This window comes from Pseudomonas sp. H11T01 (assembly GCF_048515765.1).
Taxonomy (GTDB): Bacteria; Pseudomonadota; Gammaproteobacteria; order Pseudomonadales; family Pseudomonadaceae; genus Aquipseudomonas.
This window is the reverse complement of the sequence record NZ_JBLYED010000016.1, coordinates 1-56,400: the sequence shown is the minus strand read 5'-3', so window position 1 is coordinate 56,400 and position 56,400 is coordinate 1. Positions and strand designations below refer to the sequence as shown.

Genomic DNA, 56,400 nt, shown 5'->3' with positions numbered 1-56,400 from the left:
TACTTTTGCAGTGTTTCGCTCTCGCAGTGTGCCAAAACTGTGCCCGCACAAGTGTTGTGTCAGAGCCCAGGGAGACCCAGAACAAATCCCCAAATATTCTGAAATATGCCCTTATCACCTGACCCGAGCCCGGCATGAGCCAGATGAGTTTTTCCGACCTCGAATACGCCGGCGAACTTAAGCGAAGTCGCCGCGAACGGTTCCTTGCCGAGATGGATCACATTGTGCCCTGGATCGGTTTACTGAAGCTGATCGAACCGTATTACCCAAGGCTGACGGTGGTCGCAAGCCCTATCCTCTCGAAACCGTGCTGCGCATCCCTCTAGCGCAAAACTGGTTCTCTCTGAGCGACCCGGCGATGGAAAGGCGCTGTATGACATCAGGTGGGTAATCGCACAGACTTACCCCACATTTGCATTTGACCTGACCAGTCATTTGCAACGGATTGGACCAGTACGCTCCGTGGCCATAACCGGCAGAGAACGACCCAGGCTGTGTGAAAACACACTTGATACGTTCAGCGCTGAGATTTTCTTTTGGATTGCCTGCGAAGTTGGTAGTAGGAAGTAAAGATTAGTCTGTGCGGCCAATATTGGCGCTCATATGGCTGTTGGGGCCGCGTCAGCGGTCCCAACAGCCACTTACCGACGATCCAGCGGCATGATCACGCTCTGATCGCTTCAAGCAATCCCAAGATGCCAAAGATGCTCATCATTCGCTTGAGGTTGTAGGCGAGCACATGAAGGCTCATTTCGGTGCTTACCCGCGGCAGGGTTTTGGTCAGGAAGTGGGTACTTCCCATCCAGTACTTGAGCGCTCCAAAAGGATGCTCAACAGTCTGGCGGCGAACCTTCATCTTCCCCGGGTGATGCTCCAGCCGAGCCTGCATTGCGTCGACTACCGCCTCATGCTCCCAGCGCTTCACACGGCGCTCCTTACCCGTCGTACATTGCTTTTGCATTGAGCAGGACTGGCAGCCCGAGAAGTAGTAACAATGCAATAACATGCCGTATTCCACCGAAGAATGCCGCCGGGTCAGTAACTGTCCCGCAGGGCATCGATACTCGTCCGATGCAGCAAGGTAGATGAAGTCCTGCTTACCAAATCGGCCTTCGGCTTTGCTGCCAGATGTGAGGGTTTCGGTACGAAGGTAGTGATGCCGGCTTGCTCGCAAGCAAGGATTTTCAGACCTTTGTAATAGCCTCGGTCGGCCACCACCGTTAGCGATTCAGCCTCGATTTCTTCACGCGCTTGGTTCGCCATATTGCTCAGTTGACCACGATCATTACCAACGTTGGTCACCTCGTGGGCAATGATCAGGTGGCGTTTGTCGTCGACAGCTGTTTGGACGTTGTAGCCAACCGTTCCGGTGCCTCGACCGCTCGTGGCCATTGAGCGTGCATCTGGGGCTGTGAGGGAGATCTGCTGGTCTGGACTTTCGTGGAGCTGCGCCTCGATTTCCTTGAGTTTCTGCATCTGCTTTTTCAGTGTTTCGATTTTTTCTTTAAGCCGCTCTGCTTTGGCCTCGGCGACTTCGGGCGTTGCCCGATCCGCCGAATCCATCGCCGCCAGATATCGATCAATACTCTGCTCGATCTGCTGCATGCGTGCCTTCACTTTGCCCTGAGTGAAGTTGCGGTCGTGATTATTGACGGCTTTGAATTTGCTGCCGTCGATGGCGATGATCGACTGGGAGAAGAGATTGAGGTTGCGGCAAAGAACTACGAACTGGCGGCATACGCTGCGAATGGCTTTGCCGTTGTCCTTGCGAAAGTCGGCAATGGTTTTGAAGTCCGGGGCCAAACGCCCCATTAACCACATCAACTCGACGTTGCGCTCGGCCTCACGCTCAAGCCGACGGCTGGACTGAATCCGATTGAGGTAGCCGTAGATATAGATCTTCAGCAACACCGCTGGGTGGCAGGCTGGACGACCCGTTGCGGCAGGATCGACGCCCTCAAAACCAAGCGCCCAAGTCGAGTTCGTCGACGAAAACATCGACCACGCGCACTGGATTTTCTTCGGCTACGTAATCATCCAGACACTCCGGCAGCAACGTCACTTGCGTCCGTGCCTCACCTTCGATGAATCGCTTCATGGTCGTCCCCGATACGATCTCGACGATCAGAAGATTAGACAATTGCAGGTGTTTTCACACAGCCTGGACCCATAGCGGTCACCCTCGGCAGCCATAAAATAGCGTTTGAATCCTACCAACCAGCCAAAGGGATATCATAGAGAACCGCGATCTCCGAGGTTGTAGGGGGTGGGCGCAGAGCGCTACGTTGACGCCTCCCAACGCGCCCAAAATCAGGATCACAATGGACCGAACTAAGCTGCTCGCTTGCGCTGAAATGAACTGCATTAGCTTCGTGAATAACTTGGCACTTTCTGGCGCTACGCGGGAACAGTTCGGCCGAGGCAGGGTTCTTAGTAATTTTTGGAGCCAAATCTCCCGTAATGCGTTGGACCTAGCAGTTTTGGACTGGTGCCACGCTTTCGGCCAGCAAAATGATGCCTTGCATTGGAAGAAGGTGTTTCCGGATGACGAAGAAACATTTCGAGAGAGCATGCTCACCTCGATGGAAGTTTTCTTCGATGAGTTCAAGCAATTCCGAGAGCAGATGAAGGTTTACCGCGACAAGGACCTCGCGCACTTGGAGCTTCGCAACATTTCAATGATTCCCGCCATGAACAAAGCTTATCCATTCCATGGCGTTCTACTACCATCAGATCCAGTGTGCGAAACGGGAATTAGGCATGCATTGCCGCGATCAAACTTTGTATGAATGGTTCGAGAGCGCCAGCGCCAGGTATAATCGTGATGCTGAACTGGCCTTCGGCGCTACGGGAACACCGCGTGGTCTGAACATTCCGAAGCGTCGCCAGCGGTGCGCGGGCCCACGTACTGACGAATCACTAGCGTCCGCTGATCTCACAACCTCGGAAGATCCGTCGTACTGATACCAGTTGCACTACGGTAATCGAATGTCTGCTTCTGGCCATTCTCTACCGGTCATGCTTACGAAGCGTGCTGATCAAGTTCGATGCAAATGGCTGGTCAAGTCAGTGCAATTCCCCACTCTATAAGCCGAATGTCGGCTATGGGTCGATTCTGTTGAAAAAGTCGGTCATGGGTCCTGCGGCTGAAAAGTACGCGCATAACATTGAAATCTTTACTTTCGGCTGAGGTTCCAGACGCAGATTTCACGTGGCAGCGTGTAAAAAAAGCGACGTGCGCCTGTAAAGCGCAAAAACCAGGAAGAGTCCTGGTTTTTGCTGAGGTCAGCCCTGAAAGTTGGCCTCACCGGGGGCTTCCCCGTATTGCGCTCATCGCAAGTGCTTACCTTTGGTCTCCGGAGCCCAGAGCAGGGTTACAACCAAACCCAGGAGTGGGAAACCCGCCATCATTATCAATGTCGCGGATAATCCGAAAGTCTGCAGTAGGTAGGGGAGAAGGTACGTCACTCCAGCTGCAGATATCCGCGAGAATGCCGCCGAGAATCCAATCCCGGTCGCGCGAATATGGGTATCGAATATCTCCGTCGGATAAACGAACTGGATGTTATTGATCGCTGGGCCAATGAACATATAGGTCGCAAACATGCCTACAATGAACCAGGTCGGCGCATGTGGAAACAGCCCCAGAACCAAGAATATTGCAAGGACTGCTACAAAGGTCCAGATTTGGAACCCGCGACGGCTCATCCAGTGCACCAAGAAAACACCGAAAATGACGCCCGCGATCTGAATAGCGTTCAGCGACAGGTCAACCCGATGGTCTCCTTGCAGCCCCAGCTTCTCAAGCACGGGCACCATGAAGGTGAAAATGGCAAAGAACGGGCCGACTTGGCAGAACCAGAACAGGCCAGAGTAGAGGCTTTGCCTCCAGGTATCCCGTTTGAAGAGCTCACGCAATGAAGCGCTTTTTGAACTAACATCGACATCTGGGATAACGTACTCGGCCCCGAAATGTTTATCGACGATGGCACGTGCCTCAGCTTCCCGTCCTTTTGATTTCAACCACATCGGAGTTTCTGGCAGGAGTAGCCGAAGGAGGTAGATGATGATCGCCGGAATTACGCTTGAGCCAAGCAACAACCGCCAATTGTCCCCCTCGTAGAAAGCACCAATGATGAAGGCGACGGTGAATCCGATTTGCCAGGCAATAGTGAAGCATCCCAACAAGGCCGCCCGGCTTTTTCGCCGCGAGAACTCAGCCAGGACTGTCGAACCTACAGCGTACTCGACACCAATAGCCACCCCTAATAGCACCCGGATCACGACAAGCTGCCAGATATCCTGCACGAAGAACTGAAGCACTGACAGGACAACGAAAGCTGCCAGGTTCCAAGAGAAGACCGGCCGGCGTCCGTAACGGTCGGCAAAATTCCCGAATACCAATCCACCAATAAAAACACCTATCAGCGCGCTACAGGCAATCAGGCCTTGGCTCATTGCTGTGAGCAGCAGTTCGTGTTTTGCGATGGATAAAGCAGGCCCAATTATACCAAGGATGTAGCCATCCAGCGCCGCGCCACCTAGGCAAGCGATCGCTGCAATGATATGGATGGGCATTAAGCGTGCCTCATCCACTAAACGTTGACCAGGCGAAACCGTTGTTTCAATCGGGTTTGAAGCTATCGGAATACCCATAAAAGCCTCCACAATATATAATTGTAATTATTAGTGCGCACAGCAACTTACCTTGACGTAGTCAGGTTGACTGCATCATTTATAATTAGCTAATCAAGAGCAGGGTGGCGCGATACTACAGAAAGACAAATAAGTTTCTGGATTTATATATAATCCAGTTTCCATGCATAAATTTCGATAAATAGTTAGAAACGGTGTATACCCCATCTCTAACGCCTCGGCGGTAAGGCTTCGTCCATCGGCTCCATGCATCAGGACTATGGAATAGCGATAACAGCCTCGATCTCCACCTTGGCGCCTTTTGGAAGTGCCTTGACCTCGTAGCAGGCACGCGCCGGATACGGCGCGGAAAAGAACTCGCCATAAGCGCCATTCACCTGGGCGAACTCACTGAGGTCTGTGACTAGAACGGTCGTTTTAACGGTGTTTGTTAATGTTGTACCGGCTTGGCGAGCGATTACAGCGATGTTCTCAAGACATTGCCGTGTTTGCTTGACTGCATCATCGGAGCAGAACTGGCCAGTCGCAGGCATTATGGGGAGTTGTCCCGAAACAAAGAGAAGGTTTCCTATCCGGATTGCCTGCGAGTAGGGGCCAACAGCCTGTGGAGCGTCCAGGCTGGAAATTTGAGTAATCATGTCAAAGTCCGTTGTGAAGGTGTTTGATGTTATGGGTCGTGTGGGAGAGGATATATGGCTACATGGCTTTGTTAATCCAAAGATAGCTGATCAGTTTTGCCGTCTAGGAACTCTTCAATGCGTGCGCACCACGGGGCGATGTCGAGATTGTTTCGTTCCAACCATTCGGCGTTGAAGTAGGTGTCTGCATAGCGATCACCACTATCGCAGATCAATGTAACCAGCGAGCCTTCTTCGCCGTGTTGCATCATCTCACTAGCAATGCAGAGCAATCCGAAGAAGTTCGTGCCTGTCGACCCTCCTACACGTCTAAACAATCGTTCCGAAAGCACATGGGCAGCCGCAATTGAGGCGGCATCAGGCACCTTGAACATTCGATCGATCACGCCAGGAATAAAGGATGGCTCCACCCGAGGGCGACCGATTCCCTCGATTCGTGAAGGACGAGAGCAGGTCGTAGACGTGTCACCGGTTTCCCAGGCCTCACAGAACGCAGAGTTCTCGACATCTACAACGCAGAGACGGGTGTCAAAGCCACGATAGCGGATGTAGCGGCCAATGGTGGCTGACGTTCCTCCCGTACCCGCGCTCATCACGACCCAAGCTGGCCGGGACTGCTCCTCGCACTCCATTTGGTTGAAAATACTTTGTGCAATATTGTTGTTACCGCGCCAGTCAGTCGCGCGTTCGGCATAGGTGAATTGGTCTAGGTAGTAGCCGCTGTTCTCTTCAGCGATTTGCGCGGCGACACGATAGATTTCACCAGGGTGCTCGACAAACTCGCAGACTCCGCCGAAACGCCGAATGGCACCGATCTTCGCTTCACTGGTACTTTTCGGCATCACGGCAATGAACGGCAAGCCCAGAAGTTTGGCGAAATAGGCTTCCGAAACAGCGGTTGAACCGGACGATGCCTCTACCAGTGTCGTGCCCTTGTTGATGCGGCCATTACAAATGCCATATAAAAACAGCGACCTTGCCAATCTGTGTTTCAGGCTGCCTGTCGGATGGGTACTTTCATCCTTGAGATAGACCGAGATATTTGCCAAACCCAGAAAAGTTGGTTTGATCAGGTGCGTATCGGCCGAGCGGTGCCCATCGCCCTCCAGCAATCGAACTGCATTCCGGGCCCAATCGATATCTACCGACATTGGGTGCAAAAATTTAGGCGGTGTATGAGTGCCCATATCAAAGATTCCACATTACGCTGATATTATTGAATGCGCTCACGGTACAACCATGAGGCATGGCGATTACAAAATCGTCAGTGTGTCGTCACTCTGCGCGGATATTGCTTCAGTCGTTTCGGGCGTCTGCCAGAAGGCGATCGTCCAGATCCAGGACCGCCCCAAGCAGTACCGAGGCTCCTTTCGCGCATTGTTCTGGTGAGGAGTATTCGCGGACGTTGTGCGAGAGTCCCATATACGAGGGAATGAATATCATCGCGCTGGGTGCGACCCCGGCAACATGGGCGGCATCGTGGCCGGCTCCCGACACCATGCGTCGCGCCGAATAGCCGAGTTCCTCGGCCCGTGTGGCGATGACATTCACGATGCGCGAATCGAAGCAGACCGGAGGTTTGCGCCAGACCTGGCGAATTTCCGCAGCAGGGGAAATACGTCGGATTTCAGCGATCAACTCGGTCTCGAGAGCGTTAAGCTCAGCATCGTCGGGATGACGTAGATCTACTTGCAGCGCAACCGTACCCGGTATTACATTTCGTGAGTTCGGCTCGACACTGACGTATCCGACGGTTCCCACTCCTGGGAAATGATTGGCAGCCACGGCTTCAACCGCCAGCACAATTTTTGAGGCTGCAATCAGGGCGTCGTCTCGCATTGTCATGGGGCGACCACCTGCATGGGCTCCGACGCCAGGCACTTTGATATCTAACCAGCAGACACCCTGTACCGCCTCTACGACACCGATTTCGACGTTTTCAGCCTCCAGAACCGGTCCCTGCTCGATATGCAGCTCCAAATATGCAGAGAAATGCATGAACCCAGGCTCGCGGTCACCCGCGTAACCAATTGCATCCAGGGCTTCGGCTACCGAAATACCTGACTTGTCGCAGGTCACTGCAACGGTTTCCCATTCATGTGCGCCGCAGAACACTCCCGAGCCCATCATGGCGGGCGCGAAGCGCGAACCTTCCTCATTCGTCCAGCTGATGACGGTGATCGGGTGCGCGGGACGCACCGAGGCGTCATACAGCGCGCGCAGGACCTCGATGCCGGCCAGAACTCCCAGAATACCGTCGAACCGTCCGCCGGCGGGTTGAGTGTCCAGATGACTGCCCATGGCGATGGGGGCGAGATTCGCATCACGGCCAGGGTAGGTAGCAAAGATATTCCCGATCCGGTCAATCTCAATCGTGCAACCTAATGCACGGCACTCAGCTACAAACCAATCCCGGATCTGGCGATCCTCATTGCTGAGCGCGAGGCGACGCATCCCTGTTTCACCGAGGGCGCCAAACTTCGCTGTAGACATTAGGTCTGCCCACAAGCGTTCGGGCTGGATGAGCGCGTTCTGGGTCACGTTTGCAACTGTGCTCATTTCTGGCCGTCCTGTTTTTTCGTGTAGCGATATTTGAAATCACAGCAGGACGCACCTTCCATCAAGGTCTGGGTGCGCTCAAGCTCGATATTCGAGTCGTAACCTTGTGGAAACATGTAGTCGCGGTTGCATGACAGCAGGTGCCCGATTTGACCGAGGCCCATCTCCCGGTACATCTCGGCGTAGCGACAGCGATGGACGGTGTAGTGAAATTCCTCATCGGTGGCCGTGTCGACAGCGATGATCAATGCATCATCCTGCGTCCACAGTTTCTGCAATTCCTGGAAGGTACGAAGGTTTGTGCCGCCAGGCGTCTTGGCGGCGAAAGCCTGTCCTGCCTCGACAGCTGCCTTGCGGATGGCGGCGTCGATGATCGACTGCGCGACTTCCTCGCCTAACCGGGTACACATTTCTTCGTAAATCGGCGCGATGACCCCGGCCTCGATACGTCGTCTGGCAAGAATTCCGATCTCGCCTTCGATAGCGGATGCCGAACTGTTGACTGGCTTATCACTCATGCTGCTCCTCCTTCTAGTGGAGTCTTTTATGGGTATGTGTCGGCAATATACCCAGCAGCACCTATTGATAGGTAACGGACTTATCTGATAGTTTTATCGAGAATCGCGATATATGAAGGCTTCAGCCATCCGCTCGCTATCCAAAGCTCTATGCTCTGACCCCTTGAGGAAATGCCCTGATGGATACCGTCCTGCTGCGCAGTTTCTACAAAGTTGCCTCGGTTGGAAGTTTCAGTGAGGCGGCGCGACTGCTTAACGCCAGTCAATCCACTGTCAGCGGGCATATAGCCAAGCTTGAAGCCCATCTTCAGACCCAGCTCTTTCGACGGACCACCCGGAGTTGTCAGTTAACGAAAGCGGGAGATGTCCTGCTGACGCATGTCGCGACGCTGTTGCAGGTGATCGATCGGATTGAGGAGGAGTTCTGCCCCGAGCGCATGGGGGGCACGATCAAACTGGGTCTACCAGATGAATACCATTTGTTCTCACGCCTTGCGCCTGTGCTTCAAACGTTCATGGCAATGCGTCCAAAAGTTACAATCAAGGTAACGTCCGGGCTTTCCTTCGAACATAGCCGCGCTTTGGCTGATGGTTTTTTGGACGTTGCGTTTCTACGAGGGCCTTTGAAAGCCGGGCAAACCCCAGATCTTTGTCCTTCTCAGCTGGTCTGGATCGGTCTTCCAGGCTTTGATCTGGATAGGATCGAGGTACTGCCGCTAGCCCATATTTCGGGCCATTGCCTGTATTTCCGAGAAGCATTCACTTCCTTGGACGAAGCCGGTGTGCCATGGCGTTCGGTCTATGACTGCAACACACTCGAAGGCATTCGTACGGCCGTTCGTAGCGGCTTGGCCATTGCGGCTATCCCCGAGGAAGACTGTCCTAGCGATAGCTTGAAACTCTACCATCCCCGGCTGCCCAAACTACCCATCGTGCACGGGCGATTCGAAACCGCCCACAGGGAGCCGCCCATTATCGTACGTCAGCTTCTCACGACACTACGCAATGCGTTGCAACCCGAAGTGACGTAACCCGTGGCCATGCTTTTGCGCTCGTTTCGCCAAGCCCAGCGGCGTTCGATTGGGCATAACCCGCAGCCGTAGCGAATCGACTCCATCGCATTGACCTTCTGCCAGCCGCCGCGTCTAGATGCCGATCATATTAAGTTCGGATATGAAAGTACTAATCGCAAACTGCGATGAGTGCCCCGAAACTCGCCGTTAGTCCTCCTTCCATGATCCGCTATGATGCGTACCGCGAGGTGAACAGCAATTAATGTCGGGAGATGAGTAATGAAGCATCACGAGACGGGCATTGACATCAACAGTTCGTTCCACCGCCAGCCCCGTATCGGGTTGATTGCGCTAGCGTCGGATGTGTTGGTCGAACGTGACTTCTGGCGCATGGGGCTGGCAGCTGGCGTTGACATCGTTACCACAAGAATTGCTCAGTCCATGCCGCTAACACCGACAACGCTCGCGAAGCTCGAGGATGGTATCCCGGACGCAGTGCGATTGCTTTTACCTGAAGCCAAACTGGATGCGATTGTCTTTGCCTGTACCTCCGGCTCCGCAATCATTGGTCCGATGAAGATTGCACAGCAAATCGCAGAAATTCGTCCTGGAGTTCCGATAACCAATCCGGCAAGCGCGGCTGTCGAAGCGTTGAGACACTTAAACTGCCATAAAATAGCGTTTATTGCGCCCTACACCCATGATGTTGCTGAAATCACCAGCCGCGTTTTCATCGATGCGGGTATCGGCTTTTCTGATCGCGTGTGTTTTGGCCTGAAAAGCGATGTGGAGATCGCTACTCCAGGATTAGAGCACTATCGTCGCGCCATTGCTGAGGCCAATATCGCGAAAGCGGATGCGATCTTTTTATCATGTACTACCGCGGCAACACTAGATTTGATCGCACCGCTTGAAATGGAAACAGGTCTCCCTGTTATCACCTCAAACCAGGCCGCTTTCTGGCATGCTCTTCAGTTGATGGGGCGGACCGCTCCACTGCCAGGCTTGGGAAAGCTGATGGCCTAACGTTCGGCACCGCTTAACAGCAGTGCCTTGGTGAAAGATGCCTTGGCAGGTTAATACTCTGCCAATCTGCCAGGATTGCAGTCACTGAAAGTCGAGCGGCGTGAGCGCTAACCACTAGGCCAAACCTTGTTCTTTCAATCGTCTGTACAAAGTACGCTCGCTGATGCCCATGTGCTTGGCCAGCTCACTGCGGGTACCTTTGAAAGTAGCCAATGCCTGTACCAGCGAGCTGCCATCGAACGGAGTTGAAGTAGAGGCCTGGGCAGATGCCACCACGAATGCCTGTGGCAAATGCATGGAGCGGATCACACCATCGTCAGCGAACAGACTGGCTCTTTCCAGAACGTTGCGTAATTCACGGATATTGCCGGGCCAGGAAAACCCCTGCAATTGAATCAGAGCATCCGTATCTATCGTCAGCCGGCGCTCGCCTGAACCGGCACGTTGTAGAAATGAATTCACAAGCAACCCAATGTCTTCAACTCGGTTGCGCAAGGGTGGTAACTGAATTGGGAAGGCGCTGATGCGGTAGTACAGGTCCTGCCTGAACTCACCTTTCTCCATCATTTTTTCCAATGGTTTGTGGGTCGCAGCAATTAACCTGAAGTTAGCGTGAAGGGTCTCGACACTCCCTACACGGCGATAGGTGCCCGATTCGATCAGACGCAACAGTTTCACCTGCATGGCCAACGGAACATCGCCAATTTCATCGAGAAACAACGTGCCGCCTTGGGCCGTTTCAACCAAGCCAGGCTTACGCGTGGTGGCACCGGTGAATGCGCCTTTTTCATGGCCGAACAGTTCGCTCTCAAATAACGTTTCGGTCAAACCAGAGCAATCAACGACGACAAAGGGGCCAGTGGCCCGCTCGCTGGTTTCATGTACGGCGCGGGCGAACAGCTCTTTGCCTGTACCGGACTCGCCTAGCAGCAGCACCGGCAGCATTGATGGTGCCACCCGCTGCAGCTCCGACAGGGCACGATTAAAGGCTGGTGAACGGCCGACCAACCCTTCATTGCTGGGTCGCGCCGATGCACTGCGGACCAGGGTGAGGCGTTCTACATAGACAGTAATGACACCGTGCTCGTCCAGAATCGGGCGCAATTCGACGTCGACATGCTCAGGACCGCGAGGCGTGTGGTGAATGTGCAAAACACGATCCGGTCCGCGCATCTCCTGCGCCTTTTTCATCGGGCAGTTCTCACCCGCCTGATCACAAGGCACGTCGTAATGGTGTGAGATTTGATAACACTTATGGCCGATAAAGGGTTTGTCAGCGCTGCCAAACTGCCGTTGATAGGCCGTGTTGGCCGCCAGGATGTTGTAGTCCGGATCGAGCACGATCATCGGCTGGGGTTCGTGCTCAAGAAACGAAACAAGTGACTGCACTTGATCCGAGTGCGGGAGCGAGTGGGGTGGGGTGGGCAGGATAGTCTTCATCGGGGCTCCTGAGAATCCGTCCATCCTGTAATGGCACTGCCACCTCTGTCAATACGGGACTGCCAATGGCAGTAAATCCAGGTGGATGTAGAAAAAAACAAACTATTTAAAAAATAAAAAGATAAAAAAATCATATAGATATGATCATTTTTCTGTGTGGCCCTAGCCTGGCAGGCTTATTGCTATGTCAGTCAAGTGTGAGCGGCTTGGTAAAGGCCCCCTAAGGAGACAGGTCATGAGCGTCAAACTTCACGTCGAAGGATTCTTCGATTCTGCTACCAAAACCGTCAGCTATCTTGTGCTGGATGAGGTCACCCACCACTGCGCTTTAATCGACAGCGTACTTGATTACGACCCTAAGTCCGGCCACACCGGCACAACCGCTGCCGACAAGTTGATTGCGAGGGTGAACGAACTCAATGCGAGTGTCGACTGGATTCTCGAGACCCACGTCCACGCGGACCATCTCACGGCTGCGCCCTACCTGAAGGAAAAGCTCGGTGGAAAAATAGGAATCGGCAGCCAGATTTCCACGGTGCAGGAGGTGTTTGGCACGCTGTTCAATACGGCTGGCGATATGCCCCGCGACGGGAGTCAGTTCGATCACCTGTTCGTCAATGACGAGCCGTTCGCCATTGGCACGCTGCAATGCCACGCGCTCCATACACCGGGCCATACACCCGCCTGCATGACTTATGTGATCAGCGATGGGACCGAAACGGCTGCGTTCGTCGGCGATACCTTGTTTATGCCCGACTACGGTACTGCACGCTGTGACTTTCCCGGCGGAAATGCCCGCACGCTGTTCCAGTCAATCAACAAGGTGCTGAGCCTGCCGGCCAATACGTTGCTCTACATGTGCCACGACTATCAGCCGGGTGGCCGCGAGGTGCAGTTCGTCAGTACCGTTGCAGACCAGCGCGCCCACAACGTTCACGTGCGTAACGGCATCAGTGAGGAGGAGTTCGTGGCGATGCGCACAAAGCGCGATGCATCGATGGAAATGCCGACGCTGATCCTGCCATCGGTTCAGGTCAACATGCGCGCCGGGCACTTGCCTGAGCCTGAAGCGAACGGAACGCGCTACCTGAAAATCCCGCTCAACGTAGCCTGACGTTGCCTTCCCCAAACTACACATAAGAAAAACCCCATAACGGAGTCACTTATGGACATTCGCCACCTTGCGCCCGGACTGTCGGTATCCGAACAGATTTTTCCCAACCAATTGGCTGAACTGAAAGAGGCCGGTTTTCGCGCCATCGTCTGTAACCGTCCCGATGGCGAAGGCAGTGATCAACCCTTGTTTGCCGAAATCAAACGAGCCGCCGAAGCAGTCGGCATCGAAGCGCACTACCTTCCCGCGGAATCAGGCAAAGTCACTGACGAGCAAGGTATCGCCTTCGGCAAGCTCCTTGAAGCACTGCCAAAACCGGTGTTGGCCTATTGCCGTTCCGGCATGCGCTCGACAACGATGTGGGCACTCTCACAAGCGGGTAAACAATCCCTGCCACATATCGTCGAGACGGCCAAAAAAGCCGGGTTCGATATGAAAGGCGTCATTCGCCGGATTGCCAATCAGGGGCGTACGCCGGTCGAAGTGGCTGAGGCGCAGCATGCCGTGGTCATCATCGGAGGCGGTGCGGCAGGTATCGCGACTGCATCCAGTTTGCTGGCGCGAGAGCCTGGACTCGACGTCGCCATCATCGATCCGGCCGATGTGCACTACTACCAGCCTGGATGGACACTCGTCGGCTGTGGAGTCTTCGATGCACCCCAAACTGCCCGCACGATGGGTACGACCATCCCCCGCGGTGTGCATTGGATCAAGTCGGCGGTCGCCGCTTTCGAACCCGAGAGAAATGCCGTCATTCTTGATGGATGCAGAGTCGTCAAATACGAGCAATTGATCGTGTGCCCTGGCCTGAAGCTCAATTGGCATGCCATCGAGGGTTTGTCGGACACCCTGGGCCGCAACGGCGTGACTTCAAACTACCTGTATCACCTTGCGCCTTATACATGGGAACTGGTGCAGCAACTGCGTGGTGGCCGTGCGGTTTTCACGCAACCGCCCATGCCAATCAAATGTGCCGGGGCGCCGCAAAAAGCAATGTACCTGTCTGCCGATCATTGGAAACGTACCGGTGTGTTGGACAACGTCGAGATTGAGTTTTGCAGCGCCGGCGCAGTGCTGTTCGGAGTTCCCGACTATGTGCCCGCACTGATGGAATACATCAAGGCCTATGGTGTCGACCTGAATTTCGGCAACACACTCACCAGCGTGAATGGACCCGCACGGACTGCAACGTTCAACTGCGTGAATCCGGATGGCAGCTCCCAACGTGTTACGCGCGACTTTGATCTCCTTCATGTGGTGCCACCGCAGATTGCGCCGGATTTCGTTCGGGTCAGCCCTCTCGCTGACGCGGCTGGCTGGATCGATGTCGACCCTGCCACGTTGCGCCATAAAACCTGGATCAATATTCACGCACTGGGAGATGCCACCAACTCTAGCAACGCCAAAACCGCGGCAGCAGCACGCAAGCAGGCGCCCGTCGTTGCCCATAACGTGTTAGCGGCAATGGGTAAAGCAAAAGGCAGCGCCCATTACGACGGTTACGGCTCCTGCCCGCTGACGGTTGAACGCGGCAAGATCGTACTGGCTGAGTTCACCTATGGCGGCAAGGTCGCCCCCAGCTTTCCATCCTGGCTGATTGACGGTACCCGGCCATCGAGGCTGGCATGGCTGCTCAAAGAGCGGATTCTTCCACCGCTGTATTGGAAGGGAATGCTCAAGGGCCATGAGTGGATGGCGAAACCTGAGATGGCTGACGTATGAAATCAGCCCTGAAAGCAAGGAGACTGAGATGATCGTTGTCTTACTGCTCGGGCTTACTGTCGGGGTCATCCTGGCTCTGACCGGTGCCGGAGGAGGAATACTGGCTGTTCCATTACTGGTGTTTGGAGTGGGGTTGAGCATGGCCGAGGCAGGGCCAATTGGTTTACTGGCTGTCGGTCTGGCCGCGACCCTGGGTGCCGTAATGGGGCTCAAAAATGGCACCGTCCGCTATAAAGCTGCGCTTCTAATTGCAGGAGCGGGAATCGTGTGTTCTCCCCTTGGCCTTTGGCTGGCGCAGCGCACGCCTAACCGTCCGCTGACGATCATGTTTGCCTTCGTGCTGATGTACGTTGCATTCCGCGTATATCAACGATCGCTCCCTCGCTCCACGGAATCGAAGCCCCCCGTCACATCCAAACCGCCGCCTTGCCTATTGGACGTCAACCGGGGAAAGCTTAACTGGACGGGGCCGTGTGCATGGGCACTGACCGTCTCTGGCGTTGTCGCGGGCGGGCTTTCCGGCTTGCTCGGCGTGGGCGGTGGCTTTGTGATGGTGCCGGCGCTCCAGCGATACACCAATTTGACAGCGCAGTCGGTGCTCGCAACGTCTCTTGCCGTTATTGCGCTGGTTTCAATTTCCGGCGTTGCGGCAAGCTCCGCAGCCGGGCACTTACAGTGGGCGGTCGCCATTCCGTTTTCCATTGGAGCATTGGCTGGAATGGTGTGCGGGCGCCTGATCGCGGCCCGGCTAGCGGGTCCACACCTACAAAAAGGGTTCGCCGCTGTTTCCATGGTGGTGGCGGTGGCCTTGCTGGTGAAAGCTATTTAGTTGTGTACATGGTCGACGAATTCATCATGTGTTTCACCCACACCTGCGAGATCGATTGGATGCTGCCTGGGGTCGCGCCTACCGGCAAATATGTGGAAATCCCATGTTGGCGGTCGTTAACTTCCGCGGCGACAAGCTGTACCAGGAGCACATCTATTGGGATCAGGCCTCGGTGCTGGTTCAGATCGGCCTGCTGGACCCTACAGGGTTGCCGGTGGCCGGTATCGAAACCGCAAAAAAGCTGCTCGATGAGTCCTTTCCGTCCAACAAGCTGATGGCTCGGTGGGCCTCGAGTGAACACCTATGACCGGCGTAGCTTCGTATTCCCAGGGAGAGAACATGCAGGCGGTGGACAAGAGTGTGCTGATAACAGGCGCCATTAGCGGTTTGGGGCTGGCTTTGATCGAGGCTTTTCTGAAAGCGGGGGGCAGGGCAAATATATGCCGCGTGTCGCGATCCAGGCCGGCTTGCGCTAAATCCCCCCGGGTGAAGGCACTCCCTATGGATGTGACAGATCCAGAACAAATCAGGTAGGCAGCAGTCATTGCCGAAATCGATATTCTGGTGAACAACGCAGGTCTCCACCGTCAGCAGCGGTTGCCTGGGGCTTGGGTCCCGTGTCACCACAAAAAATGGAAGTCTGGTATCACGCGCTCACCATCGGTTTCAATCGAATGCCCTGGCGGCACTGGTAGCAACAGCCGCTTGCCAGGGTATGGCGATACTAGAACGTCCGCTTTTGGCTGTGGATTCAACCGGTCACGAAACGTGCTGATCAAATCCGACGCAGTGGGTGCTGAGTACGAATGCATATGACTGGTCAAGGGGAGTGCAATTTCGCAATCACTCGCGCTTTTTTTAGCACTCTGTAGCAATGCCCTGCGGTGTGTATCTGTGTGATGCGGTAATCAAGGTAAAAGTCTTTCGAAGTATTCACCTACGAGCGAAGTAGGTAACCCGAGAACCTGTGCGCATTCGAACCAACCAATGCGTGTCGAGGCCTGTATGGCCTGGCGAGGAGTCTTGAGGATGAAAGCGCTACTTACCGTTGATGATCTGTCTGATTGCATTCATAAATCCGTCACAAGCATTCGCAGCGACGTAACACGCAACCCGCTGTCCTTGCCACCGATCTGTCGGCTACCTGGCACCAAGAGGCTGCTGTGGCGCGCAGAAGACGTAGAGCGCTGGCTGGCAGACCACGTATCAGGTTTTGCTACTGCAGGGACAGCCACCGATGAGGCTATTAAAGCCAAGTCGGGTCGACCTACAAAGGCGCAACAAATCAAAAAGCAGAAGATTCGTTTGTCTTCGTCAGGAAGCCAGAGCAGCACAGCATCTGTTGGTGTCTGATCATGAGTTATAGCTTCCCGAAGCCTCAAAACGCTAACGAAGCGCGTTTGCAAAAGGCTCAGGCCAGACGGCCGCCAAGGGAAAGATCCTCGGAGCAGCTCCCGCTTTGGCCGGATTCCACGCGAGGAGTACCGAATGTTTGGCTCCGGTGCGCATTGTTTGCAGGTATTCAAGGCAAGGGGCGAAAGGCCTTGAAGCGCGAACTGCTTGCTACTGTCGATGGAGTCGAGATTCGCTTTTCTGGATGGCAGCTTGACCAATCAGATTTAGACGTCTGGGAAACGGTCATTCATTTGGCACGCCATCATAGGATCGGCAACCGAGTTCAGTTCAGCGAAGTTCAAGTGCTAAAGACATTGAAGCGCTCTACAGGAACGAGCGATCGATTGTGGTTGAGATCAGCACTGGTCCGTCTCGCGGGGGCAACAATTGAAATGAAATATGGCAACCTCACGTTCTTTGGAGCATTGCTCAAAGGGGCTGGAGACGAGATGACCGGCGTGTACGTCATAGAGCTTGAGTCACGGCTTGAGGCGCTATACATGGCAGGCTGGACTCAAATCGAATGGGATGAGCGTGTACTCCTGAGACGCAAACCACTTGCTCTGTGGCTTCATGGTTGGTTTTGTAGCCATGCCGAACCTTTCCCTCTTGGCATAGAAACGATTCAACGGCTGAGTGGGAGCGTGAACGCGCATCCGGGCAGTTTTAAACGTCAGCTGAGTAAAGCGCTCGATGAACTTGTCTTGATTGGGGCTCTCGTCTCATGGAGATTAAGTGGTCACCGGGTATGCGTGATGCGCACGCCAACACCAAGCCAGCAACGTCACCTGACCAAGAAAAAACAGGGTGGATGAGCCTGTGGATAAATGCATTTTCGGACGTGGGATACGATGCATTGGGCTATGGGATGCGATGCATTCGACATGGGATACGGTGCATAAAATTGTGGGATACGATGCACGAAAATATGGGATACGGTGCACGCTATCCACAGGGTTAAATCGGCTGCAGGCCTTGCGCAGCAAGGGATAGCGCAGAGTTGAAAATATGCACTAATCCTTTTTTAATCCTTATTTAATCAAAGAAACCTCGCTGTCCCTCAAGTGTTAACAAACGCCTCTGCAATTAAGTCGACCGTGTTGCTTTGTCATCAGAACGGCCTGGATGCTGACACTTGAGTGATTCTGCGACGTCACCATCACGCATCGCTACTGACCCAGTCGAACTTCAGGTCATCCCATCGTTCGGAGTTGGCATGTGTTGCTAAAGGGTCGCTAGCATATTTTCTGGCAGCGTCGTCAGATGGTGGATACCTCAATCCAGCCTTCTCACAGTAATCGGGATACGATTGCAGCTTTATGGTTTCCATGCGAATTAGTTCGTCTTTTATGTCGTCAAGTATTCCAAGCATACTTAACGTGATTTTAATGTCAGCGTTGGATATGCATTGAAACAGACTTCTATAAGCTCCTATTCCATCGGAGTTTATTCTAAATAATCTGATTGCATGAGTGTGTAATCTGTAAAGGGCTATGGCTTCTATCAAGTATCCGAATGGGAGTTCGTGAAAGTTTGTTTCCGTTGCGAGCATTATTTCTCCTTCAAATACCCTTAATGCTTCGCAAATATCGTATTTGTTGTCTTGTTTGGAAAGTACTTGGTTCCATAATTTGTCGTCCATGAAATGGGCGTTAGTACTTGTTCTGGTCTTACAAAATTTCCAAAGCTGGTCGGGTTCTCCCCAAAGTGCATCCCAAAGATTTGATGGGCCTTTGTGATAGAGGTCTTGTGCGTCACTGAATAGTTCGTGTAGTAGGTCTAGCTGCTCATTCTGTAATGCTGTACGTCCTTTGAAACTACCGGTCCATCTGTTGCTTTCGGCTGTATTAGCTCGATTGTATAGTCCTTTTGTGATCATCTCTTGGTCAAACCACTGTGCAAAAGTGTCCGCGAACGGCAAAGCTACGCGCAACGATAGCTCATGTAAGAGAACCTTAGTTCTAAGGCGATTTCTGAAAAGTCGTATCTCTTTCTCGGAAGATGATGTTTTAGCGGTCATCAAGGTGAATCTCCAGAAAAATTTATACCTGCAACTCTATACCAATCTGAAGCAATCTGCATCTGTCTAATTTGCTTTCGATATTGTCTGGAGCTTACTGCCGATATATCGAAATTTATCCGTTCGATATACCGGAGTCATATGAAGTCCATAATTGATTATCTGCAGGATAAATACGGCTCACTTATGACCGTTGAGCAGTTGGCGCAAGCTCTAAGTCGTAAGCCATCTGGGCTTCGTGGCGTACTGCAGAAACCAACGGAGCCCTGGATGTTTGAATTGAATCGGGTCAAGCGGCGTATCGGGCGGCGTATTTACTTCCCTACGGATGCTGTAGCCGCATTGCTTAACGGCGACTTCGGTCACCAAGAAGCTGGTTCATGATTAATTCGATTTTCCTGGAAAGACCAGTTAAAGGAAATTGGCTGTATAGAACGTCAGCGCCGACCAGTGACCATAAAAAATTGGGCAAGATGCAGATTAAGAATCTAGTTTCCCTAGGAGCGATCATGAAATCATTGTCACTGAGAATAGCAGAGCGCGTAGCAGCTTCGACAGACGCGTCAATAGGGGACAAGAATCGCGCCACATTCATCATGCTGAGAACCGAAATCCAAAGCGCTATTGATGTCGGATGCTCGATTTTAAAAATATGGGAGGTACTACGAGATGATAATTCAATCAATTTTGGCTATCAGGCATTTCGGCGTTACGCCCACCAGCTTTGCTCCGAAACAGATGAGTGAGTGTCGCAATGGCTAATGAAGCGTTGCTAAACCGATCCTCTACCTTTCTTAGGCCGGTCAACCGTTCTTAGCGCGGTCAAACCCCGTTCAGGTGCGTTCTTATCGCGAACAATATTAATTGTCCGCGATAAAACACCGCATTGCTCACTAGAAGAACACACGATTGAACGCTAAAGGAACATCGAAGTGCAGGGCAAGATAGGTGAAGTTAGCTAACCGGCAAGCCGGCCAGCCAATTTCACTATCACTTATTCGCGCCTATCGGCACTCAACATGGACTTGCTCTGCGAGGCCATTCGCATCCGCGAAGTGAAGTTCACCATGAACATAGGAGGAACCCGCTATGCAAACGAAGAAGCCTGGTATCGACACCAGAAAACATGGCAAGCACTTGCGAGTGCCCGTCCTACCCGACGAGGAAACTCTGATTAAAGAAAATGCAGCCCGCGCAAGCCTGACTGTCGCGGAATATCTGAGGCGCCTCAGTCTGGGGCATGTGATTAAGGGAACTATCGACTCTGAGAACGTGCTGAAGCTCGTAAAAATCAATGCTGATCAAGGACGCCTGGGAGGGCTTCTCAAGCTTTGGCTGACTGACGACCCCAAGCTGGCGCTAGCCAACATCGCTTGGACGCCGGGCGTTGTGAGGGCACTGCTGAAGCGCATAGAAGCGAACCAAGACGAAATGCTGCGACTGGTGCAGTCCCTCAAATTTTAGCCGCTAAAAAATCAATCTTTCAGAAACGTGCTTCCCTTTGGAGTTTCCATGAACAAAACCGAAGGTTTTATCGCAGGTTGCTTGCTGACCATCTCTATGATGCATTTACAACAAGCGGTTGCCGGCATTCCGGTAGTCGATGGACTAAACGTCAGCCAATCCACCATCAGCGCTATCCAAAACGTAGCTGCCGTCACTAAGCAGATCGAGCAATACAAGACCCAGCTAGAACAGTACGAGAACATGCTGCAGAACACCGCCGCTCCGGCAGCCTACATCTGGGATGAGGCTGATCGGACTATCTCTAAATTGCTGGCAGCTCAAGACACGCTCACCTACTACAAGAACCAGGCAGGCAGCCTCGAAAGTTACCTCTCCAAGTACAAGGACGTTTCACATTACTCAGCCTCTCCGTGCTTTGGCGACCAAGGTTGCTCAAACGAGGATCAGCAAACCATTGCAAAGGCCCGAGCCGATGCCAGCACTGCACGCAAACAGGCTAGCGACGCATTGCTAAAAAACGTGGATAGCCAACAAGACACCTTACAAGCAGACGCCGACAATTTAGCAGCTATGCAACATCAGGCCGTTACGGCCAACGGCCAGATGCAGGCGATCCAATCGGCTAATCAGTTAGCCAGCGCTCAAGCCAACCAGCTTCTTCAAATCCGAAGCCTACTCGTGGCACAGCAAAATGCATTGGCTACTGAAGCCCAGATCAACGGCGACCGAGAATCCCAGCAGCTCGCTTCCGATCAGCACGCATTGTCCGGACAAAACAGCCCGAGCGCTGAAAAGCTCTGGTAGGGAGGGGATATGCACCACCGATTTTGGATCTGCATCGTTCTGCTAACCGCTCTCATGAGCGGTTGCGACACATCAAACAACTCGAAGGTGCTGACTTGCAGTGACGATCCCACAGGTCGCCCGAAACACGACCAAGAGCAAATTCGGGACGCATGTGCGCTGGACCACAACAACACCTCTAGCAGCGATAAAAAATGGTGACGCCATGAGAAAGCTCATATCAATCTATCTGCTACTCACCACGCTCTGCATTGCGCAAAGTGTTCAGGCTGCGGGTTTGGATAGCGGCAATATGCTCAATCAAATACTGGAAAGTTTTTCCAACGTAGCCCTCACGTGGCAATCCAAAATTATAAGCGCGGCCACCTGGCTTTTCTGGAGCCTGGCACTCGTGAGCATGGTCTGGACATACGGATTCATGGCTTTGCGTAAAGCAGATATCCAAGACTTTTTTGCAGAAACGATCAGGTTTTTTGGAACACTCGGTTTTTTTTGGTGGTTCCTAATAAACGGCCCGGCCATCTCCCTATCCATCATCGATACCATGCGCAAGATCAGCGCTGATGCATCCGGCCTAGGCAATGGCCTATCTCCTTCCAGCATCGTTGATATCGGCTTCAGCATACTCACGAAAGTAAGCGACTCTGCCTCGTTACTGTCCCCAGTCCTCTCCGCCGTAATGCTCGTTGCTGCAATCGTCGTATTGGTGGTCCTGGCACTCATTGCCGTCAACATGCTGCTGCTACTCGTTTCCGCATGGCTTCTCGCTTATGCCGGCGTTTTCTTGCTGGGATTCGGAGGCAGTCGCTGGACATCGGACATTGCGATCAGCTTCTACAAGGCAGTGCTTGGTATCGGGATTCAGCTCTTCACCATGATTCTGCTGATCGGCATCGGCAAGTCCTTCATCGACCAGTACTACAAAGCCTTTCAGGAAGGGACGCCAGACTTGAACAGCTTATGCGTACTCCTAGTGGCGTCCGTAGTGCTGCTCACCATGGTGAATAAACTACCTCCGATGTTAGCTGGCCTAGTTGGTTCTGGAGGACAGTCCGCAGGGATCGGCAACTTCGGCGCCGGTGCAGCCATGGGTGCTGCGACCATGGCTGCCTCTGCCGTTGCATCAGCAGGCGCCTCAGCCTTGACGGGTGCAACCCAGGCTGCTGGAGGCATGTCAGCGCTCTCAGCAGCGTTTAAATCCGCCCAGGCAAGCATGGCAGACGGTAGGAGCGGTGAACTCTCGATGGACGCCTCTGACTCGTCTCCTAGCGGTGGGAGCGGCCGCTCAAGCTTCTCAGAGACCATGGGCAATGGATCTGGCTTTTTTAGCAGCCAAGACGGAAAAAACCACGACCCTGCAACGGCATCCGATCAAAGTTCACTTGGTAAGGCCGGCAAAATCGCGATGGAGGCAGGAGCGCAGCTTGCCCGCCACGCTGCGGGAGGTTTCAGTCTCGCCGCAAATGAAGGGATCAAACAGTCATTAGGCGGTAAAATCGCTACAGCGATTGAATTAGAACGAGATCAATCGGTATCTGCGATTCAAGGCCCGGCCTTTGACGGTGACCACCTTGCTGCTGGAAATGACGAAGTGGCCGACTTCGTAAACCAGAAACCACCACTGAATTGACCTAGCCAACCTGGGAAATTCGATAGTCGTTTGGAAATCATCGGGTAAGCCTTCCCACTACTAACACTTGGGGGGCTTACGATAGCGCTCGACAGTCACCATAGCCAAGCTGGTTGCGCTTGCGCGCAACGCGCCATGCCTGGCACACCCAAAAAAGGGCTACTGGTGACAGTAGCCCTCGAAATTGAAGCTTGATATTTATATACACACCCTCAAGCAGGGGTGTGGAGGTCTCACCCTACGCCGATGTTCAGCCATCGCCGGGGTTCCTACGCCAGTCCTTGCCGCTGAAGGCCACTGGTTTCGCGCTCGATTGCATCGTATACAAGGTGAGACTTGTGGCCAAGACATGGTGTGCACTTAATTTTAAGCGGACGCAATTACCCTTAATGGTAAGCGTCCGGTAAACACGCCTTCCTGACGCCATCGCCCTTATAGTTGAGATCGGGTAGTTGACTACGCCGGACGCTTACGATGCTTTAGCTGGTGCTGAGATTGAGCGATTGCTTAAACAGCGTGGCGTGGCCGTGGCCGCGATACAGGAAAGGATAGGAAATTCGCGGTCTCATCCAGACGCTGAGTTTGGCCCCCGTCTGCACTGCACCCTATTTACGTAAACAGCTGGGTTTAGCGATTAGATCAATTAGGTGGAACTCTAGGTAAGGATCCCGCCTAATCCGGTAGTCAGGCCGTCATAGCGCGATTCGTGGCAACAATTTGCTCATGTGTAAACTGACGGCTGGGAGCCATAAACTTGGCAATCAGTGCGTCGCGGTTTTGGGGCGCCCGTGCCTTGTCTGCCGCCTCCAGCGCCAACTTCAGCTCCGGCAATGTCAACTCGGTACAGTAGGCAGGTGTACCTGGTTGCTGACGCCACGAATCTTCAAGGTTGCCAGCGGCAAGCGCGATAAAGCCCGTATCCTCAACGAGATCCTGCGCGATTGCCTCAGCATTAGTGTCATCCCCGGCTACAGGTAAGGCGATGCGTGCTGAAGACCCGGCTGGTTGCCTATTGTCGGCAAGAGTCGCTGCGAGGACGGCGTTCCAAGCCTTAATGACCGGGCGGCCAATCTGCTCGCTAACCCAAACGCTCTCAGGCTTGCCGTCGTCAACTTCTTTGATCGCCCCGTCGCGTCCCGGATAGTAATTGGACGTGTCAATGACAACGATTTTCTCGGGGACATTACTCAACGTCTGTTTGAGATCCGGGTATTTTGCGAAGGGGATCGAGAGGATCACAACGTCTACCTCGGAAACAGCATCTTCCTTGGTTACCGCGTGTACGCCAATTTCTTTGGCAAGGTTCTGAATGCTCTGAGGGCCTTTCGAGTTTGCCAGTTTGACTTCATGGCCGCACGCAGCGAGCTTACGGGCAAGGGTAGCCCCAATGTTGCCGGCGCCGATAATTCCGATTTTCATTTCAATAACCTCCTCACCTACAAACAATATTCAAGTTACTGCTTGGCTGGGTGTGCGAATGAATTAAGCGTGTCGCGAAGCCACTGCGATCTGGGGTGTGCACGCATGTCGCCTGACTCAGGTAAATACGACTCTTCAAGAATGAAAGGTAACGCTGTCGGTAATCGGCACACGATCCATATGCATGCGGTTGCCTGGAGCACTCTCGTCCGGGTAGCCAAATGACATTCCAAACAGCATTTTCATTTCTTCAGATATGCCTAGCACCTCTCGGATCGTATCTGCATAGAAACCAAGCGAGGTTTGCGGAATGCCGCCTAACCCTCGGGCAGCAAGCGACAGTAGGAAGGTCTGCCCATACATGCCAATGTCGCCAGCAGTTCGAACATTGTCACCAAAGACAGGCATGAATAAAAAAACAGCCTGGGGCGCGTTGAAAAAGGACAAGTTCAAAGCCGCCGCTCGCCGCCGCCCCTCCTTGTCTTCGCGCATAACGTTCATAGCCTCATAGTAGGCTTTACCCTGTGCATTCTTGCGATCCCCATAGGGGCCGTAAAAAGCACCCATATCGAACGAGAAGTCAGGTGTGAACTCTCCGGCATTGTTTTTCGCGTGGAGAATTTGCGAAAGCTCGATCAATTTTTGGCCACGGACAATATGAACGTCCCATGGCTGGGTGTTGCAGTTGGAGGGAGCGCACTGGGCATCTTTCAGCACCTCCTGGATGACTTGATCGGGAACGGTGGTGTTTAAAAAACCACGGAAAGATCGCCGAGTTCGGGCCGCCCTTTGAAACGGTAGGGTGTCATCCAGCGCTGTATCAGCATCGAACCTAGCCATTGAAATAGTCATGATTTCCTCTTTGAGCAAATGTAAAAATTTTCAGTCGGTTGCCGGATGGCCAAGCGCATCAAGGGTGTGACGAAGCTCATCAATACCCTGCTCATCGAGCTGGCAAGCTGACTTAATTTTGCTAGTAATTCCCCGTATGTCGGGTTCCAACAAGCGGCTATTAGCCGTCAGGTCGACCATCACGCGACGCTCATCGGCAGGATCCCGCGTGCGAGTGACGAGCCCAGCAGCCTCAAGCCGCTTCAGCAATGGCGTTATTGTTCCAGCGTCCATCGCCAAGCAGGTTCCAAGCGCACCCACTGAAAGTGGCGAGCCGTTTAGAAGCTCCAGAATGACCAGATACTGCGGGAAGGTTAGGCCCAACGGTTCAAGAAAAGGTTTGTGCAATCGCACCACGCGATTCGCCGCCGCATAGAGCGAAAACGATAGCTGGGTACCTACCCGTTTCCGGTTCGAAGTCATTAGATAACTCACTATTGTATAGTGCACTATATATTCTAGAAAGAACGCTCTGATGTCAACAGACGCCGTCTGCCGTCACCGGATGTACCAATCTGGTTCAGTAGACGTATGTCTCACAGACCATGTGATGTGAGGCGGGCGTCCAGTCATGCGGTAGCAAGTCGACCATCACGTCTTGGGTAATTACACCGGTTACCACTTATGCGGCAGCAACTGATCGATTTGACTCGCGCGCTGCGTCGGTAGACGCATGAAAACGTCCTTCAAATAAGCATACGGATCATGCCCATTCAGTCGCGCAGACTGGATCAAGCTCATGATCGCCGCCGCCCGCTTTCCACTGCGTAACGACCCTGCGAAGAGCCAGTTCTTGCGCTTATGCGAAGCTTGGCATAAGCGTAATTATCCGCAGTCGGAAATTATGCTCAGTTCGCCCGTACCCGGTTTCGTGATCGCATAGTCCGCCTGCTTTCCGGGTCTCCTGGCGCGTTTCGGACACGCCATAATTTTCGGTGGTTTCCTGTAGAGCCCGCCCCCTCTACAGGAGCACACCATACCTGCGGATCAATACCTGGCGAGACTTTCTTGCCTCCACAAAATCAACAACAGCCCGCTCGGCGCCACCGTCATAGGCCCACCTGAAAGCAAGCGCACGCGCTATCGTCCGACTGACGCCCTGCTGAAGTTTCTGGAAAGTCTCTGAAATTATGCAACGTCGGCAGTGGTGGGCAGCCAGGCGCGCTGCCACCACCGCCGCATACCCGACATAATTTCCGACTGCGGATAATTGCGCCCCAACGCCCAGGGCCGGATTTGGTTGTCGGGTAGTCAGACGCGGTTGCCCGCGTCCAACCCCCTAAGAACCGTGCATGCGAGTTTCCCAGCACACGGCTCAAGCCTCTACAAAGGCACTGTTAAGTACCCGGCTATACCTCTTTAACATTGGCGTACTGCTGATCTCTGGGGCAACGCAGATGATAGATCTCAAGATTGACTGCTGCGTCCGTTCCGCCGTCGGCCAACTTTACGATGTGGCGGCTATGCCACGGCGTATCTTTAGTAACGGGCTTATGACAAACAGAACATAGGCCGCCTTGCTGTAGCCAGACGCGATACAGCTTCGCTCGTCCCTTCGTTGATTTGAGCATTTTCTTGCCCCATCGGAACTCAAAATACTCATCCCAATTGGGGTCATGCGGGTTGGCAGCAGCCTTGATCTTGATGTGCCGCACTATCGGCGTGTCCGATTCCTTCAGTAAGGTGTATTCCCTTGCCTTACCGTCTGCGTATTTTTCAACGGTGGAGAACACCCACCGGCGCGATCCTCGGACTTTGAAATACCTGTCCTTGACCCACCGGATTCCTTTGCGCGGATGCCGCCTCACCGCCCAGCGCCAGAGCATTATCCAGACTTCGCTGTCTACCTGATTGAAGACTTTTTTAGCGACCACGTGGCTATGATAGTTCGCCCATCCCCGTAAAATCGGGTTGAGCAGCCCGATCAAATTGACCTGTTTAATCGACTTGTTGGTCTTGATCACTTCCCGGAGCTTGGCAAGGTGAGCCCTAATGTTCGCTTTCGATGGCTTGATCAGGAGCTTGCCGTTGTACTTGCGCAAGTTCCATCCGAGGAAGTCGAACCCGTCCCCTATGTGCGTTATTTTGGTTTTTTCCGGAGAGAGGACAAGTCCACGCTCTGCTAGAAACTCAACCACAGCGGGCCTGACTTCATTCTCCAGCCACTCTTTCGAACAGCCAGTGATGATGAAGTCATCTGCATAACGCACCATCTGCATTTTTCGGGCTGTCCACTTTGCATTGGGAAACCTCTTCGCCAGCATCGCTTCCAACCCGTCCAGCGCCATGTTCGCCAACACCGGGGATATGATGCCTCCCTGCGGGGTTCCGGCGTGGCTGGGGAATAGCTCATTCCGGTAGACGTAGCCGGCTTTGAGCCATTTCTGCAAAATCGCCTTATCCATAGGGATGTGGGCGATCAACCAGTCATGGCTGATATTGTCGAAACAGCCTTGAATGTCGCCCTCTAACACCCACTCCGCGTTTGCTTTTCGTGACAGCACACCAAAGCACTGTGCGGCGGCATCCGCAGTTGAGCGTTCCGGCCTGAATCCATAAGAGTTCGGATCGGCGGTGGTTTCCGCTATAGGTTCCAGAGCCAGCAAATGGAGCGCCTGCATGGCCCGGCATTTCATCGCGGGAATTCCGAGAGGTCTCGTCTTGCCGTTTTTCTTCGGAATAAGCACTCTCCGAAGCGGAAGCGGCGAGTAGCCTCGCCGCCTCAATGACGCAATCGCACCGATCTTGGCCCTCGGTGTATTCCAAGTGACCTTGTCCACACCGGGGGTATTCTTGCCTTTGTTTTCAGACACCCGTTTCACGGCTAAAGCTTTGCCGCTAAACGAGTGAGTCAGCAGCCATTGCAAGGCTTTCGCCTTATTATGCCTGCCGTCTTGTACAGCCTTCACAATACGCGCTTGCAGCCCTCTTACTCGACGTTGAGCGTCGGCCCAATTGATGCCGTCCCACGACGTGCCGGAAGGTGCACACGCCAATGCTGCTGCGTTCATTTGCCCTCCCTCCGTTGAAAGGGTTCTACATACTCTCTTGTGAAGAGAGACCATGAGGACGTCTGCCCGCTTTCGCGTGAAGTGATGTTTCAACTTCTATCCAGTCCGTTACAGGATGGCGTTCGCTTTTTCCTCGTTCCTTCGCCCGCACCGCCATGGGCCGTTTTTGCAAATGGCTGTCCCCGAGGGGAGCGATACGGGATTTCCACGTTCCGCTTACTGAAGTACGTCGGGTTAGGTGCCTGCTATCGACCGGGAGGCATGTGGGTCACGAACGCGCGTGCAGAAAAACGCTGTTCCCACCTCCGCTACCTTTTGGTTCGAGCGTATAAGCCATTTCCGCTCGTTCAATTTAACGATCTTTACGCAGGTTCACATGTGTTCACCATACCGACTATCTAGCCCTTGTCCGGCCATGGCTGCCAGAAGAGTACGCCTCTCACGATTAGTACCCCACACCTTGCGGTGCCTCGTCACATTGTCGAAAGCGCTCTTGATTCAGCCTTCTAGATTCACCCGGTGACACGGGTGGTTCCCTCAAAGGGGAACAACTTCTGTAAGCGACTTCGTGTCGCACCTCCGCCCAATTGTTGTCTATAGGTACGGCCCCGTCATTGAGGTAGCGCGACAGCGCTGCCCAGCGTTTCAGGCTGTAATCCAACGCTTTACTGATCGCCGAACCTTCGGGCACGAGATCGCGCTGGGCTATCATCCAGGCATGCAGCCTATCCATCACCGGGACGGCTTTTTCTTGCCGTATTCGGCGCCGTAAATCCGGCTCCAGATCGCGGACTTCGCTCTCGATTTCGTACAGCAACTGGATACAGCGCAGGGCCTGTTCGGCGAGCGTGCTCTTGTTGGTGGCGTGGAGTTCGAAAAACCTACCGCTCCGGCACCTATGGCGTGTTCGTCTTCTGGCGCGGCTTTTTCAAAGAGTCGAATCCTTCTCGGCGGCCTCCAGTACGCTGGTGAACCCGTACAGGTAATGGAGCAGACGCGAATCTATCCGCTCGGGAAGCAGGAAACGGCCAAGGCGATGCAGTTCCCCGACGCCTCGGGCGTGCCAGCGGACTTGCTTTATCCGAAAGATGGCACGGCATACGACATGCTCTGGCGGTTCATCGACCATGAATACGTCAATCCAGCCGACATGGAAATGCGCGGCATGGCAGCAGCGCTTGGCATCGTCCAAGGCCAGCCATTTGCGCCCGACGCCAAAGCCTGTGCATTGCTCGACAAAGCGGCGCGCACGGCCACACGCATAGGCCATATCGGGGTCTACACGCCCTCACCGCTATTGAAGGATCAGATGTGGTACCCCGACCGACAGTACATCAATGCGTTCCCCGGCAACGCCACCTTTACGTCGCCCACGTTCAACTACCTCGATGCACGCACCGCCTTCTTCACTTACGCCTATTCCACCAGTCCCGCCATGGCGTTGAGCATGGATAACATCGGCGCCAAGTACCTCGTCGCCTATCGCGACGTCGACGGCGATTTTCTGAGCGGCGACAAGGACTACAAGCTGCATGTCCCCAAGGACGTTCCCGCCGCCATCTTCTGGTCGGTGACTGTGTATGACCCGATCACCGGCTCCGGTCTTGATAACGGCCAGCCCTTTCCGTCAATCAACACGATGGACAAACCGGTGCAGAACGCGGACGGCAGCTTCGACTTCTACTTCGGGCCGAAGTCGCCCGGTGAAGGCAAGAACTGGCTGGCCACACTCCCCGGCAAAGGCTGGTTCACGATCTTCCGGCTCTACGGTCCGAAGCAGGCATTCTTCGACCAGACCTGGAAACTGGAAGATGTCGCCAAATTTAAGCGCGTCGAGTAGATGTAAGCGACTCTCGGTAGCTCTGAATGGTTCCTGCTATATGGGCGTAAATGCGGTTGTCAGAGGCTGCTTTGGATCGATTGTTGCCTGTCGCGAAGGGCAGAAAACGACCCATTATGCTGCCGGTGGCGATAGTCAAAAACGGCCATTTGCACTCGTAAGCGAACGGCTATATTGGGTCGTACTCTGCCGGTCATGGCCACGCAGTGTAATGGTCAAATCCGATGTAATTGATTGGTCAGGTCGAATGCAAATGGGTGGGCAAGTCTGTGCAATTACCCGATTGCGAACATTGCAGGCGGCAGGTTGGCGACAGCGATTGATCAAAGCGGCAAGCAGTCTGAAAAAGCCAGCGTTTGAAGGCGATAGCGCGAGCGCACGCTCCGATGAGATTTCGGATTTCGGTAGCAAAAATCCAACCCAAGATTAAATATGACTGATAGCACCGCTATCACATTGTGGCGGGCGGCTCTTTCATTTCGACTCAGGAGCAGAACCATGAAAAAGCTAACCAATGAATCCGAACCACGATTCATCGAAGAGCAAAATGGCCCCATCAATCCGTTGCCAGCCTTCGTCACGCGCACGACCCTTCGATCGATTCTCCTCAGAAACGGAGCAGAAACCTTAATAGATCTGGGCATTCATTCTGCGGCATCAACACCTAGCGAACTGCCAGTTTCTGATACGCCGGTGACTTAGTAGCAGCCACCTGTATGAGTCCAGATGAGCAGATCTACAGACTCGCACCGAAACCAGGGGCCTCAGCTGCGCCTGCTAACTCAGGTGCGGTCGTCTCTACGCAATTGCGACTTTGTAGCCCTCACTAGTTCAGCGATCCAACTCGTCGAAGGCCAACATAGCTCGGGCGTTTTCAAGAAACTCATTTTGGTTATCGAGTTTTTCCCGCACGTATTCACCCTCGCGACTCCGGTAGCCCAAAGCCAGATATATCAGATGCTCTCGATGAATCATGTAGGCGGCAGTCACCTTGCCCTCACTGGCGTACTCTGAGCCTTGAAAAAGCGCTCCAAAGCCTCCCAACGCGCGATCCATGATTTCGTTTTGCTCTCGCAAGAAGTCGATGAAAGCCTGTTGTCGATCAGCCAGCTCAGCCTTGACGCCCCGAGGACGGCCATCCTCGTTCTCAATTCCGAAGATATACGCCGCTCCCTGCGACTCAACAAACATCACCTCCCTGAAGACCTGACACGTGCCAAGTGGCACACATGCTTTGATATCCGCTATCCATAGCTCCTCTTGATCGTTGTCTGGAAATTTTGCAGCCAGGCGCGGGGGGGATGCGGCAAAAGCAGTTGCTGCTTGGGGTCCACTGGTCATCGGTAGCTCCTAATAACAGGGCAGTTCACTCGATCGAGTAATAGTACCCTCAACTCATGAAATGCACGGTAGTCAGCGCAGATGCTAATGCTTTGCTTGTAAGACGTTTGGCCCTTTCATGCGGAACCACAGGCTAAAGACATTCACTCAGTTGCTCCGCGCTCCACAGCCTGCCCTAGTCGCCGCTATACACTACGCTGCAAGAGGAAAAATGAACCATGTCATGGCTGATGGCGTAGTCTGAAATTGGAAGGCCGTTGGCAAACGACCGCGATAAGCCCTGCCGCAGAGGCAAAGGAACCAGTTGTCAGACAAATGAGAGATTTTGTTAACAAATACGCGATCATGATTGACATAACGAGCTAAAAACTAGACATTTCAATAAATTTTTTAGCGGCAATGCCATGTCCACGATATCTATCCCATCGCACGAGATCCTTGACCTGATAGAGGCGTCTTTGAACGCCAACTATACGGAAGTCAGACAAATTTCAAGTAGAATTGCCGCGAGTTCTACGTCCGCTGATCCCGAAATCAGCAAAAAAATTAAGCAGGCGATAAGGCGAAAAGGCGTCCCACTTCGCGCCTCCGGTTACTCAGAAAGCCTACCGACAGATCCAAAGTCCAGAAGTACTTTGGTGGAAGAACACCCATGCCCGATGTCACCAGTTTTCTTGAATGAGTCATTAAAGAAAACCTTTGATACATTTGTTGCTAGCGTGAAGAACTACGAGCTATTACAAAAAAATGGTCTCTCTGGAAAAATGAATCTTCTAATGTCTGGACCACCAGGAACAGGAAAGACATTAGTCGCAGGCCATATTGCATCCGCTCTATCTATGCCGCTTTACGTAGTAAGACTCGACTCATTAATATCTTCATTGCTGGGGGACACGGCAAAAAACATCAGAAGCGTATTTGATTTTGTACCAACGCGAAACGGAATCATATTCCTTGATGAGTTTGATGCGATTGGAAAATTGAGAAACGACACTCATGAGCTAGGCGAGCTTAAAAGGGTAGTAAACACACTAATTCAAGCGATAGACTCGCTAGACGACAAAGCCATTGTGATAGCAGCAACTAATCATTCAGAGCTTCTAGATCGAGCTATTTGGCGAAGATTCCCGTATAGGATGCGCTTCGAGAACCCAGACTTTGATCTTCGAACGCATCTCTGGAATCACTTCCTATTTCAGGATAAAGGAGAGAGCACAACTGTATCAGCGCTAGCAAAAATATCCTCAAGCATGAGCGGAGCTGATATTGAATCAGTATCGCTATCTGCGAGACGTGTTGCAATTATCGAACATAAAGAAATTGATGTACCAGAAATCGCATCTGAAATTTTGCTGGCAGAACACAGCGAGTGCCACAACGATAAAAAAAGCACTTGCCGTTTTTTATCCAAGAGCCTGGGCATAACACAGATCGAAATACTCTCAATCGTCAGAATTAGTCGCCAAACCCTTTCAACTTATCTAAAGGATTAGCCATGGCTCCTCGCCCGGTAGTAAACCCCGTATTGCGGCTACTTAAAAGCCCTACACCGAAAACAGTCTCGGGCGGAGGTAAAAATCAAAAAGGAATAAAATTAAACGCGCTAGAAGATAAGCGCACAGCGCTATCTGCCAAGGTCGCCAAGATTGACAAGTCGGACATATCTCGAATAACTTTTTCGGGTATGACACATATCATCGCAAAAATGGATGACGACTCGTTATCTCCCAGCTGGACTCCTACAGACGTATTTGACTCTCGGGCAGGTTGCCGCATCGTTGCACCTGCTTACAAAGGATTTCTAATTGAGATAAATAGAGAAAGCTTATCTGAGCTTTCTCGCCATTTAAAGAATTCCAAGAAGACTAATGACATGGTTGATATATCGCGCATATCAAGCATTGAACCTTTTGACGAGAGTGAAACCCTTCGCGGCCTAAATATTCAAAAGCAGTGGAATGAACTACCCGAAGATGGAAACTCAAAGGTAATCAACGTTTGGCTCAAGCCTTTCAAAAGCCTCAGTGCACGTAAAGAGCTCGCAGCAAAGCTCGAAGAAGTATTATCTGAGATAGATTGTAACCTAGGCCATCCGGAATTCGATTTCAGTTCTGACGACTCAAATGAAGATAAGCTACCAGATGCCGCAAAAGATGCATTGGATCTTTATCTGGAGGCGGGCAACTCCGTACTCTCATTAAATATTTCTACAAAACATGACCTCGAAAGATTAGTGGCATCCGGCACGATCTACCGTATCGATCCCGCTCCCACCTTAAGATCCGCAGACAAGCCCGGAAAAGGAAGGGAGCCATCCCCGTCAGTGATATCAACGACATCGCCAACCGTTGTGATTGTCGATGGCGGTATCAACGCAAGAAGTTACTTGCCTCTCCAAAGGCACTCTCTAGCTCCGCTTGTGCAGGATCTTGATGCAAACCTTAGTCATGGAAACAAAGTTGCCTCTCTAGTCTGTCACGCACACGCATGGAATGCTGACAGGCCACTGCCGGCGCTTGACTGTACTTTTATTTCTGCACAAGCAATTTGCAAAGACAGCGCACCAAAGACCCCGAATCACCGACAACTACTTGCTTACCTAGACCATGTCGCGAAGGAAACCGCCCCTTACTCTAAAGTCTGGAACCTGTCTTTCAACCTCATGGCCTCTTCAGCAAAAAAAGAAGAAGTAAGCTATTTAGGGCACGAACTAAGCAAAATCGCCAGGAAATATAATATATTACCAGTAATTTCTGCTGGCAACATTGGCCACAACCCTAAGCACGGTCTGATATGTGCACCAGCCGATTGTGAGGCCGCTCTTACCATAAGCGGAAGAAGTTACGACTTCATAAAAATGGCCCCTGGCGATGCGTGCAGCATAAGTTTAAAAGGCCCTGCCCCAGCAGGTATGAAAAAACCAGACTTATCATGGTTTTCCGAACTGCGCATGATCGGTGGAGGAGTGGATATTGGAACAAGCTTCAGTACTCCTTTGGTATCTTCTCTTGCAGCACACACATTCGCCAATATAAAAGAGGCTTCTCCTGATTTAGTCAAGGCGTTGCTAATCAACAAAAGTGAACTCGACGCCCATAACGACTCTATCGGCTGGGGCACGCCTTGGGAAGAAGACAATCTACCTTGGTTTTGCAAACCTGGTGATGTAACCATGGCTTGGACAGCTACATTGCAACCAGGTTTCAACTATTACTGGAATAACATACCTATCCCGCCAGAGCTAATTAAAGATGGGAAATTTGTAGGATCTGTTGCACTGACCGCTGTTTTGAAGCCTTTAGTCTCTGAGTCGGTAGGGGAAAATTATTTTTCGTCACGATTACAGGCGTCGCTACAGGCCACGTCCGCGTCAGGCAACACTATCAGCCTTGCTGGGAGCATGAGAGAGGATAAAGAAAAAGAAGTTTCTGCTCGATCTGACTTAGCTAAATGGAGCCCCGTACGCAATCACTATAAAGAGCACCGAGGAACTGGGATTTCCGGAAGTACTATGCGCCTCAATGCACGAATATTTACACGCGACCTTTACCAATTTGATATACAGCACCACTCTGAGCTTCCACCGCAAGAGGTTGCCTTCGTCCTAACTTTACGCGCGTCCGATGCAGCTGACACGCTTTACGACTCTACTGTTCAAAGTATGCGAACCGAGTTAGAAAGCGCAGTCCTAAATCAGGACATTGTCGTCAGTTGAATTTATACTAATAGCTCGGTTTTACCGAGCTATTTTTGCTCCTATTAGCACGTAAAAAGCCGTTTACCAAGTTATTAACACTCCAACTCATAAACAGCCCTAAATTTTTCAACAAGCCTTAATATATTCATTGCAGTTTGTTCGGGTCTACGAAAGACCTGAATTCAAGGACTGATTGCTCTATTTTCGACCAACGATGCCAGTTCAGGGTACAGCCCGGACACGCTACAGAAACAGTACAAACACGGTACACTCACCAGCTTGAGCAACCTTCTCATAACTACGCTCAACACCACGTATCACGGGGCCTTCAGCTATGCCAACCTACGTTCACCTACGAACGATTTCTCTAGGCATAGTAGCTTGCCCAGCAACTCATAATCAGCAAGTCGAATTAAGTGAGCTTCTTGGCTAAGTCCTCCGTTTTGGGATGGTAATAGCGCATGAGCATGCGCGTATCCTGATGGCCAGTGATCTTGGTCAGTTCGTGCAGCGGGAAGACTTCCGCTAGGCGCGAGGTTGCCTCATGGCGTAGATCGTGGAAGCGCAAATCCATTAGGAACGGATCGGCCTCGATGCGCTTGTCGATCTTGTCCTGTGAGAGCTTCTTGTGTTTGAGGTGAAGGGACAGACCTTCTGTGTAGGCGTTGCGTGCGTCGGCGATAGCGTTTGCAAATGCTTTAGTGATTGAGTCCGGCCGACTCCGAAAACAGCGACCGTCGTCTCGCTCAGCAAGGTTTTTCAATATGCCTGCTGCCTTGCTGGAGAGGGGGACGCCGCGGGAAGAGCCGTTCTTGGTCATCGGCAGCAGAGCAACTCGCTTGTCTAGATTGACGTTAGCGTTTTGCAAGCCAGTAATTTCACTGCGGCGCATTGCTGTTTCCACTGCGAAGGTCATGATCTTTGGTAGCTCGGTCGAGCGAGAGTAGCGGCAGATCATTTCGAGCTCGTCCATGTGTTCGTACAGCAGCTTCCCACCTTTTTGCGTCCATACATCGGCGCTGAGAATCCGTCGCTCGCGTGAGTCGTCAACACTTGGTTGGCGGATGAGTTCGACCGGATTGGTCAGAGACTCCATACGCCACTCTTTACGGGCAATGGTGAATACGTGAGAGATCAAGGCGAGTTCGCGGCGCACCGTGGCTGGAGCCAGGCCCTCTTCGAGGCGACTATCACGGTAACTTGCCATATCGGAGCCACGAATGCTGGCAAGCGAGCGAAGGGCCATTGGATGACGTTGCATAGCCTGGATGCGTGACAGCTCGGATGCACTACTTCGTTTTTTGCAGGTTATCTCTTTGGCGTATAACTCCAAGGCGCTGGCGAAGGAGGTCGTTTCAGCTTCGCTGCGGCTGACAAATACGCCGGCATCCATTTCTCGCTCTATCATGGTCGCCCAGGTTTTTGCCTCTAGCTGGGTATTGAATGTGCGTGTCTGTTGGGGCCACCCTTTACGCCTGATCTGGGCGTGCCATTGGTGAGGGCCTTTCTTCCTAAACGTCGCCATCGCTTTTCGCACTGTGCCAAAAATGTGCCATTAACTTTACAGGAACACCTATGGAAGCCGCAAAGCCCTTGCTTATTCGCGAAACCTTCCCCGTCGGCCCTTTGCAGTGCAACTGCACGATCATCGGTGATCCGATCACGAAAAAGGCCATCGTCGTCGATCCGGGCGGCAATCATGAGTTGATCCTGGCGCGGCTCGATGCGTTGGGGCTCAAGGTGGTGAGCATCATTCACACCCACGCCCATCTCGATCACTTCCTGGCGTCCGGCCAATTGAAGGAAAAAACCGGCGCGACGCTGCACCTGCACAAAGAGGATCAGTTCCTCTGGGACAACCTGGAAATGCAGTGCAGCATGTTCGGCGTGCCTTACACGCCCGTCCCGTCTCCGGATCGCTGGTTGGCGGATGACGAAGAGCTGGCCTGCGGTTGTGGCGTTGCGCTGCACACACCCGGTCACACACCAGGATCTATGAGCTTTTGGTTTTCTGAGGCTAAGCTGCTGATTGCCGGTGACACGCTGTTTCGTCGCGGGGTAGGGCGTACAGACTTGTGGGGCGGTGATCAGGCGACCATCGTGCGTTCGATCAAGCAGCGTCTGTATACCCTCGATGAAGACGCAACCGTGATTACCGGGCATGGTCCCGATACCCGTCTGGGCGATGAAATGCGTGAAAACCCCTTTGTGCGAGCCTGATTTTCTGGCGTAGACGGACTCACGGAATTTTTGCCGATTGTCGTGTTCCAACGCCAGCAAAGGTCTATTGCCAACATCAGCTGCACCACAGAATGCAAAAAAAGTAGGAGCTCTCCATGTTCACCTCGCGTCGCTTGATTATTGTCGCTACTGCCGTGGCCTTGTTGTCCGGCTGTGCGAACCAGAACCCGTATGACAACCAGGGGCAGGCCGACAGCTCCACGGGTTCCACGGGCATGAGCAAAACTGCCAAATACGGTGGTTTGGGGGCCTTGGCCGGTGCGCTGGCCGGTGCTGCCATCGACCACAACAACCGTGGCAAAGGCGCGCTGATTGGCGCCGCGGTGGTCGGTGCATCCGCCGCCGGTTACGGCTACTACGCCGACAAACAGGAAGCCAAGCTGCGTGCAAGCATGGCCAATACCGGCGTCGAAGTGCAGCGCCAGGGCGATCAGATCAAACTGATCATGCCGGGCAACATCACCTTCGCGACCGATTCGGCAAACATTGCCTCTGGTTTCTATCAGCCGCTGAACAACCTGGCGGGCTCCCTCAAGGAGTTCAACCAGAACCAGATCGAAATCGTGGGTTACACCGACAGCACCGGCAGCCGTCAGCACAACATGGACCTGTCCCAGCGTCGTGCTCAAAGCGTAGCGACCTACCTGACGTCCCAGGGCGTCGGCGGAGCCAACCTGTCGGCTCGTGGTGCCGGCCCGGATAACCCGATCGCCAGCAACGCCGACACCAATGGCCGCTCGCAGAACCGTCGGGTAGAGGTCAACCTCAAGCCGATTCCTGGCCAGCAGTATCAGCAGCAAACCCAGCAATAAGCCCGGCTAACACCCAAGTACAAAAAAGCCCGCCCGATCTTCAGTAGATCGGGCGGGCTTTTTTTTACGCTTGAACCCTGATTATTTCTTCAGGCCGTAATGCTCATCGAGCATACCGGGAGCGTTCGGGGTTTTTGGCGCGTAATCTTTCGGCGCTTCCTGGCTGCGCGGTGGCGTCAGGCGTTCCCGTGGTGCTTGTGCCGAGTCGGCGTGCAGCGCGGCCAGCAGGCGTTGGCGAGTCAGTTCGTCCAGGGCCAGACGATTGGCGCCCTCGGCGAGATGGTCTTGCACATCCTGATAGCTCTGAGTGAGTTTCTGGACCAAAGCTGCGGTGCTGTTGAAGTGGGTGACCACTTCATTCTGATAGCTGTCAAAACGTTCCTGAATATCATCCAGCTGACGTTGCGTGCGGTTAGGCGCGGCATTGGGCAGCAGACGAGCGACCAGAAATCCAATGGCGACACCGGCAACCAGGGCAAGAGTCGGCAACAACCAAACTAAGAGCGAGTGTTCCACGAGTCCTTCCTCTATAAACGGCTTTGCTTTACGTTAACGGCTCGGACCTGCGCTGTATACCGCGACGAGATCGCAATCATGCCAGGCACAGACTTTTAGCTAGACGAGTCGACCCAATTCGAGGTCACGGAGTTCCTTCCTTGCTTATGCGCGAAACCCCTGTATTTATCGATGGCCCGGTTGGCCAATTGGAAGCTTTGTACCTGGATCAGCCCGACGCCCGTGGCCTGGCGCTGATCTGCCACCCGAACCCGGTGCAGGGTGGCACCATGCTCAATAAAGTTGTTTCGACTGTGCAACGCACGGCGCGGGATGCTGGTTTGATCACGTTGCGCTTCAACTATCGCGGCGTCGGCGCCAGCGCCGGCAGTCATGATATGGGGACCGGTGAAGTCGATGATGCACTGGCGGCGGCGCAATGGTTTCGGGCGCAGCATCCTGAGCTGCCCATCACGCTGTTCGGTTTCTCCTTCGGCGGTTTCGTTGCGGCCAGCCTCGGTGGACGTCTGGAAGCCAAGGGCGAAACATTGGCTCACTTATTCATGGTCGCGCCTGCGGTCATGCGTCTGGGCGATCAGGATCAGTTGCCGCAAAACTGTCCGCTGACCCTGATTCAGCCAGAAACCGACGAAGTGATCGATCCGCAACTGGTCTACGACTGGTCCGACGCCCTTGATCGCCCCCATGAGCTGCTGAAAGTGGCAGAATGCGGACACTTTTTTCACGGCAAGCTGACGGACCTCAAAGATCTGATACTGCCGCGCCTTTCGAATTGATTGCAGTCTGATAAGCGATTACCCATGACTACTCGTACGCGTATCCTCACCGGCATCACCACCACCGGCACGCCGCACCTGGGCAACTATGCCGGGGCCATTCGTCCCGCGATCGTTGCCAGCCGTGACAGCAATGCCGATTCGTTCTACTTTCTGGCCGACTACCACGCCCTGATCAAATGCGATGACCCGCTGCGCATCCAGCGCTCGCGTCTGGAAATCGCTGCGACCTGGTTGGCCGGTGGTCTGGATGTGGATCGGGTGACGTTCTATCGCCAGTCCGATATTCCGGAAATCCCTGAGCTGACCTGGTTGCTGACCTGCGTTGCGGCCAAGGGTTTACTCAATCGCGCCCATGCCTACAAGGCCTCGGTGGACAAGAACGTCGAAACTGGTGAAGACCCGGATGCCGGCATCACCATGGGCCTATACAGCTACCCGGTGCTGATGGCCGCGGACATTCTGATGTTCAACGCGCACAAGGTGCCGGTCGGTCGCGATCAGATTCAGCACGTGGAAATGGCGCGCGACATTGGCCAGCGTTTCAACCACCTGTTCGGCCAGGGCAAAGAATTCTTCACCATGCCGGAAGCCGTGATCGAAGAGAGCGTGGCCACACTGCCAGGTCTCGACGGCCGGAAGATGTCCAAAAGCTACGACAACACCATCCCGTTGTTCAGCAGCGCCAAGGAAATGAAGGACGCCATCTCGCGGATCGTCACTGATTCCCGCGCCCCCGGCGAAGCCAAAGACCCGGACAACTCGCACCTGTTCACCCTGTTCCAGGCCTTCGCCACACCGGCGCAGTCCGACGAATTCCGCAGCGAATTGTTGCAGGGACTGGGTTGGGGCGAAGCAAAAAATCGCCTGTTCCAATTGCTGGACAGCGAGCTGGGTGAATCCCGCGAGCGCTATCACCAATTGATCGAGCGTCCGGCGGACCTGGAAGACATCCTGCAGACCGGTGCGAAGAAAGCCCGCAGCGTCGCCACACCGTTCCTCAACGAACTGCGTGAAGCGGTCGGCCTGCGGTCTTTCGTCAATCAGACGCAAGCCACCACGGTTACCAAGAAAAAAGCCGCGAAAGCCGCGCGCTTCGTCAGCTTCCGTGAAGATGACGGCAGTTTCCGCTTCCGTCTGCTGGCGGCCGACGGCGAGCAATTGCTGCTGTCGCGCAACTTTGCCGATGGTAAAACCGCTGGCGCGGTGACCAAGCAACTGCAAGCGGGTCAGGAACTGGACCTGCGCAGCGACAACCTGAGCTTCAGCGTGTGGCTGGAAGGCGAGTGCGTGGCCGACAGCCCGACATTCGCCGACAGCGCTGCTCGCGATGCTGCCATCGACGCTTTGCGGGTTGCTTTGACACCTGCGCAGGACTAATCGGAGATCTGCCCGACTAAGGGTTGATTGCCATTCTCAAGGGCCGTCGCTACAGTGGCGGCCCGTTTTTGTTGCCTTGCTAACGAATTATGACGCCCCTAGAACGATATCAAGCTGATCTGAAACGCCCGGAATTCTTTCATGACGCCGCCCAGGAAACTGCGGTGCGTCATTTGCAACGCCTGTACGACGATCTGGTCGCGGCCTCGCAGAGCAAGCCGGGCCTGTTCGGCAAACTGTTTGGCAAGAAAGATCAGGCGCCGGTCAAGGGGCTGTACTTCTGGGGCGGCGTTGGTCGCGGCAAGACCTATCTGGTCGATACCTTCTTTGAAGCCCTGCCGTTCAAGGAGAAGGTCCGCACTCACTTCCACCGCTTCATGAAGCGCGTGCACGAAGAGATGAAGACCCTGCCCGGTGAGAAAAACCCGCTGACCATCATCGCTAAACGCTTCTCCGACGAAGCGCGGGTGATCTGTTTCGATGAGTTCTTCGTTTCCGACATCACCGACGCCATGATCCTCGGCACGCTGATGGAAGAACTGTTCAAAAATGGCGTGACTCTGGTCGCGACATCGAACATCGTCCCGGACGGTCTGTACAAAGATGGCCTGCAACGTGCGCGCTTCTTGCCGGCTATTGCCCTGATCAAGCAGAACACCGACATCGTCAACGTCGACAGCGGCGTCGATTATCGTCTACGTCACCTCGAGCAGGCCGAGCTGTTCCATTTCCCGCTGGACGCGGCGGCCAATGAAAGCTTGCGCAAGAGTTTCCGCGCCCTGACGCCGGAATGCACTCAGGCCGTCGAGAACGACGTACTGATGATCGAAAACCGCGAAATCCGTGCCGTGCGCACCTGCGATGACGTGGCCTGGTTCGACTTCCGCGAACTCTGCGACGGCCCTCGCAGCCAGAACGACTACATCGAACTCGGCAAGATCTTCCACGCCGTGTTGCTCAGCGACGTCCAGCAAATGACCGTCACCACCGACGACATCGCCCGACGCTTCATCAACATGGTCGACGAGTTCTACGACCGTAACGTCAAGCTGATCATTTCCGCTGAAGTCGAGCTCAAAGACCTCTACACCGGCGGTCGCTTGAACTTCGAGTTCCAGCGCACCCTCAGCCGTTTGCTGGAGATGCAGTCCCACGAGTTCCTGTCGCGTGCGCACAAGCCGTAAGACTGTCTCGATCATCAAAAAAGGGCCTGCATTGCAGGCCCTTTTTTGTGTTTGTCATTTTCCAGACTTGATGTCCTCTTTGAGGTAACGCTCTAGCTCATTTTGTCGCTGGCAGCCGACGAGCATCCAGAGCAGGATTCTGGCTTTGCGCGGACAGAGAAATCCCGCCATCGATGCACCTTTGCGGATCAGATCCATCTCGCTGCCAGTAAAACCATAGGAGGACTGAGCGGTGGAGCCTGAGCCGGTCCGGGTCGCAATGATGACCGGGATTCTTTCTGCGATTTTTTCGACAGCCTCAGCCCAGCTCCCTGAGACGTGTCCTGCACCGAAACCAGCGATCACCAGTCCGTCGTACCCCAGCTTGAGGATGTTCTCCAATAACAAGGTGTCCGCAGAAAGAGACGCTTCCAGCAGGGCAATTTTCTGGGTTGTCTGGTGTGGCAAGGGTAAAAGCATTCGGTGGGCCGTCTGGCGTAGATAGCGGACGGTTCCTTCCATGAGCAGGCCCGCGGGACCAAAAACTGGGGAGGAAAACGCCTGCAACGCCAATGAGTCGATTTTACGGACGCTGCACGCTGAGTGAATCTGGCCGTTCATTACCACCTGAACGCCTCGCTGACGGCTGTTTTCAGCTAGCGCGACTCGGCAGGCATCCAGCAGATTCGCCGGCCCATCGGCCCCCACTTGAGCTGCTGAACGCATAGCGCCGGTCAGAACCAGAGGTTCGTCGTGGTTCCACAAGTAATCGAAAAATATTGCTGTTTCTTCGAGGGTGTCCGTGCCCTGAGTGATGACAACGCCAATAGCGCCTTGCTCAACCTGGTATTTCGCCCAGGAAATGACACTCAACAAGAACTCGAAATCCAGAGAGGCACTTGGGAGTAGGCCGAGTGTTTCAACGGTCACCCGGGCCAGTGCCGTCAGTTCCGGTACTGAGGCCAGCAGGGTCTCGCCGCTGACTGTCGGGATAACGCCTTCACCGGCATTCCTGGCTTGCATGCTCACGGTGCCGCCGAGAGCCGCGATGGCCAGTTTGGGCAGGTTCATGTCATACCTCGCTCGATTCATTGCGATTAAAAAGTGGCTGTACCCAGTCTTCAGTGTCGGGATCTTGATACAGCCGAATGGGTGAAGTGCGGCTTATGAATTAATTAGTTATCAGGAGTCCGATAAGCGGAACGATCAGCAAGGTGCTGATGGCCATGGACAGGACATTCCCGATGTAGGAATGCATGTCGGCCGGCAACCTTTTGGCAATCGCACACGCCAAGGGTGGCGCAATAAGTGCTCCTAGCAGTGCACTTGAGCCTATGACCTGCCAACTGCCGCCATATGTCAGAACCGCCGCTGGCACGACTGACACCAGCGGAATGTAGGTGGGATACCAGCCGCGCAATATCCATTGTCGACGCCAGATCACCACGCCTAAAGCTGACGTCAAAGCCTGCGCGCCGATCAGTTGTGGCAGCAAACCTGAGCCGTATACCGGACTCATGGGGTTCAAGGTGTAAGCCAACACCGCCCCCAATAACAGGCCAAGGCTGGCCAGTTCATTGCCAAAGAACGGCGCTTCCGAAAAGTCTGCCAAAACTCGGCGCAGGCTCCAGAAAACTCCGTAGTCAGGTGTCTTTGTTACGGCAGCTGCGGCCGAAGAGTCGGATGGCTTCTCGGATTGGTCGGACTTCACCAGGCTCGGCAGGTACCGACAGAGCAAAAAGGCAATGACGCTGGCGACAGCCATGCCCGAGACATTGCCGATCACGGCTGGCAAGCCTAGTGGATTGCATACGTAGTTGACGATCAGCAAGCACATCGGGGTGACGAGCACGGCGCCCATGATTGCTCCGTTGATCGTGACCTTCCAGCCACCTCCAAACATCAGCACCATCGCCGCCGGCAATGAAACAAATGCCGCAAACGTGGGTTGCCAACTTGTGGCCGTGACCGTCCAGCCCCACAGCAGGTTACTCAGCAACAGCCCAAGCAACGAGCTGGTAACCAGCCACGGCCATAATCCAGTGCCGTAGGAAATGGCAAAACCTTGCCAGGACTTCCCCGTTCGATTCGCCCAGTAGGCCAGATAGGCCCCAGCCAGCAGCCCGATAGAGGCGAACTCGTGTTTGTAGAAGGCAACTTCGCTGATGTCTCCCAGCACCCAGCGCAACCAGGCACTCGGCTCGGGAAGGCTCGACACCATGTCACTGTAGCTTGGCCAATGTGCTGACCAGGAAGAGCGGTTGGTGAATGAAAGCCAGATAATCAGCAGAATCGTGCCGATCATTAGCAGGATGATCGCAGTATCAAGCAGCGATCTACTGGCAAGTCGGTTCGGCCGGTGTTTTTCGGTTGTGGTTTCCATACGTCATGCCCCCGCTATCAGCGCGGGAGACGAGGGTGTTGGGTATAACCGAGCATCTGATCGTAGAGATCGGCTCGACGATCGCGATGCAGATCGTTCAAGTTGTTCCAGATGGGCGCACTACGGGAGCTGGTCAGATCAATATCGGCAAACAGAATTTCTTGCTTGTCCGCAGAAGCCACTGAGCCGATAGGCCAGCCATTGGTACCGGCAATCAGTGAGCAGCCCAGGTAACGAGCACCTCGCTCTTCGCCGATCCTGCTGGCTGCTGCAATAAACACGTTGTTGACGTGAGCTGCCGTCATCGTCAGATACGAAGCCATGCATTTGCCGGCGTCATCGAACAGGGGCGGTGGCGTCCAGACCCAGTTGTTTAAGCTGCAAATGATGTCCGCGCCTTGCTGGCTCAATATTCGCGGCACTTCCGGAAACCAGATATCCCAACAGATCAATAGTCCGATGCGTCCTATTGGTGTATCAAAAACGGGGAAACCGAGATCACCCGGTGTGAACCATAGTTTTTCCAGGTTCCATAAATGGGCTTTTCGATACTTGCCAATAAAACCGTCAGGCCCTACAAGAACGCCGGTGTTGAAGAGTCGCATGCCGTCGCGTTCGGTCAAGCCGGCCACCAGGTAGACCTTGTGTTTGCAGGCGAAATCCATCCAGATTTGCACGCTCGGCCCGCTGGGAATCGCCTCCGAATGTTCGAACGCATCCTGGCGATTGCTGAAGAAATAACCGGTATTTGAAAGCTCAGGCAGAACGATGAGATTTGCACCTCCGTTCACCGCCTCCAGGGCCAACTCCAGGCCATAACGCAGATTACGCTCACGATTCCCCATGCCGACTTGCGGGTCGAATTGTACGACGGCTACACGAACAGGACTTGTTGGCTCGCTCATTTCGGATGACCTCTTTTTATTGTTTTGCAACCTGTGTGGTTGTCTTTTTTATAAGAGTCGAACCGGCTGATGGCGTAAGTCAGCAGTTTCCTTTTAGGCTGTAGTCCCGATCCCTAAAGTTGATGAGGGGCAGTTCGATTTTGCTCGACTGGGGGCAAAATGGCCCGATAGTGCTAGTGGGATGGATTTATGTTGGGTGAGGCTGAGCCAATACACTTCATGCATTGGCTCTTGAACGGCGAGAACGGAGGTCAGCTCCTGAGCTTGTATTCTGGATAGTCACTCATGGAAAAACCGCCATTGAATGTAGCTTCGGTTTTATTGCAGATATGAATGACCGCATCGACGGCGCCTCGAAAGCAAGGTTCTGTCCAACCGGCATCGACTGAAAAAGACTCGCCAGAAAAATAGAGGCCTGAAATATGTGAAAAGTCCCTGTTGTACTTCATCAAGCCCACTGCGTCGTAGTAGGTACCGGGACGGTATAACTTGGCACACCCCAAGGCATTTTTATCGGTCATCCAGCGTTGGACGACCGCTTGATCAATGCCGATATAGGGAGAAATTTTTTCTTGAATATTGGCGGAGTTCATGAGGATTCGATCAAGTTCTTTTGCGCACTTCGTAACGAGCTCTCTGTCAGTGAATGAGGCGAGTTTGGTTGCATCATCCTCCCATGTATAACTTAGAAGAATGCAGTCATAGCTATAGTTTTCATTATAGCGATAGGTGTATATGTCATGGATGAAACTGTCTGTGACTATGGCCTGCGGAATTTTGGTGTTTTTTGATAAGAATGATTTTTTTAACGGCGCATAGACTTTGCAGCTGGTTTCCCAGTGAGCGGTTTTATAGGCATTGATTGTGTCGAACGGAAGCATCTCTTGGTTGAAGTTTTCCAGTTTGATTCGTGTTTCGATCAGCCATGAGGGAAGGGTCATGATGACAGAGTCAAAGTCATCGAATAATTCCTGAGTTTGCTCGGGGTGGCTGGATTTCCAGTTGAAGTAGACGCGTGTTTTTTGGTTATCCAGTTTTTTCAGCTTCGTCACGGATGAGTCCGTGAGGAAACCGCTACTTCTTTCAATGCTGTGCTCATAGAAGGATTTTCCGGTTTCCTCTATTTTCATGAATAGCAGGCATTCATCCAAAGTAGCCAACCCGATATATCGAGGCCTATCGAAGCCCAGTCCCTTTGAATCAAAAACTGCTTCGCTGTGCAAGCAAGGTGAATCTATAGGGTCACCGCTTGAGTCTACTCGACCATGGACCAGCTGTAGCTGGCTGCTGAATCCAAAAATTGCAGTACGCAGGGGATAAAGTGAGCAGACGTCATAAAAGGCTCCCCAGCTACCGTCACCAATGCCTATCGAATAGAAAACAGCGGACTCTTCTGCGGTCATGCCCATCCCACCGAAATTTCCGGGTGAGCTTTCATGCCAGGTTTCTACTGCTGGCATGCTGACCAGGTCGCGAAATGAAATGCTCTCGTATTTTTCGACGATAGCGGCCCACATGGCTTCCCATTGTTGACTGGCGTAAACCTCTGCTACGTGGCGAGTCATGCGGTCGGCAAATGCTTTCCACTTGGCGTAAACCTTTTGAAGCTCCTCGCCGGGCGGCGGTGTTAGGCCGTCTTCATTCGTCCATATAAGCATCTGTGGAGTAGGTCCTCCCCCCACGTTTCCCTCTCGAAGATAGATTCCAGTCGACGTTACCCACTGGCTTCCAGGATTGGGGAAGTCGGAAATAGACAAGTCAAACTCCTTGGCATAGTAAGCCATCAGGGATCTACCCTCTGTAGGTGGCTCGCCTGCTCTGTTGAAGAAAGGCATGCGCATAGCCCCCATTTCAAACGGTGTATGACTCGCTGTGGAATTCCGACTTCCAGGAATTGTAAGGTGTCTGCCACCTATACGTTTGGATTGTTCTATAAGTGTAATACTGGTAAAGCCACAACGATAAAGCTCTCTGGCGGCAGTGAGTCCAGTCACACCGGCACCAATGATGCATATTTTATGGTTTGGGTTGGTTGCTTTTGCGACGCCATTCTCTTGTTCTACTAGTGCTCGATAGTCAAAGCATAAATCTGGCGGGTTCGGGAAACGAGCGGCCCATTTGTTTTTAGCGGAGCGCTTTGTTCGAGCAGTATCCTTGGCAATATCTGAGGGGTAATTGTAGCTTGATCCGATAGTCACAGTTAATCTTCCCTGTCAGGTGCGTAGTTACCGTGTGTTGGTGTTGTTTGCAGGGATGTATGTTGAAGTCTTAAACGGTTGGCTTGCAAGTGTAAAGTCGAGTTCTCTAGTGCTCTGTGTTCCGATTTTTGCGTAGGATAAATACTCGTGAGGCTAGGGGTCGTATTTTAATAGGGTGTTGTATTTGTGAGTTGGATATAAGTGTTGAATTGGAATTGTTGGTAACGCTCAAATGTTCAGTAGGCGCCGCTCAGCTATCTGAGACGGCGCCTGTTTTTTAAGCGGCTTGCTGAAACTGCTGCCGATACTGATTCGGCGACAGCTCAGTGTGCTGGCGGAACAGTCTGGCGAAGAAACTCGCATCGTCATAACCGACTTCATAACTGATGGTCTTGATGCTTTTGCGGCTGGCGGAGAGCAGACCCTTGGCGGTTTCGATGCGCAGGCGTTGCAGGTAGTGCAGCGGCTTGTCGCCGGTGGCGGTCTGGAAGCGGCGCATGAAATTGCGGATGCTCATGCCGTGTTCGCGGGCGACGTCCTCGAAGCGGAACTTGTCGGCGAAGTGCTCTTCGAGCCAGTGCTGGATCTGCAGGATGATCACGTCCTGGTGCAGTTTCTGCCCGCCGAAACCGATTCGGCCGGGGGCGTAGCTGCGTTGCACTTCGTAGAGAATGTCGCGGGCCACGGCTTGGGCGATGTTGCTGCCGCAGAAGCGTTCGATCAAGTAGATATAGAGGTCGCAGGCCGAGGTGGTGCCGCCGGCGCAGTAGAGGTTGTCGGCGTCGGTCAGGTGCTTGTCCTGATTGAGATGGACCTTGGGGAAGCGTTCGCTGAAGGCATTGAAGAAGCGCCAGTAGGTGGTCGCCTCCTTGCCGTCGAGCAGGCCGGCTTCGGCGAGCCAGAAGACTCCAGTGGCTTCGCCGCAGAGCACGGCGCCGCGGGCATGTTGTTCGCGCAACCATGGGATCACTTGTGGATAACGCTGACAGAGCGTTTCGAAATCGTCCCAGAAGGCCGGGAGGACGATGACGTCAGTATTTTCCAGGCCGCCGTCCACCGGCAGGATCACATCGCTGAAGCTGCGCACCGATTGTCCATCGGGGCTAACCAGACGGGTTTCGAATGCCGGGGTGAGGCCGTGGCCGAGTTGTTTGCCATAGCGCAGGCTGGCCAGATGGAAGAAATCCTTGGCTTGCATAAGGGTTGAGGCGAACACCCGATCAATAGCCAGGATGCTGACGCGCCGCAGGGGCGTGGAGAGCTGGATAGACATAATTCAATTATTCTTATAGGGGAAAGTGGTCACCAAACGGCTGGATCGTCTTATTTTTTGTCGGATGTGTCCAGTGTCCTGTGAGGGATAGGCGGCATAGGCTCTGTGGGTCAGTCCCGACTAACAATAATTAGAGGTGTCCGCATGATCCCCAGAACCTTGTTCAGTTCCGAGCACGAACTCTTTCGCGACAGTGTGCGTACCTTTCTCGAAAAAGAGGCTGTGCCGTTCCATGGGCAATGGGAAAAACAGGGATATATTGACCGCAAGCTATGGAACAAGGCGGGGGAGGCGGGGATGCTCTGCTCGCATTTGCCGGAAGAATACGGTGGGCTGGGGGCGGACTTTCTCTACAGTGCGGTGGTGATTGAAGAGGTCGGTCGTCTCGGATTGACCGGTATTGGCTTTTCGCTGCACTCGGACATCGTTGCGCCCTACATCTTGCATTACGGCAGTGAAGCCTTGAAGCATAAATACCTGCCGAAACTGGTCTCTGGTGAGATGGTCACGGCCATTGCCATGACGGAGCCGGGCGCCGGTTCCGACCTGCAAGGGGTGAAGACCACTGCGGTGCTGGACGGTGATGAGTACGTGATCAATGGCTCCAAAACCTTCATCACTAACGGCTTTCTTGCCGACCTGGTGATCGTCGTGGCCAAGACCGATCCGAAGGCGGGCGCGAAGGGCACCAGCCTGTTCCTGGTGGAAGCGGACACGCCGGGCTTTGCCAAGGGCAAGCGTCTGGAAAAGGTCGGCATGAAGGCCCAGGACACTTCGGAGCTGTTCTTTCAAGACGTCCGTGTGCCCAAGGAGAACCTGCTGGGGCAGGCCGGGATGGGCTTCGCCTATCTGATGCAGGAGTTGCCGCAAGAGCGTCTGACGGTCGCGATAGGGGGGCTGGCGTCGGCCGAAGCGGCTTTGCAGTGGACGCTGGAATACACCCGCGAGCGCAAGGCGTTTGGCAAGGCCATCGCCGATTTTCAGAACACCCGCTTCAAACTGGCCGAAATGGCCACTGAAATACAGATCGGCCGGGTCTTCGTCGACCGCTGCCTGGAGCTGCATCTGCAAGGCAAGCTGGACGTGCCGACGGCGGCGATGGCCAAGTACTGGGGCACTGACCTGCAATGCAAAGTGCTCGACGAGTGCGTGCAGTTGCATGGTGGTTACGGCTTCATGTGGGAGTACCCGGTGGCCCGCGCCTGGGCGGATGCGCGGGTGCAGCGGATCTATGCGGGGACCAACGAAATCATGAAGGAGATTATTGCGCGGTCGCTTTGATGCGGTGGTGAGTGTTAGATAGCTATCGCGAGCAAGCTCGCTCCCACATGGGGTTTGTGTCGATCACAAAATGGTGGTCAAGCACAAATAACCTGTGGGAGCGAGCTTGCTCGCGATTGGGTCTATGAATCGATTAAGGTGCCGGATTCGGCTGATCCTTGTGAATCGCCTCAATCCCCGCCAGCACTTCATCCGACAGCTTTAAATCGACGCTGGCAATGTTGCTGTCCAACTGCTCAAGAGTCGTGGCGCCAATGATGTTGCTGGTCACGAATGGTTGCTGGGTCACATAGGCCAAGGCCATTTGTGCCGGGTTCAGACCGTGTTCGCGGGCCAGGGCAACATAACGGCTGCAGGCAGCCTCTGACTGCGGGTTGAAATAGCGGCTGAAGCGGCTGTAAAGGCTCAGGCGGCCTTTGGCCGGGCGTGCCCCACCTTCGTATTTGCCCGACAGAAAACCGAACGCCAGCGGCGAATAAGCCAGCAGGCCGCACTGTTCGCGGATGGCGATTTCCGCCAGGCCGACTTCGAAACTGCGGTTGAGCAGGTTGTACGGGTTCTGGATCGACACCGCCCGCGGCCAGCCACGGCTTTCGGCCAGCGCCAGGAACTTCATGGTGCCCCATGGCGTCTCGTTGGACAGGCCAATGTGGCGGATCTTGCCGGCCTTGACCTGTTCATCCAGCGCCTCGAGGGTTTCTTCCAGTGGCGTGAAGTCTTCATCAGCCTTGTGCTTGTAGCCGAGTTGCCCGAAGAAGTTGGTACTGCGCTCGGGCCAGTGCAGCTGGTAGAGGTCGATCCAGTCGGTCTGCAGACGCTTGAGGCTGGCGTCCACTGCTTCGACGATATGCTTGCGGTTGTGTTTGAGCTGGCCATCACGCACGTAGTCGATGCCGTTGCCGGGGCCGGCGATCTTGCTGGCGAGCACCCAATCGGCGCGATCGCCGCGAGTCTTGAACCAGTTGCCGATGTAGCGCTCGGTGCTGGCATAGGTTTCGGCTTTTGGTGGCACCGGGTACATTTCGGCGGTGTCGATGAAATTGATCCCGGCACTTTTGGCCCGTTCGATCTGGGCAAAGGCCTCAGCCTCGCTGTTCTGCTCGCCCCAGGTCATGGTTCCGAGGCAGATAGCACTCACGTTCAGATCGGTTCGGCCTAGCTGGCGATAGTCCATCGGGTGCTCCTTCGGGAAAACAATCATAAAAGCAGGTTGAAAATTTTTTCGCAATCTGCATAATTGCGCACCTCTTTCTGCAGTGGAAGTGATGCGCCGCCTGCCGAAGAATCTTGCCGTTGAACGGACGCGCTGACCCGAGCCCCCGATAGCGTCTGTATCCGGCTGCCTTTGACTTGTCAAAGTACGCACTATTCAGTAAGATCCGCCGTCTAATTTATCAGGGCGGCCCCTGAGGCTATAAAGAATGAAAACTTTTACTGCTAAACCGGAAACAGTAAAGCGCGACTGGTTCATCGTCGACGCTGCTGGTCAGACCCTGGGTCGTCTGGCCACCGAAATCGCGAGCCGCCTGCGTGGCAAGCACAAGCCTGAGTACACTCCGCACGTTGACACCGGTGACTACATCGTCGTGATCAACGCTGAGCAAGTACGTGTCACTGGCGCCAAGTTCACTGACAAAATGTACTACTCTCACTCCGGTTTCCCGGGCGGGATTAAGTCGATCAACTTCGAAAAGCTGATCGCCAAAGCTCCTGAACGCGTGATCGAGACCGCGGTAAAAGGCATGCTGCCTAAGAACCCGCTGGGTCGCGACATGTACCGTAAGCTGAAAGTCTATGCGGGCGCTGTACACCCTCATACTGCTCAGCAGCCCCAAGAACTGAAGTTTTAACGGAATAGTTCATTATGTCGGCGACTCAAAATTACGGCACTGGCCGTCGCAAGACTGCAACCGCACGCGTTTTCCTGCGTCCGGGCACTGGTAACATCTCCATCAACAACCGCTCCCTGGATAATTTCTTCGGTCGCGAAACTGCCCGCATGGTAGTTCGTCAGCCGCTGGAATTGACTGAGACTGTCGAGAAGTTCGACATCTACGTCACCGTGATCGGTGGTGGTGTAAGTGGTCAAGCTGGCGCAATCCGCCACGGTATCACTCGCGCACTGATGCAGTACGACGAAACTCTGCGCGGTGCACTGCGCAAAGCTGGCTTCGTTACTCGTGATGCACGTGAAGTTGAACGTAAGAAAGTTGGTCTGCGTAAAGCGCGTAAGCGTCCGCAGTACTCGAAGCGTTAATTCGCTTTTACGTTCAAAAGCGCCCAGTTTCCTCACGGAGCTGGGCGTTTTTTATGGGCGATGTTTTTTTGGTGTGACAACTTGCCACATCCGCAGAGCCCCTATACTACAAGGCTTGCCGCTGGGGCAGGATGGTAATTACCTTGTCAGAATAGGGGCTTTTCATTACCATTCGGCAAAATTTTTATAAGTTCAGATTTTTACTTAGTAGATGCCTGATTTAACAGGCCACAAAGCTGATGGGAGAGGACTGAATGAGCAATGACGGCGTGAATGCAGGCCGGCGTCGCTTCTTGGTAGCAGCCACATCCGTGGTGGGTGCTGCAGGAGCGGTGGGGGCTGCGGTCCCGTTCGTGGGGTCATGGTTTCCCAGTGCCAAGGCGAAAGCCGCAGGTGCACCGGTGAAAGTGAATATCAGCAAGATCGATCCAGGCCAGCAGATGATTGCTGAGTGGCGCGGTCAACCGGTATTCATCGTCCGCCGTACTGAGGAAATCCTGGGGAATCTGAAGAAGATCGAGGGCCAGTTGGCTGACCCTACCTCCAAGAACTCGACGCAACCGACCTATGTCGACCCGCAAACGCGGTCGATCAAGCCAGAAGTTCTGCTGCTGATCGGCATCTGCACGCATTTGGGCTGCTCGCCGACCTTCCGCCCGGAAGTGGCGCCTGCTGATCTGGGTAAGGATTGGGTGGGTGGCTATTTCTGCCCTTGCCACGGTTCTCACTACGATCTGGCTGGCCGCGTCTACAAGTCGCAACCTGCGCCATTGAATCTGCCAGTGCCGCCGCACACCTACGAGTCGGACAGCGTCATTGTCATTGGCGTCGATACGGAGAAAGCGTGATGAGCAAATTCATGGATTGGGTTGATGCACGCTTCCCCGCTACTAAAATGTGGGAAGACCATCTCAGCAAGTATTACGCCCCGAAGAACTTCAACTTCTTCTATTTCTTTGGCTCCCTGGCACTGCTCGTTCTGGTTAACCAGATCGTTACCGGTGTCTGGCTGACCATGAGCTACACCCCGTCGGCAGAAGAGGCATTTGCTTCCGTCGAATACATCATGCGCGACGTCGAGTACGGCTCGATCCTGCGTCTGCTCCACTCCACTGGCGCCTCGGCGTTCTTTATCGTGGTCTATCTGCACATGTTCCGTGGTTTGCTCTACGGTTCGTATCAGAAGCCGCGTGAACTGGTGTGGGTCTTCGGCATGCTGATCTACCTGGCACTGATGGCTGAAGCCTTCATGGGCTACCTGCTGCCTTGGGGTCAGATGTCGTACTGGGGCGCTCAGGTGATCATCTCGCTGTTCGGTGCGATCCCGGTCATCGGCAACGACCTGACCCAGTGGATCCGTGGTGACTACCTGATTTCGGGTATTACCCTGAACCGCTTCTTCGCTTTGCACGTCGTAGCGTTGCCGATCGTGATTCTCGGTCTGGTCGTGCTGCACGTTCTGGCGCTGCACGAAGTCGGTTCGAACAACCCGGACGGCGTGGACATAAAAAAGCACAAAGACGAAAACGGCGTACCGCTGGATGGCATTGCCTTCCACCCGTACTACACCGTGAAAGATATCGTCGGCGTGGTGGTGTTCCTGTTCATCTTCTGCTCGATCGTGTTCTTCTTCCCTGAAATGGGCGGCTACTTCCTCGAGAAGCCGAACTTTGAAGTGGCGAACGCCTTCAAGACCCCGGAACACATTGCGCCGGTTTGGTACTTCACGCCGTTCTACGCGATCCTGCGTGCAATTCCCGACAAGCTCATGGGCGTTGTTGCCATGGGTGCTTCGATTGCCATGCTGTTCGTCCTGCCCTGGCTCGACCGTAGTCCGGTCAAGTCCATGCGCTACAAGGGCTGGCTGAGCAAGATCTGGCTCTGGGTGTTCTGCATCTCCTTCGTGATTCTTGGCTGGTTGGGTGTCATGGCGCCTACCCCGGAACGTACGTTGCTGTCGCAGGTCTGTACCTTCCTGTACTTCGCCTACTTCATTCTGATGCCGTTCTACACCAGGCTCGAGAAGACCAAACCGGTTCCGGAAAGGGTGACTGGCTGATGAAAAAGCTATTTGCTGTACTGATTCTTGCTGCTATGCCTGTATTGTCCTTCGCGGCCGAGCACGGTGGTCCTGAGCTGGAAAAGGTCGATATCGACGTCTCCGACAAGGCTGCAATGCAGGATGGCGCGCGTACGTTCGCCAACTACTGCATGGGCTGCCACAGCGCCAAGTTCCAGCGCTATGAGCGCGTCGCCGACGATCTGGGCATTCCTCATGATCTGATGCTCAAGAACCTGGTGCTCACTGGCGCCAAGATCGGTGACCACATGAGCATCGGCATGCAGCCTGCTGACGCAAAAGCCTGGTTTGGTGCGGCTCCGCCCGACCTGACTCTGGTGGCTCGTGTTCGTGGTACTGACTGGCTCTACAGCTACCTGCGTTCTTTCTACGAAGATCCGGCACGTCCTTGGGGTGTGAACAACAAGGTATTCCCGAATGTCGGTATGCCTAACGTTCTGGTCGGCCTGCAGGGTCGTCAGGTGGTAGGCTGCAAACAAGTTCAAATCGTCGAAAACGGCAAGAAGCAATACGACCCACTGACCGGCACTGCTTTGACTCATGAAGCCTGCGATCAGCTGACTGTATTGCCGAAAACCGGTACGCTGAACGAAGAGCAGTTCGACGAGAAGGTCAAGAATCTGGTGACCTTCCTGGCCTACTCGGCCAACCCGGTGAAGCTGCAGCATCAGCGCATCGGTACCTACGTGTTGCTGTACCTGGCCTTCTTCTTTGTATTCGCTTATCTGCTCAAGCGCGAATACTGGAAGGACGTTCATTGATAAAGTTGTAAGTAATTGCTGTTAATCGTGCGCGCCCAAGGGCGTCTCTAAACGTGTAACGTGTCTGGATATCCAGGCGTTACGGGAGGCGTCCTCTGGGCGCGCTCGTTTTTCTGCTCCCGATAATTTCAACAAGCGAGGAGGACCGCCATGGGCGTGACCAATCGGTTGGCCTGTTACTCCGACCCCGCCGACCACTATTCCCACCGAGTACGCATCGTGCTCGCAGAGAAGGGTGTCAGCGCCGAGATCATCTATGTGGAGGCGGGCCGTCAGCCGCCAAAACTGATCGAAGTGAACCCTTACGGCAGCTTGCCCACCCTGGTCGATCGTGACTTGGCGTTGTGGGAGTCAACCGTGGTGATGGAATATCTGGATGAGCGTTACCCGCATCCGCCTTTGCTGCCGGTTTATCCGGTAGCGCGCGCCAATAGCCGTCTGCTGATTCATCGTATTCAGCGTGACTGGTGTGGGTTGGTGGATTTGATTCTGGACTCGCGCAGCAAAGAAGCTGCTCGGGTACAGGCTCGTAAAGAGTTGCGTGAAAGCCTCACTGGCGTTTCGCCACTGTTTGCCGACAAGCCGTTTTTCCTCAGTGAGGAACAAAGTCTGGTCGATTGCTGCCTATTGCCAATTCTTTGGCGTTTGCCGATTCTAGGTATTGAGTTGCCGCGGCCCGCAAAGCCGTTGCTTGATTATATGGAGCGCCAGTTTGCGCGTGAGGCATTCCAGGCGAGTCTGTCTGATGTCGAACGCGATATGCGCTAAGGCTTAAGGAGCCGCTATGAACTCCAGTCGACCTTATCTGGTCCGCGCGCTCTATGAGTGGATTGTGGACAACGATTGCACCCCGCACATGCTGGTCAATTCCGAGTACCCGTCGGTGCAGGTGCCCCAAGGTTTTGCCAGTGACGGACAGATCGTCCTGAACGTATCGCCAAGTGCCGTGCGGCATTTGCACATGGATAACGATGCGGTCAGCTTCGAAGGGCGTTTCGGCGGTGTGCCGCATACGCTGTACGTGCCTATAGCTGCCATCCTGGGCATTTATGCCCGGGAGAACGGCCAGGGCATGGTCTTCGATCTGGAATCGTCTATGGAGGACGATGGCGAGGTTGAGCCGGATGATGACGTTCCGCCACCCGATAGCGAGCCGCCGCGTCCAAGCGGCCGGCCAAGTCTGAAAGTGGTCAAGTAACAAAAAAAGGCGATCCATCTGCAGACTGTGTGAAAACACAGCCGGCCAAGGCCAAAAAACAAATGCCCCGACTTGTCGGGGCATTTGTTTTTCTGAGGTGCTCAGGAAAAAAGGGCCTTTCAGCCCATCAATGCCATCAATTGACG

51 protein-coding genes and 5 pseudogenes are annotated in these 56,400 nt (G+C 53.8%); 33 read left to right on the top strand and 23 right to left on the bottom strand.

Features of this window, described 5'->3' with window-relative positions:
* Positions 1–134: 134 nt before the first annotated feature.
* Positions 135–364: pseudogene (locus ACN1C3_RS21120) on the top strand (IS5/IS1182 family transposase); the annotation flags it as partial.
* 300 nt (positions 365–664) lie between these two features.
* Here the strand turns inward: ACN1C3_RS21120 and ACN1C3_RS21115 are convergent.
* Positions 665–2,098: pseudogene (locus ACN1C3_RS21115) on the bottom strand (IS1182 family transposase).
* A gap of 223 nt (positions 2,099–2,321) precedes the next feature.
* Here ACN1C3_RS21115 and ACN1C3_RS21110 point away from each other — a divergent pair.
* Complete coding sequence (locus ACN1C3_RS21110; RefSeq protein ID WP_419117699.1) at positions 2,322–2,789, top strand: hypothetical protein; 468 nt, start codon at positions 2,322–2,324, stop codon at positions 2,787–2,789.
* 541 nt (positions 2,790–3,330) lie between these two features.
* Here ACN1C3_RS21110 and ACN1C3_RS21105 read toward each other — a convergent pair.
* The 5 genes from ACN1C3_RS21105 to ACN1C3_RS21085 all read right to left on the bottom strand — a co-directional run bounded on the left by ACN1C3_RS21105 (position 3,331) and on the right by ACN1C3_RS21085 (position 8,371).
* Complete coding sequence (locus tag ACN1C3_RS21105; RefSeq protein ID WP_419117698.1) at positions 3,331–4,656, bottom strand: MFS transporter; 1,326 nt, start codon at positions 4,654–4,656, stop codon at positions 3,331–3,333.
* A 257-nt stretch (positions 4,657–4,913) separates the two neighbouring features.
* Entirely contained in the window at positions 4,914–5,294 is a 381-nt protein-coding gene (locus tag ACN1C3_RS21100; RefSeq protein ID WP_419117697.1) for a Rid family detoxifying hydrolase, read from the bottom strand.
* A gap of 71 nt (positions 5,295–5,365) precedes the next feature.
* Complete coding sequence (locus ACN1C3_RS21095) at positions 5,366–6,445, bottom strand: PLP-dependent cysteine synthase family protein (protein ID WP_419117794.1); 1,080 nt, start codon at positions 6,443–6,445, stop codon at positions 5,366–5,368.
* 145 nt (positions 6,446–6,590) lie between these two features.
* The gene (locus ACN1C3_RS21090) at positions 6,591–7,853 is read right to left on the bottom strand and encodes a hydantoinase/carbamoylase family amidase (RefSeq protein ID WP_419117696.1); all 1,263 of its coding nucleotides are present in this window, start codon (positions 7,851–7,853) and stop codon (positions 6,591–6,593) included.
* Positions 7,850–8,371, bottom strand: coding sequence for an L-2-amino-thiazoline-4-carboxylic acid hydrolase (locus tag ACN1C3_RS21085; protein ID WP_419117695.1), 522 nt, complete (start codon positions 8,369–8,371; stop codon positions 7,850–7,852). The genes ACN1C3_RS21090 and ACN1C3_RS21085 overlap by 4 nt, the downstream gene beginning before the upstream one ends.
* 179 nt (positions 8,372–8,550) lie before the next feature.
* On the opposite strand from ACN1C3_RS21085, the gene ACN1C3_RS21080 reads away from it, so the two are divergent.
* Positions 8,551–9,402, top strand: a complete 852-nt coding sequence (locus tag ACN1C3_RS21080) for a LysR family transcriptional regulator (RefSeq protein ID WP_419117694.1) — start codon at positions 8,551–8,553, stop codon at positions 9,400–9,402.
* Positions 9,403–9,663: 261 nt separating this feature from the next.
* The gene (locus tag ACN1C3_RS21075; protein ID WP_419117693.1) at positions 9,664–10,410 is read left to right on the top strand and encodes an aspartate/glutamate racemase family protein; all 747 of its coding nucleotides are present in this window, start codon (positions 9,664–9,666) and stop codon (positions 10,408–10,410) included.
* A gap of 114 nt (positions 10,411–10,524) precedes the next feature.
* On the opposite strand, the gene ACN1C3_RS21070 is transcribed toward ACN1C3_RS21075, so the two are convergent.
* Positions 10,525–11,850 carry a sigma-54 interaction domain-containing protein gene (locus ACN1C3_RS21070; RefSeq protein ID WP_419117692.1) on the bottom strand — a complete coding sequence of 442 codons (1,326 nt, stop codon included), beginning with the start codon at positions 11,848–11,850 and terminating at the stop codon, positions 10,525–10,527.
* Between the two features lie 235 nt (positions 11,851–12,085).
* Here ACN1C3_RS21070 and ACN1C3_RS21065 point away from each other — a divergent pair, with 235 nt between their 5' ends.
* The 7 genes and pseudogenes from ACN1C3_RS21065 to trfA all read left to right on the top strand — a co-directional run bounded on the left by ACN1C3_RS21065 (position 12,086) and on the right by trfA (position 17,725).
* Entirely contained in the window at positions 12,086–12,964 is an 879-nt protein-coding gene (locus ACN1C3_RS21065; protein ID WP_419117691.1) for an MBL fold metallo-hydrolase, read from the top strand.
* Positions 12,965–13,015: 51 nt separating this feature from the next.
* Positions 13,016–14,686, top strand: a complete 1,671-nt coding sequence (locus ACN1C3_RS21060) for a TIGR01244 family sulfur transferase (RefSeq protein ID WP_419117690.1) — start codon at positions 13,016–13,018, stop codon at positions 14,684–14,686.
* Between the two features lie 28 nt (positions 14,687–14,714).
* On the top strand, positions 14,715–15,515 hold the full coding sequence (locus ACN1C3_RS21055) for a sulfite exporter TauE/SafE family protein (protein WP_419117689.1): 801 nt from the start codon (positions 14,715–14,717) through the stop codon (positions 15,513–15,515).
* 8 nt (positions 15,516–15,523) lie between these two features.
* Positions 15,524–15,822: pseudogene (locus ACN1C3_RS21050) on the top strand (dienelactone hydrolase family protein); the annotation flags it as partial.
* Positions 15,819–16,049 carry an SDR family NAD(P)-dependent oxidoreductase gene (locus tag ACN1C3_RS21045; RefSeq protein WP_419117688.1) on the top strand — a complete coding sequence of 77 codons (231 nt, stop codon included), beginning with the start codon at positions 15,819–15,821 and terminating at the stop codon, positions 16,047–16,049. The pseudogene ACN1C3_RS21050 and the gene ACN1C3_RS21045, both read left to right, overlap by 4 nt.
* A gap of 495 nt (positions 16,050–16,544) precedes the next feature.
* Positions 16,545–16,868 (top strand): DNA-binding protein, encoded by a 324-nt coding sequence (locus tag ACN1C3_RS21040; protein WP_223543476.1) that lies wholly within the window; start codon positions 16,545–16,547, stop codon positions 16,866–16,868.
* A gap of 2 nt (positions 16,869–16,870) precedes the next feature.
* On the top strand, positions 16,871–17,725 hold the full coding sequence (trfA, locus tag ACN1C3_RS21035) for a plasmid replication initiator TrfA (RefSeq protein ID WP_223543477.1): 855 nt from the start codon (positions 16,871–16,873) through the stop codon (positions 17,723–17,725).
* A 344-nt stretch (positions 17,726–18,069) separates the two neighbouring features.
* Here trfA and ACN1C3_RS21030 read toward each other — a convergent pair whose 3' ends face one another.
* Complete coding sequence (locus ACN1C3_RS21030) at positions 18,070–18,930, bottom strand: hypothetical protein (RefSeq protein WP_419117687.1); 861 nt, start codon at positions 18,928–18,930, stop codon at positions 18,070–18,072.
* A 141-nt stretch (positions 18,931–19,071) separates the two neighbouring features.
* Here ACN1C3_RS21030 and ACN1C3_RS21025 point away from each other — a divergent pair, with 141 nt between their 5' ends.
* The 5 genes from ACN1C3_RS21025 to trbL all read left to right on the top strand — a co-directional run bounded on the left by ACN1C3_RS21025 (position 19,072) and on the right by trbL (position 22,831).
* Entirely contained in the window at positions 19,072–19,314 is a 243-nt protein-coding gene (locus tag ACN1C3_RS21025; RefSeq protein ID WP_223543479.1) for a hypothetical protein, read from the top strand.
* Positions 19,311–19,676, top strand: a complete 366-nt coding sequence (locus ACN1C3_RS21020) for a TraK family protein (protein ID WP_419117686.1) — start codon at positions 19,311–19,313, stop codon at positions 19,674–19,676. Before ACN1C3_RS21025 ends, ACN1C3_RS21020 begins: the two co-directional genes overlap by 4 nt.
* 343 nt (positions 19,677–20,019) lie before the next feature.
* Positions 20,020–20,394: a conjugal transfer transcriptional regulator TraJ gene (gene traJ, locus ACN1C3_RS21015; RefSeq protein ID WP_419117685.1), complete on the top strand. Its 375-nt coding sequence runs from the start codon at positions 20,020–20,022 to the stop codon at positions 20,392–20,394.
* 48 nt (positions 20,395–20,442) lie between these two features.
* A complete protein-coding gene (trbJ, locus tag ACN1C3_RS21010) occupies positions 20,443–21,201 on the top strand; it encodes a P-type conjugative transfer protein TrbJ (RefSeq protein ID WP_419117684.1) in 759 nt (252 codons plus the stop codon).
* A gap of 205 nt (positions 21,202–21,406) precedes the next feature.
* A complete protein-coding gene (trbL, locus tag ACN1C3_RS21005; RefSeq protein WP_419117683.1) occupies positions 21,407–22,831 on the top strand; it encodes a P-type conjugative transfer protein TrbL in 1,425 nt (474 codons plus the stop codon).
* Between the two features lie 684 nt (positions 22,832–23,515).
* On the opposite strand, the gene ACN1C3_RS21000 is transcribed toward trbL, so the two are convergent.
* The 6 genes and pseudogenes from ACN1C3_RS21000 to ACN1C3_RS20975 form a co-directional block, all read right to left on the bottom strand.
* Complete coding sequence (locus ACN1C3_RS21000; RefSeq protein ID WP_419117682.1) at positions 23,516–24,277, bottom strand: NADPH-dependent F420 reductase; 762 nt, start codon at positions 24,275–24,277, stop codon at positions 23,516–23,518.
* A gap of 108 nt (positions 24,278–24,385) precedes the next feature.
* Positions 24,386–25,102 (bottom strand): nitroreductase, encoded by a 717-nt coding sequence (locus ACN1C3_RS20995; RefSeq protein ID WP_419117681.1) that lies wholly within the window; start codon positions 25,100–25,102, stop codon positions 24,386–24,388.
* Positions 25,103–25,132: 30 nt separating this feature from the next.
* Positions 25,133–25,564, bottom strand: a complete 432-nt coding sequence (locus ACN1C3_RS20990) for a MarR family winged helix-turn-helix transcriptional regulator (protein WP_419117680.1) — start codon at positions 25,562–25,564, stop codon at positions 25,133–25,135.
* A 192-nt stretch (positions 25,565–25,756) separates the two neighbouring features.
* Positions 25,757–25,939: pseudogene (locus ACN1C3_RS20985) on the bottom strand (transposase domain-containing protein); the annotation flags it as partial.
* A gap of 551 nt (positions 25,940–26,490) precedes the next feature.
* Positions 26,491–28,152, bottom strand: a complete 1,662-nt coding sequence (gene ltrA / locus ACN1C3_RS20980) for a group II intron reverse transcriptase/maturase (protein ID WP_419117679.1) — start codon at positions 28,150–28,152, stop codon at positions 26,491–26,493.
* Positions 28,153–28,729: 577 nt separating this feature from the next.
* Positions 28,730–29,035: pseudogene (locus ACN1C3_RS20975) on the bottom strand (IS66 family transposase); the annotation flags it as partial.
* 102 nt (positions 29,036–29,137) lie between these two features.
* On the opposite strand from ACN1C3_RS20975, the gene ACN1C3_RS20970 reads away from it, so the two are divergent.
* The gene (locus ACN1C3_RS20970; RefSeq protein WP_419117678.1) at positions 29,138–29,992 is read left to right on the top strand and encodes a DUF1214 domain-containing protein; all 855 of its coding nucleotides are present in this window, start codon (positions 29,138–29,140) and stop codon (positions 29,990–29,992) included.
* A 498-nt stretch (positions 29,993–30,490) separates the two neighbouring features.
* Entirely contained in the window at positions 30,491–30,694 is a 204-nt protein-coding gene (locus ACN1C3_RS20965; RefSeq protein WP_419117677.1) for a hypothetical protein, read from the top strand.
* A 129-nt stretch (positions 30,695–30,823) separates the two neighbouring features.
* On the opposite strand, the gene ACN1C3_RS20960 is transcribed toward ACN1C3_RS20965, so the two are convergent.
* On the bottom strand, positions 30,824–31,333 hold the full coding sequence (locus tag ACN1C3_RS20960; protein ID WP_419117676.1) for a hypothetical protein: 510 nt from the start codon (positions 31,331–31,333) through the stop codon (positions 30,824–30,826).
* Positions 31,334–31,791: 458 nt separating this feature from the next.
* On the opposite strand from ACN1C3_RS20960, the gene ACN1C3_RS20955 reads away from it, so the two are divergent.
* Positions 31,792–32,826, top strand: a complete 1,035-nt coding sequence (locus ACN1C3_RS20955) for an AAA family ATPase (protein ID WP_419117675.1) — start codon at positions 31,792–31,794, stop codon at positions 32,824–32,826.
* Positions 32,827–32,828: 2 nt separating this feature from the next.
* A complete protein-coding gene (locus ACN1C3_RS20950) occupies positions 32,829–35,048 on the top strand; it encodes a S8 family peptidase (RefSeq protein ID WP_419117674.1) in 2,220 nt (739 codons plus the stop codon).
* Positions 35,049–35,442: 394 nt separating this feature from the next.
* Here ACN1C3_RS20950 and ACN1C3_RS20945 read toward each other — a convergent pair whose 3' ends face one another.
* Positions 35,443–36,423, bottom strand: coding sequence for a tyrosine-type recombinase/integrase (locus ACN1C3_RS20945; protein ID WP_419117673.1), 981 nt, complete (start codon positions 36,421–36,423; stop codon positions 35,443–35,445).
* A 182-nt stretch (positions 36,424–36,605) separates the two neighbouring features.
* Between ACN1C3_RS20945 and ACN1C3_RS20940 the strand changes: the two genes are divergently transcribed.
* Together ACN1C3_RS20940 and ACN1C3_RS20935 are read left to right on the top strand one after the other, a co-directional pair.
* Complete coding sequence (locus tag ACN1C3_RS20940) at positions 36,606–37,250, top strand: MBL fold metallo-hydrolase (RefSeq protein ID WP_419117672.1); 645 nt, start codon at positions 36,606–36,608, stop codon at positions 37,248–37,250.
* Positions 37,251–37,366: 116 nt separating this feature from the next.
* Entirely contained in the window at positions 37,367–38,083 is a 717-nt protein-coding gene (locus ACN1C3_RS20935; RefSeq protein WP_419117671.1) for an OmpA family protein, read from the top strand.
* Positions 38,084–38,164: 81 nt separating this feature from the next.
* Here the strand turns inward: ACN1C3_RS20935 and ACN1C3_RS20930 are convergent, their stop codons facing one another.
* Positions 38,165–38,599 carry a YhcB family protein gene (locus tag ACN1C3_RS20930; protein WP_419117670.1) on the bottom strand — a complete coding sequence of 145 codons (435 nt, stop codon included), beginning with the start codon at positions 38,597–38,599 and terminating at the stop codon, positions 38,165–38,167.
* A 146-nt stretch (positions 38,600–38,745) separates the two neighbouring features.
* On the opposite strand from ACN1C3_RS20930, the gene ACN1C3_RS20925 reads away from it, so the two are divergent.
* The 3 genes from ACN1C3_RS20925 to zapE all read left to right on the top strand — a co-directional run bounded on the left by ACN1C3_RS20925 (position 38,746) and on the right by zapE (position 41,939).
* Positions 38,746–39,375, top strand: a complete 630-nt coding sequence (locus ACN1C3_RS20925; RefSeq protein ID WP_419117669.1) for an alpha/beta hydrolase — start codon at positions 38,746–38,748, stop codon at positions 39,373–39,375.
* A gap of 24 nt (positions 39,376–39,399) precedes the next feature.
* Entirely contained in the window at positions 39,400–40,755 is a 1,356-nt protein-coding gene (locus ACN1C3_RS20920) for a tryptophan--tRNA ligase (RefSeq protein ID WP_419117668.1), read from the top strand.
* An 89-nt stretch (positions 40,756–40,844) separates the two neighbouring features.
* Entirely contained in the window at positions 40,845–41,939 is a 1,095-nt protein-coding gene (zapE, locus tag ACN1C3_RS20915) for a cell division protein ZapE (protein ID WP_419117667.1), read from the top strand.
* 54 nt (positions 41,940–41,993) lie between these two features.
* Here zapE and ACN1C3_RS20910 read toward each other — a convergent pair whose 3' ends face one another.
* The 5 genes from ACN1C3_RS20910 to ACN1C3_RS20890 all read right to left on the bottom strand — a co-directional run bounded on the left by ACN1C3_RS20910 (position 41,994) and on the right by ACN1C3_RS20890 (position 48,578).
* The gene (locus ACN1C3_RS20910; protein WP_419117666.1) at positions 41,994–42,989 is read right to left on the bottom strand and encodes an asparaginase; all 996 of its coding nucleotides are present in this window, start codon (positions 42,987–42,989) and stop codon (positions 41,994–41,996) included.
* 100 nt (positions 42,990–43,089) lie between these two features.
* Positions 43,090–44,301, bottom strand: a complete 1,212-nt coding sequence (locus ACN1C3_RS20905; protein WP_419117665.1) for a hypothetical protein — start codon at positions 44,299–44,301, stop codon at positions 43,090–43,092.
* 17 nt (positions 44,302–44,318) lie between these two features.
* The gene (locus ACN1C3_RS20900; RefSeq protein WP_419117793.1) at positions 44,319–45,206 is read right to left on the bottom strand and encodes a nitrilase family protein; all 888 of its coding nucleotides are present in this window, start codon (positions 45,204–45,206) and stop codon (positions 44,319–44,321) included.
* 251 nt (positions 45,207–45,457) lie between these two features.
* Positions 45,458–47,404 (bottom strand): flavin monoamine oxidase family protein, encoded by a 1,947-nt coding sequence (locus ACN1C3_RS20895; RefSeq protein WP_419117664.1) that lies wholly within the window; start codon positions 47,402–47,404, stop codon positions 45,458–45,460.
* A 277-nt stretch (positions 47,405–47,681) separates the two neighbouring features.
* Entirely contained in the window at positions 47,682–48,578 is an 897-nt protein-coding gene (locus ACN1C3_RS20890; protein WP_419117792.1) for a GlxA family transcriptional regulator, read from the bottom strand.
* A 243-nt stretch (positions 48,579–48,821) separates the two neighbouring features.
* Here ACN1C3_RS20890 and ACN1C3_RS20885 point away from each other — a divergent pair, with 243 nt between their 5' ends.
* Positions 48,822–49,958 carry an acyl-CoA dehydrogenase family protein gene (locus ACN1C3_RS20885; protein ID WP_419117663.1) on the top strand — a complete coding sequence of 379 codons (1,137 nt, stop codon included), beginning with the start codon at positions 48,822–48,824 and terminating at the stop codon, positions 49,956–49,958.
* A gap of 133 nt (positions 49,959–50,091) precedes the next feature.
* On the opposite strand, the gene ACN1C3_RS20880 is transcribed toward ACN1C3_RS20885, so the two are convergent.
* On the bottom strand, positions 50,092–51,132 hold the full coding sequence (locus ACN1C3_RS20880) for an NADP(H)-dependent aldo-keto reductase (RefSeq protein ID WP_419117662.1): 1,041 nt from the start codon (positions 51,130–51,132) through the stop codon (positions 50,092–50,094).
* Between the two features lie 247 nt (positions 51,133–51,379).
* Between ACN1C3_RS20880 and rplM the strand changes: the two genes are divergently transcribed.
* From rplM to ACN1C3_RS20845, 7 genes are all read left to right on the top strand, one after another.
* Positions 51,380–51,808, top strand: coding sequence for a 50S ribosomal protein L13 (rplM, locus tag ACN1C3_RS20875; protein WP_150641864.1), 429 nt, complete (start codon positions 51,380–51,382; stop codon positions 51,806–51,808).
* Between the two features lie 14 nt (positions 51,809–51,822).
* On the top strand, positions 51,823–52,215 hold the full coding sequence (gene rpsI, locus ACN1C3_RS20870; protein WP_002555064.1) for a 30S ribosomal protein S9: 393 nt from the start codon (positions 51,823–51,825) through the stop codon (positions 52,213–52,215).
* A 254-nt stretch (positions 52,216–52,469) separates the two neighbouring features.
* Positions 52,470–53,063, top strand: coding sequence for a ubiquinol-cytochrome c reductase iron-sulfur subunit (gene petA, locus ACN1C3_RS20865; RefSeq protein WP_419117661.1), 594 nt, complete (start codon positions 52,470–52,472; stop codon positions 53,061–53,063).
* Complete coding sequence (locus ACN1C3_RS20860) at positions 53,063–54,274, top strand: cytochrome b (protein WP_201120579.1); 1,212 nt, start codon at positions 53,063–53,065, stop codon at positions 54,272–54,274. The genes petA and ACN1C3_RS20860 overlap by 1 nt, the downstream gene beginning before the upstream one ends.
* The gene (locus ACN1C3_RS20855; RefSeq protein WP_419117660.1) at positions 54,274–55,056 is read left to right on the top strand and encodes a cytochrome c1; all 783 of its coding nucleotides are present in this window, start codon (positions 54,274–54,276) and stop codon (positions 55,054–55,056) included. The genes ACN1C3_RS20860 and ACN1C3_RS20855 overlap by 1 nt, the downstream gene beginning before the upstream one ends.
* 150 nt (positions 55,057–55,206) lie before the next feature.
* A complete protein-coding gene (locus ACN1C3_RS20850) occupies positions 55,207–55,824 on the top strand; it encodes a glutathione S-transferase N-terminal domain-containing protein (protein WP_419117659.1) in 618 nt (205 codons plus the stop codon).
* A 16-nt stretch (positions 55,825–55,840) separates the two neighbouring features.
* Positions 55,841–56,254: a ClpXP protease specificity-enhancing factor gene (locus ACN1C3_RS20845; protein ID WP_419117658.1), complete on the top strand. Its 414-nt coding sequence runs from the start codon at positions 55,841–55,843 to the stop codon at positions 56,252–56,254.
* Positions 56,255–56,400: the final 146 nt, after the last annotated feature.

What these genes read in the sequence shown, in the direction of transcription:
- ACN1C3_RS21110 (WP_419117699.1), top strand. Translation starts at nt 2,322, where the DNA reads ATGGACCGAACTAAGCTGCTCGCTTGCGCTGAAATGAACTGCATTAGC.
- ACN1C3_RS21105 (WP_419117698.1), bottom strand. Translation starts at nt 4,656, where the DNA reads ATGGGTATTCCGATAGCTTCAAACCCGATTGAAACAACGGTTTCGCCT.
- ACN1C3_RS21100 (WP_419117697.1), bottom strand. Translation starts at nt 5,294, where the DNA reads ATGATTACTCAAATTTCCAGCCTGGACGCTCCACAGGCTGTTGGCCCC.
- ACN1C3_RS21095 (WP_419117794.1), bottom strand. Translation starts at nt 6,445, where the DNA reads ATGTCGGTAGATATCGATTGGGCCCGGAATGCAGTTCGATTGCTGGAG.
- ACN1C3_RS21090 (WP_419117696.1), bottom strand. Translation starts at nt 7,853, where the DNA reads ATGAGCACAGTTGCAAACGTGACCCAGAACGCGCTCATCCAGCCCGAA.
- ACN1C3_RS21085 (WP_419117695.1), bottom strand. Translation starts at nt 8,371, where the DNA reads ATGAGTGATAAGCCAGTCAACAGTTCGGCATCCGCTATCGAAGGCGAG.
- ACN1C3_RS21080 (WP_419117694.1), top strand. Translation starts at nt 8,551, where the DNA reads ATGGATACCGTCCTGCTGCGCAGTTTCTACAAAGTTGCCTCGGTTGGA.
- ACN1C3_RS21075 (WP_419117693.1), top strand. Translation starts at nt 9,664, where the DNA reads ATGAAGCATCACGAGACGGGCATTGACATCAACAGTTCGTTCCACCGC.
- ACN1C3_RS21070 (WP_419117692.1), bottom strand. Translation starts at nt 11,850, where the DNA reads ATGAAGACTATCCTGCCCACCCCACCCCACTCGCTCCCGCACTCGGAT.
- ACN1C3_RS21065 (WP_419117691.1), top strand. Translation starts at nt 12,086, where the DNA reads ATGAGCGTCAAACTTCACGTCGAAGGATTCTTCGATTCTGCTACCAAA.
- ACN1C3_RS21060 (WP_419117690.1), top strand. Translation starts at nt 13,016, where the DNA reads ATGGACATTCGCCACCTTGCGCCCGGACTGTCGGTATCCGAACAGATT.
- ACN1C3_RS21055 (WP_419117689.1), top strand. Translation starts at nt 14,715, where the DNA reads ATGATCGTTGTCTTACTGCTCGGGCTTACTGTCGGGGTCATCCTGGCT.
- ACN1C3_RS21045 (WP_419117688.1), top strand. Translation starts at nt 15,819, where the DNA reads ATGACCGGCGTAGCTTCGTATTCCCAGGGAGAGAACATGCAGGCGGTG.
- ACN1C3_RS21040 (WP_223543476.1), top strand. Translation starts at nt 16,545, where the DNA reads ATGAAAGCGCTACTTACCGTTGATGATCTGTCTGATTGCATTCATAAA.
- trfA (WP_223543477.1), top strand. Translation starts at nt 16,871, where the DNA reads ATGAGTTATAGCTTCCCGAAGCCTCAAAACGCTAACGAAGCGCGTTTG.
- ACN1C3_RS21030 (WP_419117687.1), bottom strand. Translation starts at nt 18,930, where the DNA reads ATGACCGCTAAAACATCATCTTCCGAGAAAGAGATACGACTTTTCAGA.
- ACN1C3_RS21025 (WP_223543479.1), top strand. Translation starts at nt 19,072, where the DNA reads ATGAAGTCCATAATTGATTATCTGCAGGATAAATACGGCTCACTTATG.
- ACN1C3_RS21020 (WP_419117686.1), top strand. Translation starts at nt 19,311, where the DNA reads ATGATTAATTCGATTTTCCTGGAAAGACCAGTTAAAGGAAATTGGCTG.
- traJ (WP_419117685.1), top strand. Translation starts at nt 20,020, where the DNA reads ATGCAAACGAAGAAGCCTGGTATCGACACCAGAAAACATGGCAAGCAC.
- trbJ (WP_419117684.1), top strand. Translation starts at nt 20,443, where the DNA reads ATGAACAAAACCGAAGGTTTTATCGCAGGTTGCTTGCTGACCATCTCT.
- trbL (WP_419117683.1), top strand. Translation starts at nt 21,407, where the DNA reads ATGAGAAAGCTCATATCAATCTATCTGCTACTCACCACGCTCTGCATT.
- ACN1C3_RS20995 (WP_419117681.1), bottom strand. Translation starts at nt 25,102, where the DNA reads ATGACTATTTCAATGGCTAGGTTCGATGCTGATACAGCGCTGGATGAC.
- ACN1C3_RS20990 (WP_419117680.1), bottom strand. Translation starts at nt 25,564, where the DNA reads ATGACTTCGAACCGGAAACGGGTAGGTACCCAGCTATCGTTTTCGCTC.
- ltrA (WP_419117679.1), bottom strand. Translation starts at nt 28,152, where the DNA reads ATGAACGCAGCAGCATTGGCGTGTGCACCTTCCGGCACGTCGTGGGAC.
- ACN1C3_RS20970 (WP_419117678.1), top strand. Translation starts at nt 29,138, where the DNA reads ATGGAGCAGACGCGAATCTATCCGCTCGGGAAGCAGGAAACGGCCAAG.
- ACN1C3_RS20965 (WP_419117677.1), top strand. Translation starts at nt 30,491, where the DNA reads ATGAAAAAGCTAACCAATGAATCCGAACCACGATTCATCGAAGAGCAA.
- ACN1C3_RS20960 (WP_419117676.1), bottom strand. Translation starts at nt 31,333, where the DNA reads ATGACCAGTGGACCCCAAGCAGCAACTGCTTTTGCCGCATCCCCCCCG.
- ACN1C3_RS20950 (WP_419117674.1), top strand. Translation starts at nt 32,829, where the DNA reads ATGGCTCCTCGCCCGGTAGTAAACCCCGTATTGCGGCTACTTAAAAGC.
- ACN1C3_RS20945 (WP_419117673.1), bottom strand. Translation starts at nt 36,423, where the DNA reads ATGGATGCCGGCGTATTTGTCAGCCGCAGCGAAGCTGAAACGACCTCC.
- ACN1C3_RS20940 (WP_419117672.1), top strand. Translation starts at nt 36,606, where the DNA reads ATGGAAGCCGCAAAGCCCTTGCTTATTCGCGAAACCTTCCCCGTCGGC.
- ACN1C3_RS20935 (WP_419117671.1), top strand. Translation starts at nt 37,367, where the DNA reads ATGTTCACCTCGCGTCGCTTGATTATTGTCGCTACTGCCGTGGCCTTG.
- ACN1C3_RS20925 (WP_419117669.1), top strand. Translation starts at nt 38,746, where the DNA reads ATGCGCGAAACCCCTGTATTTATCGATGGCCCGGTTGGCCAATTGGAA.
- ACN1C3_RS20920 (WP_419117668.1), top strand. Translation starts at nt 39,400, where the DNA reads ATGACTACTCGTACGCGTATCCTCACCGGCATCACCACCACCGGCACG.
- zapE (WP_419117667.1), top strand. Translation starts at nt 40,845, where the DNA reads ATGACGCCCCTAGAACGATATCAAGCTGATCTGAAACGCCCGGAATTC.
- ACN1C3_RS20910 (WP_419117666.1), bottom strand. Translation starts at nt 42,989, where the DNA reads ATGAACCTGCCCAAACTGGCCATCGCGGCTCTCGGCGGCACCGTGAGC.
- ACN1C3_RS20905 (WP_419117665.1), bottom strand. Translation starts at nt 44,301, where the DNA reads ATGGAAACCACAACCGAAAAACACCGGCCGAACCGACTTGCCAGTAGA.
- ACN1C3_RS20900 (WP_419117793.1), bottom strand. Translation starts at nt 45,206, where the DNA reads ATGAGCGAGCCAACAAGTCCTGTTCGTGTAGCCGTCGTACAATTCGAC.
- ACN1C3_RS20885 (WP_419117663.1), top strand. Translation starts at nt 48,822, where the DNA reads ATGATCCCCAGAACCTTGTTCAGTTCCGAGCACGAACTCTTTCGCGAC.
- ACN1C3_RS20880 (WP_419117662.1), bottom strand. Translation starts at nt 51,132, where the DNA reads ATGGACTATCGCCAGCTAGGCCGAACCGATCTGAACGTGAGTGCTATC.
- rplM (WP_150641864.1), top strand. Translation starts at nt 51,380, where the DNA reads ATGAAAACTTTTACTGCTAAACCGGAAACAGTAAAGCGCGACTGGTTC.
- rpsI (WP_002555064.1), top strand. Translation starts at nt 51,823, where the DNA reads ATGTCGGCGACTCAAAATTACGGCACTGGCCGTCGCAAGACTGCAACC.
- petA (WP_419117661.1), top strand. Translation starts at nt 52,470, where the DNA reads ATGAGCAATGACGGCGTGAATGCAGGCCGGCGTCGCTTCTTGGTAGCA.
- ACN1C3_RS20860 (WP_201120579.1), top strand. Translation starts at nt 53,063, where the DNA reads ATGAGCAAATTCATGGATTGGGTTGATGCACGCTTCCCCGCTACTAAA.
- ACN1C3_RS20855 (WP_419117660.1), top strand. Translation starts at nt 54,274, where the DNA reads ATGAAAAAGCTATTTGCTGTACTGATTCTTGCTGCTATGCCTGTATTG.
- ACN1C3_RS20850 (WP_419117659.1), top strand. Translation starts at nt 55,207, where the DNA reads ATGGGCGTGACCAATCGGTTGGCCTGTTACTCCGACCCCGCCGACCAC.
- ACN1C3_RS20845 (WP_419117658.1), top strand. Translation starts at nt 55,841, where the DNA reads ATGAACTCCAGTCGACCTTATCTGGTCCGCGCGCTCTATGAGTGGATT.